The following is a 57,671-nucleotide window of genomic DNA, read 5'->3' as shown; positions in this document are numbered from 1 at the left end:
TCGCTGTTCCCTTGATACCAAATGAAAGTTTGAAAGTCTCTGAAGTAGGTACTGTGTATGACAAATCTACTGATAAGCCAGTCTCATTTGTTGGACCTATTTTATCGCTCAACAACGAAACACCTAATCCTAAATTGGTATTGTTTAATGGAGTATTTAATGAAAAACTGCTTGTTTCCGGAGCTCCATCAAGCCCAATCCACTGGGTACGATACAATCCGAAAATGCTCATAGCGCCTCTTGAACCGGCATAAGCAGGATTTACGCTGATAGTATTGTACATATATTGTGTAAACTGAGCGTCTTGCTGAGCATAACTGCTGATTGATGCAAAAATCACTATCCATACTATTATTCTTGTTCTCATGTGTTTTAGTTTTATAGTCCCGGTAGAATAATCCCCAAGAAATTAATTTTATCGGGTTAAGTACAAATAGCCAGATTTCTCTTGTGTTGCGCCGTTATTTACATCTTTATATTTTATGATATAAAAATAGGTTCCGGCAGGTAATCCGCTAGACTGACTTATCGTAGCCCGACCTTCGGAGATTCCTTTAAATACTCGATCTACATTATTATAACGGTCTCTTTCAAATACCAAAACTCCCCAACGATTATAAATTTCTACCGTATTATCAGGATAACATTCAAGACCACCAATGTAAAAAGCATCGTTTAGACCATCTTCATTAGGCGAAATTGCATTAGAAACTTTGATTACACATTTTGTAATATCCAGTACTGTGGGTTTGTCTTCTGAAAGAGAGCTGTCATCTGATATATCCGTGACCATTGTATTAAAAGGAGTTGTTCCCTTGACAGTCGCCTGATTTATCACTTTGCCCAGGTTAATATCGGCTTGTGTCAGTTTGTAAATTCCTTTAAATTCAGTCGTATTCGTTTCTGCCACTCCCAAATTAATTGGATCTCCCGTTAGAATTAAACCATCCTTACTATCTGTTACGCTTACATTTGTTAGCGGAACATCACCAAAATTTGTAATTTCAAAAAGATAACTCACCGTTTCTCCTACTTGCGCATAACCATCCTTATTATTATCATCAAAAACTACTTTTTTAATCAATCCAATGGAGCAATTATTTAGTGTAAGCGTTATTGGAGTTCTTACCAAACTGTTACATCCTGAAGCCACATCAACAGTTTCTGCATAATAAGTAACTGATCCAACTGAATTTAATATTGGTGAAGCGACGATACTTCCAGCAACAGCAGAGTCATACCAAACTATTTGTTTTCCAACAGGTACGATAGCTGCAGCAGTTAAGGTTTGTATGTCTTTTAAAGCACACTCTATTTGATCACCTCCACTAATTGGAGCTGTAATCGAATTATTAATCATCACATTTTGATTTGCTGTGATCACGTTTCCGTCACCATCATCAAAAACCCATGTAACCACAGTGGTTCCTTCCTGCCTAATTGGAAAAACAGTTGTAGTAGTTCCTGTTATGGTTCCTGTGCAACCCTTATTAATTATTGGTGCTACTGGAGTTCCGCTACATCCTTCAAGTAATACATCCGCTAAAACGGGTATTGTTGTAGTGCCAGTATTTTTAACAGTTATGGTTTGTATTAGATTGGTAACTAATCCACTGCAGTCTTTTAAGGTATAGGTCCTTTTTATGATGTATGGATCATTAATTCCGCCAGATCCGCCATTATTTGAATCTGAAACCGTTACCGTAACACCTCCATTACAATTATCAGCTACATCTGTAATCAAATTTACATCTGCTGTAGGGATTTCAGCAATACATTGTACCGCCAGATCCGCAGGAGCTGTTCCTGTTGGAGCTACCGTATCATCAATTGTATACGTGTAAACCCAATTACGAGTATGCCCACTACAATCTGTAAATGTATAGGTATACGTCACTTCGCCTTCGCATGATGGTGTTGCAGAAACAATTGGCATACTTGGGGTTAAAACATTTCCACAATAATCCTTTACCATTGGAACTGTAGGCGCTACGATATCGGAAGCACATTCGACCGTAGCACTTTGATGAGGCGGAAGCACAAAATCTGAGCTCTGGATTGTAAATGTCTGGATGAAATCAACCGTATTTAAAATCATATCCTCATCTGCATCCCTCACCTTGTTATTGTTGGTGTCTGCGTATTCTGTTACCGTGTAAGTTCGGATTACATTTCCGTCACAACCAGGATTGGGCGCATTAGAAGCTGTAATTACAATTACACCACAAGATGAGTTTCCTATCACTCCATCAGCGTTTCCTAAAGCCTCGAATTCAAGTTTAGTTAATGATTTGGCCGCTGGCAGTTGCTCATAACATGAAATAGTTGTTGATGCAAATGTTGGATTAGTAACTTTGAATGTACAGCAAACTGGTACTGTTCCTGAAACCACAACACTATTGCAGGCATTAGCATCTTGAATACTCACATTATAATTAGTTCCAGCGGTAATTGTACTTGAAGTCCAATTGTTTCCTGACCATGTACCTGGCGCACCAGTCCCGGTGACTAGATAAGGTGCCGTACCACTTACTGCCAGATTTAATGTATATCCAGAACCATTTGCATTACAAGAAGAGGCTATGCTCCCAACCTGTTTCAAAGCTGCTTTGGCAACCACTGTTGCGTTATTAGAAACATTTCCTGCTGAATCTCGAGCGTTATATTGTATTGCTGTTGGATTTAATATTGTATTGGATAAGGGTGTAAAGGTTATTTCTCCTGAAGTTTCATTCACACTCCAAGTCCCTTCAGAATCAATGGTCATACTAATACTATCTCCATCACTATCCATAACAATTCCTGTTGCATCCGGAGGTACAACCAAGTTAACTGTAGATGGAATTATACTTTTTCCTGTCGTATCATTCGATACTACATTTAGTGTTGTTGAAATTGCTCCTTGCTCATAACAATATGAATCGTTAGTAGCAATAGGTAACGGATCTGATGTTTTCGAAACCGTTTCACAAATACAATTATTATCTGTAGAAATAACAGCTATTATTTTTCCATGTCCGCAAGCGCTTGCTACAGAAAACGTATAATTCTCTGTTACGGTTGCACCTGTCGCAATTGAATTTGTCATTGTATAAGTAGCCAATAACGATCCGGTTGGATTTCCTGATACATCGGCACAATAAAACCCTATTTTAAGAGGAATATCATTGGTTTGATTGTTTGTACTTGTATTGTTAATGGTAATTGAACCTGAGTAATTGTCTGCATTATAAGTTCCTTTAAAACTTGTAATGGCAAATGTGGGATTCGAAATTGTATATTCATACGAGGCACTTCCCGTTTGTATGGCAATATTAGAACAAACTCCTCCTGGAGATGAACTACAGCCTACATCTGCAACTTTATCAATTGTCTGTAATAATACCCTATAATTAGAACAAGCTACAGAACCAATTTTTTCGATAGCAAATGAATAATTAAATGTATTACCAGAGGTCATTCCGGCAGGGATAGCTAAATCTATATAACTCTGACCAGCTACGTTGATAAAAACACCTTTTAATGTCGCGCAGTGAGACGAAGTATTGCAGACATAAGAGCCGGTGACATATCCATAACCAGGAGGTAAAATAATACGGGCTGAACCTGTTGAACCTGTTGCCATCGATGACACTATTGTGTGTGTTGCATTAAAAACCAAAGGACTGCTACAATTATTAAAGGATCCGGAAGCCAGTGCCAAATTACTCACCACCAAATAATCCGGAACCACTCCAATTGCATTTATTGGTAATGAGGCAGAACCTACCCCATCGTCTGTGTAAGGCACACCGCAGGAACCATTTGCATTAGCAAAAATATTTATGTTTGAACCCGCCACGAAATCACAATTGGTATTTAGTGAAAAACGCATTCCTATCAATCGTAAATTACTATTTCCTCCGTCATTCAATGTGCCCGGTAAACCTTCAGCAGGATAATCCGGATAAGAACTTAAATCTACTGTGGTTCGGGTACCTGCCGTTTTAAAAACAACTGGTTTCCAGTTACCTGAACCAGCCGGATATTCTGCTTGGATAGAACCACTTTCATATGACATTCCAACCGGTAAATCGATAACAAATTTATTATTTACCGTATTTCCTGCACCTGCGGAATTCATCCTATACTCAAATGGTATAGATGTACATAAATTTATTGGTGTCGTAGGTTGCTGGATATTTATAATTTGTATCTCGGCAGTCTGTGGAATAAATGGTAAAGCAATTGTATTGCGATCACAAGTGTACTCGGTCGGGTCTGTTGGAAAAGAAGTACAATTCCAACCTGCATCAACGTTGATCGTTGTGGGAACGCAAGTTGTATAATTAAAGTCTATACGATAATTATTAGTCGCAGCCGTTGCCAAACCTGCCGTACTTAATTTATACCATGTTCCTCCTGAATAATTTATTGGGGTTAAAGCTGTATTAGTAGTCAAATCGACCACCTGAGTAATGGTAACGCCTGACACATTAGGAATTGACATCCAAGTATATGGTGCTGTCGTTGTACCCATGTTAGCTAAACGAACTGTAAAACTTTCTGTTGGTTTTGATACTTGTAATGTCCCCGTTTGATTTGTGAAGGTAACTGCTGGTTTTGTTGCTGTATTATAAGGAACAGTCACCGTAAAAGTTTCCGATTTGGCATCTGGATTTGATGAACTCAAATCTTTATAATGATAATTAAAATCTTGAAATTCTGCTGCAATAGTATAATTTTCTGAAGAAGCTGTTGCACAAGTTGGCGACATATCTGCATAATACGACTGATAGTTGAATGAAGGGCGTAGATCATTTACTACAACTGGAAGTTCATATCGATATTGATTCCCTGTTACAGAAGTTGGTGTTAAATAAGGTGATCCATCCTGAGCATTTCTAAATCCGACCATAGTATAACCAGCAGGAAGTGTTACTGTATAGGCCGTAATAATAAGTCCGGGACGAATTTCATTTTTATAAAAGTTTCCCGAAGGCGCATATTGCCTGTAAATAGTACTTTGAGAAGAAGCAATTCCGCACGCATTTGTAACATTTTGCGAGTAAGGGTTCAAATTAAAGATGGTCCCAACAAGATAAAGTTCCGGAACTCTACTGCCACATGAAATTTCATTATTGTTAGTGTCTAAATTATAGAAATAAATAGCATTTCCAGTTTGCACATCATTACTTGGTAAAGCATTTGTTGAAACCGTATAATGAGCAACTGTTTCGTAGGTATCACCTGCTAATAATCCGCCTTGTGGCAGCGTTGCAGTTAAATTCCATCGTATAGCCTGAATACCGTACAAAGGCAAAACTCCTGTAGTGGTAGTTCCTATAGTTGTAAACACAGAACTTGTTCCTGTAGCAACAGTTACTCCTGCTCTTTTAATGATTACATCGATACTTAAAGGAGTTAGTTTATCTCCATTACCTCCGTACTTATTAATTGCTGTATAAAGAAATAAATTCGTAGCGGCAATACCATTCTGAACACCAGTAGCCGTAATATCAATTTGATCAAGATATAAAGCTTTTGATAGATCGTAGGTAGAAATAGCACTTCTTACCTGATGAGTAGACAATGTATTATCTGTCCATCCTAAAGAATTATCCGCTCGTTCTACTTTTATACTTTTAATATTTGCTCCTCCAACAGTGCATGAATCAGGACAAACAACATTTTTTACAGTGTAGCTATCGCAAAACACAGCGCTATTGCAATTACAGGCCACTGTAGTATCATTAACATATTCAAAATGATACGGTATTATTAATGACGAACCACAAGAGTTATTACAATCGACAATCAAGTCTATATAAACCATTCCGGGCAAAACATCGGGCGAAACGACTGTCACTACATTACCCATTTGCGTTACTGTTGGTGTTAAAAAAGCAGTGCTATTGATGTCTTTCCCATTATTCCATTGTGGGTTACCAGTGCCAGAAACGCGAACTCCCGCTGGCAGTGTGATTTTGTAAACCCATTTCTGATTAGCATTATAATTAATAGGATCCATCGAATACCAATTCACAGAAAATCGCATACGAAAAGGTACTCCGCAATATACATTTGAAGGCGCATAACTATTATCCGCAGTTTGTAAGTTTTCTCCAAAAAAAGTTGATAAAGCACTATCTCTATCTTTTTCGTAGTGCGAATCTCTAATAAAATTACTGGTAACTACTGTACTACCACATATTGTATTATATAAAATTGTACCACAAAAACCGTAGTACAACGAACGGCTAATATTGCATGTTGCATTACAATTCACTAAAGCTGCAATATCAAATGTTATGGAAGCACCAGCTGGTAAATCATCATAAAAACCATCACCGTCAAGATCATCAATACCAACTCCCACTCCATCAGGATCTGAAGTGAATAAATCTTTAAGATTCATACGATAAATACTGGTTCCTGTTCCGCCAGTATGTGGTACACTATTTCCATTGAGTACAGCTGCATTTAAATTTAAGCTTTGAAAATTCATTGCCTGCAATTGGGATCCATCCTCTACACCCTGCCCAATCTCAAAAGCAGCATTATACATTGCTGCAGCGATAGGATTACCGGTTCCAGAATTTTTATAAACAATTTTAAACGAAAACGGCGTACAGTCATTTACATAACCTACTTTAGAAACCGTAAACTGATCGTAATTTGACACGCCCGAAACCATCGTAATACCAACACTGCCTGTTGCCGTTTGACACCAGTCGGCCGCAGCAGAACCGCAACCCCATCCTGTAGCATAATTGGTAACTGCATCACATGTTTTCACAACATACGTTTCTGTAAAAATCAATGTCTCACCAAAACAAAAATCACCGCTAGGCAATTCAGTTGCATTTATTTTATAAAAAGAGGTTGTACCGATAGTAGACACTGGCGTTATTGCAACACCTCCCAGAGTTAAACTTGTTTGTTTTATTCCGCCGGAAGGATAATCAATAGTAAAATTTACTTCTTTTGTACACCCGTTACCACCATTCGTAATTGTAAAAGATCTGGAATAAGTTTGACCTATAACAGCATTAATTTGTGTTGCAGGTTGCGTAAAACTAAATACAGGATAGAAAACCTGATAAGCAGGGGAAGTACCTATACTCGGTGTCTCGCCCGCAATTGTAGCAGTCACTACATCTTTAAATATAGTTCCTGATAATGCAGTTGTTCTTGCAGCACAAGTTGCTTTTTTTTCTATGGTAAAAACAATATAATCTCCCGTAGTCAATGCATTTGGTCCTACAATAAATTTTGGCGCATTTGCTGTACCTCCATTTTCTGCAATAGTCAGTCCTAAACTTCCATCGCTTTTCAAAATACTGCCCGAGACATATTCAATACCTACTGGCAACTGAAGGGTCACATTAGCACCAGTAGTAGCTGTAGTTGCAACATCAAGTCGAACTTGTAGTAAGGAAGATGAATTACAAACTGTTAAATTTTGTGGATTCTGTGTGGGTGCAACTGAATGATTGGGAAAACTAATCAGGAAAGATTGCGCGTTAACATTTACACATCCTAAAAAAGATAGTATAAGTAAAGTAATTTTGACTTTCATATTGTGTTGCTTTTGACTTTAATTTTAGACCTATATAATTCTATTAGTTTTAACCTAATAGAATTGATAATCGTAAGATGAAATCAGAGGATTTTTTATATACTCAGATTAATAATCAAATCAATTAAAAAATCTTAATTAGAAAAAAAATATCCTACAAAAGTAATTTCATCGAAATCAAAAAAGTGTAGGACGCACAAGCGTTCTACGTAGAACTATTTCTACATAAAAACAAAATAAAGAGGAGTGTTTTTTTTTAAGCTATTCGCAGATCATCCAGAATAGAAAATATGGTTGTCAAATATTTCAGAAAGTAAGCAATGAAGATCCATAAATCATAAAAAAGAAAGGCTACCCGAGATCGAGTAGCCTTTCTTTTTCTATAAAAACAGTAATTTACGCCATAAACAATGCGTATTTATTGTAGTTGAATAAAACCTGATCATACGGAACTAATTTTGGCGCCACTTTTTCTGACGAAGCATCAAATTTGATTCCGTTGTATTTACTAAATAAGTAGATTTCCTTTAAGCAATTGGACAAACTCTGATGAATTGACGTCGAAAATGTTGGTAATTGCTTGTCGCCTATTAACAAGTCTATTTGATAATTTGAACTGCTTTTGGAAAGATTATTCCCAATGATTCTTATCGTAAATTTTGTCGGTTTGCCATGTTGCTCGCCTTGATACTGTACTACCATACTATTGTTATTAAAAATATTAATACATTAAATTTTAAAATCTCTACTTCTATTTTCGATAAATTCTACCTTAAAGTTATTAAAAAAAAGCAAACTGTTAAAATAGAGAACGTAAAATTATATTATTTTTTAATATCTAATGCAAACGGCCTTACTTTAAAAAATAAAAAAACTCAATTAATCAAGTGATTTTGCAGACTTTCTTCTAACATTTGATGAATTGCTTTGGCTAAAAATAATATGTATTACTTCACATTATCAATTTTGAATAATGCTTTAAGATTCATTTTCTAAACTAAAAAATATAATTGGTGAGACATATACAGTAAGTGTTTTTTTTTGTAACCTTTTTACTATTTAATAAAACACACAATTACAACGCTTTTTTTATTAAATTTGAATAACTAATTATAAAAACCTGATTTTATGGAAATTAACTTTATTGCACTGTTCCTAGCTGCTATTGTAACACTAGTAGTAGGATTTATTTGGTATCATCCAAAAGTTTTTGGAACGATCTGGATGAGAGAAAACAATTTTACCGAGGAAGATCTTAAAAAAGGAAACATGCTCAAGATTTTTGGGCTTACGTATCTTTTTTCCTTAATGATTGCGATGACGATTATTTCATTGGCTGTTCATCAATCTGGAGCTATCGGAATGATTGGCGGCCCAATGATGGTTGAGGGTGCCAAACCTTCTTTTTCAGCTTTTATGGCAGATTACGGAATGGCTTTTCGTACCTTTAAACATGGCGCTCTTCACGGATGCATGGCGGGTCTGTTTCTTGCACTTCCAATTGTTGGAATAAATGGTTTGTTTGAAAGAAAATCATGGAAATATATTCTCATCCATGCCGGATTCTGGATAGTGTGCCTAACGCTAATGGGAGGAATTATTTGTGCTTTAGTATAAAAATAAAACAGTAGAAATCCGTTTGAGAACAATGCTCAAACGGATTTTTCTTAATAATAACTTAAATCAAATGAGTTCTTGCAAATATTATCTAATTTTGAAGAAATTAGCATACATAACCTCTTGAGCACAACTTACTCTTTTAACATATACAATAGCGCTGCATTACTCCCTCTGGATTGGAATTTACTGGCTTCAGGGAATATTTTTATGACTCGGGAATACCTGGAAGTCCTTGAAAAATCGGCTCCTGTAAACATGACTTGCCATTTTATTGGTATTTTCGAAAACGAAAATCTTATCGGAATTGCCTTGGCGCAATTTTTATTTTCAGAAAAATTACAATCTTTTGGAGAACGTGATAAATGCCTCAAAACTTCTGTGCGTAATTTTGCTTTCAAGAACTTTGCTTCACATGTTTTGTTCGTTGGCAACAATATGTTAACTGGCCAAAATGCTTTTTCTATAGCCGAAACCGCCAATAAACCACAAGCCGTAAAAGTGCTTCATAAGGCTATTCATTTCTTAAAAAAAGACTTTAAATCTCAAGGTAAAAAAGTACATATTACCAGTATCAAGGATTTCTCTGCTGCTGAAATTGATTTGCTAAAAGATGAATTTAAAAATAATTACATCTTCTCGACTCAGCCCAATATGATTTTTGAAATTAATGAAAATTGGAATACAGAGCAGGATTATATAGAGGCGTTATCAAAAAAATACCGTGACCAATACAAACGAGCCCGCAAAAAATCGGATGGAGTAGAAAAACGAAAAATGTCGTTGGAGGAAATAATTGAGCATGAAAACACTATTTATGATTTGTATTTTCATGTTGCCAAAAATGCTCCGTTTAACACTTTTTTTCTAGCCAAAAATCATTTTAGAACTTTTAAAGAAATACTAAAAGACAAGTTCTTATTTTATGGTTATTTTATTGAAGAAAAGTTAATAGGTTTTAATACGCTCATCAAGAACGGAAACGATATGGACACCTATTTTTTAGGTTATGACGAAAGCATTCAGCGCGAAAAAATGCTGTACCTCAATATGTTATACGACATGATCGCCTATTCTATCAACCAAGGTTTTAGAACTATTGTCTTTGCCAGAACAGCATTAGAAATAAAAAGTTCTGTGGGTGCAAAACCTGTCAAAATGTACGGTTTAATTACCCACAGCAACCCTTTTATTAATAAAAAGATGGGCAAAATATTCGATTATCTTGAACCTAAAATAGAATGGCAGGAACGAAATCCTTTTAAATAATTTGTTTGTTAAGGAACTGCAATTTTCATCTGTTTGTGCAAAATATTGATTTCCAAATCGGTTTGTGCGCCACAATATTCGCCATCAATTTGAAAATTGACCGGATTATCTGTTTTTATGGTGGCCTGTTTTGTCGAGATAATTACAATATCATCAGAGTCGATTGGCATATTTCCTGTTATGATTTTTCCCAGCAAAAGCAAATCCAGACTTTTTAAAATAACCAACTCAAATTGTCCATCATTCATTGCGCCATTCGGATTGATAATAACGCCTGTACCATATTTTTGAGAATTGGCAATAACAATCATTCTGGCAGTATGCTCTACTGTTTCGTTATTCGCAACGATCGTTGCCTGAAAAGGTTCTGCAGCATCTTTAAGCGTTGTATAGGCCTGCAAAGCATAACCCCAAAATCCGCGCAGATTGCTTTCTTCATAATTTTTAACCAGATCGGCATTGAGTCCAAGATCACTCAAATGAATACTTTTTTTGCCGTTGATACAAATCATATCTATTTCGATATAATGATGTAGAAAAGCAATTTTTAAGTTCTCTTCAATCGTAACAGGCAGATTCAGGTCTACAGACAATCCATTGGCAGAACCTGCGGGCAAAACACCAATAATTACATCGTGTTCTTCCATGGCTTCAGCCACCATTTTTATGGTTCCGTCACCGCCAGCCACTACAATTCGTGAAGGTTGATATTGATCATAAAGTGCTTTTATTTCTTCTAAATCCTGCTCTCCCGTAGTCTCATACACTATCAGGTTGAAATTGTGCGTTACAGCGAATTCGTTTACCGATTCGATCAATTCGGATTTATCCAGATCACCGGAAATAGGATTTACTACAAAAATGATATTCTTTTTCAAAATTTTATGTTTAAAACCGATTAAAATAATTAATTTACAATCTCTATAAAAGTACGTAATTAATGAAACCAATTTTACAATTATATCGCGGTTATGCTAATGGACAAGAATTAATTGTAATGGGACATGTTTTTAAAACCGATTACAGCTATGATTTTCAGAAGAAAAATTTTAAAAATGCTACTTCGGTCATCAATCAATTTAGGATAAAAACGATTAAAAACTTTGATCTTTATCTGCATTATGACGGGCAAGAGATTCATACTAAAACCTTAGATGATGGTCATTTTAAATTTTGCATCCCGATTGAAAATGAGTCTCAGTTTGGATGGAATGAATATGAAGTGAGTATGAAATATGAAGAGGAAACAATTAGCTCGACTGGAAGTTTTATCAGGCCTCACAAAGGAAATCTGGGGATTATCTCTGACATAGACGATACTTTTTTGATTTCGCACACCCATAATTTTTTTAAAAAAATCTACATTCTTTTGTTTAAAAATGTGAATGACAGAAAGGTTTTTAAAGATGTTGTCCCCTATTATCAAGCGTTGAGCTCTGCCGGAAGAAACAATCAAGATGAACAAAATGCCTTTTTTTATATTTCGAGCAGCGAATGGAATTTGTATCGGTTTATTGTAGAGTTTACCAAGATTCATCAGTTGCCGAGAGCTGTTATTTTGTTGAAAGATATTAAGCGAGGCATCACCGATTTTTTTATGAGCGGAAGAGGCAATCACGATCATAAATTTGAAAAAATTAAGCATGTTTTAGAATTTTACCCCAATCTTAAATATATTTTGTTGGGAGATGACTCGCAACATGATCCGATGTTGTATGAGCGAACTTGCAAAATTTTTCCCTTGACCGTAAAAGCAGTTTATATTAGGCAAACTGGCAAATACCAGAAGGAAGCTATTAAAGTTATTATGAGAAATCTGGAAAGCCTAAACATTTCAGTTTGCTATTTTAAAGAAAGTAGTGAAGCGATTATGCACTCAAAATCGATTGGAATTATTAAATAATTTTTTTTGTGAAAGGTTTTTTTGTGAAAGGTAAAATGTTGTTTGTGAAAGGTTATCTGTGAAAGGTTCTAAAAAACGAAACTTAGAACTTGGAACCTGAAACTTGAAACTAAAAAAACTCGCACACGCCTTTCCTAGCCCAGATTGAAAAGGAAAGCCCGGAGCAAAAAAACCTGTATTTCTTGTTGTAAAAAAGCGACTGAAAGAAGCTCTTTTTGCGACATTAGAAATACAGGTTTTTTTGTGAGGACTTGAAATGAAAAGCTGGAAATAGCTCCTGAAAATATTATGCGTTGAGATTATCTATTTCTTCCTGAACGATTTCCCAGTCGAGAAGCAATTGATCCAGATCTCCTTTCTTTTTGTTGTATGCCTTAAAAAATGAGGCATCCTCGATATGTTTGTTGTAATTAGAAGTTAACATTTTATCGTCGTGCTGAATGTCTTTTTCTAATTGTTTGATTTGACTTTCGATTTTACTCAATCGGTTTTGCAACGACTTTCCTTTTTTCTGATCTTCGTAGGAAGTTTTGTTGCTTTCTTTGGGACCCGTTGCTTTTGCGACGTCTTTTTTCTCTACTTCACGCATGTTCTCGAGGTTGCGTTGTTCTAAGAAATAGTTGATATCGCCCAAATATTCTTTGATTTTCTGATCTTTAAATTCGTAAACGATATTCGACATCCCTTGAAGAAAATCCCTGTCGTGAGAAACCAACAATAGGGTTCCTCCAAATTTTTGCAATGCGGCCTTTAAAACGTTCTTAGATTTGATATCTAAGTGGTTGGTAGGCTCATCCATCAGTAAAACATTTATGGGTTGTAAAAGCAGCTTACATAGTGCCAAACGATTGCGCTCGCCTCCCGAAAGTACCTTTACTTTTTTCTCTACGTCGTCTCCGCGGAACAAAAATGATCCTAACATGTCGCGAACTTTCGAGCGATTCGTGTCCATTGCAGCATCTTCCATGGTTTGCAACAAAGTAATTTCGCCATCAAGATATTCTGCCTGATTTTGCGCAAAGTAACCTAACTGTACATTATGCCCCAGTTTGATGCTTCCCTGATATTCAAATTCGTCAACAATTGCTTTGATAAAAGTTGATTTTCCCTGACCATTTTGCCCGACAAAAGCAATTTTACTCCCGCGCTCTACCAATAAATTGATGTCTTTCAGGATGGTTTTGTCGCCATAGGCTTTGGTTACATTTTCTGCTTCTACTACTACTCTGCCCGGTTCTTTTGAAACTGGAAAAGAGATATTCATTACCGAATTGTCGTCTTCATCGACTTCAATTCGCTCGACTTTATCTAATTTTTTAATCAGGGATTGTGCCATTGAAGCTTTTGAAGCTTTGGCACGGAATTTCTCGATCAGTTTTTCTGTTTCCTCAATTTTCTTAGCCTGATTTTTTTGAGTGGCCAATTGTTTTTCGCGAATTTCATGACGCAATTCCAAATATTGAGAATATGGTTTGTTGAAATCGTACGCTTTTCCTAACGAAATTTCGATGGTACGATTGGTCACATTATCCAAAAACATCTTATCGTGCGAAACAATCACCACAACACCAGGATAATTGCGAAGAAAACCTTCTAACCAGATGATACTCTCGATATCTAAGTGGTTGGTCGGCTCATCCAGCAACAACACATCATTGGACTGCAATAATAATTTTGCCAACTCGATACGCATTCTCCATCCTCCCGAAAAAGTCTCGGTTTGGTTATTAAAAACCTCTCTTTTAAAACCTAATCCTAAAAGGATTTTCTCTGTATCACCCACATAATTGTATCCTCCTAAAAGCTCAAAACGATGCGTGTAATCAGACAAATCTTCTATAATCTGGCTGTACTCCTCACTTTCATAATCGGTTCTGGTTACCAACTGATGATTGATTTGTTCTAATTTTTTCTCAACAACCTTAATATCAGTAAACGCTTCGTACGCCTCTTCTAAAACAGTTCTTCCTTGTTCAAAATCAATATCCTGACGAAGGAAACCCATTCGAACTTCTTTTTCGGTGGCTATTTGTCCTGAATCTGGTTTGAAATCACCCGCCAAAATTTTTAGCATGGTTGACTTTCCTGCCCCATTTTTACCAACAAGTCCAACTCGATCACCAGCACCTAAACGAAAAGTTACTTCTTCGAACAAATAAGAACCTCCAAAAGAAACCGATAAATTATGTATATTAAGCATTATAATTATTTTTTTACGTTTAAAGTTTCAGGCTTAGATACCTTAAACAGAGAATGAAAATCGTAAATTTGCTTTATCGAAATAACGATAAATTAAATTTTTTGCAAATGTTAAAAAAAGGATCCAAACTAAATAGTATTTTAACAGGAAGTTGTCCAAAATGTCAAAATGAGAGCATGTATTCGGACAAAAACCCCCTTCATTTGACTAAGGTTCTCAAAATGAATGATAATTGTAGCCATTGTGGCTTTAAATATCAAATTGAACCTTCCTTTTTTTATGGAGCAATGTATGTAAGTTACGGATTGAATGTTGCTGTAGGCGTTGCCGCTTTTATTGTATCTTTTGTATTCTTTGGCGCTAGTATCGGATACGCATTTGTGACCATAATTGCAACCTTGGTTGTTTTATTACCTTTTATTTTACGATTATCCAGAAACATCTATATCAATATGTTTGTTTCTTACGATCCTAAAGCGGGTCATAAATAACATTCTTCTTGTATTTTTTATGAAATCTCCTGATATCAATTTCAGGGTCTAAAGAAACATTATTTTCAATACTTTCAAACAAAGCTTTTGCCATAGCAGGCCCGAGCATTACCCCACGCGTTCCTAATCCGTTAAGGATGTGAAGTGATTGATGATCGTGATGTGTACCAATGAGAGGTCTCCTGTCTTTTACTGTTGGACGGACTCCTGCAAAATGTTTTACGATCTCAAAATCACACATTAAAATTTCTTTGATACGATCTATAAGTTCCTGCTTTCCTTCTTCGGTAGGTACATCTGTTTTATCTTTCCAATTGTAGGTTGCGCCCACTTTAAATAAGTCATTCCCTAAAGGCAGAATAAAAACACTAGTATTAACGATAACATCTAATTTTAATTCCGGTGCTTTGATAACAAAAAGTTCTCCTTTTGTACCGTCAAGAGGTAAATAATTAAAAAAAGGATTCTTATGCAATCCAAAACCTTCGGCAAAAATGATATGGCGTGCCGTGATATTTTTGTATTGAATTCCCATATCTAACAATTCAATACAACTACTGTCAAAAAAATCCTGCAAAAACAAATTATTAAGCAGTAAGTATTGTTTATAGCTATCTAATAGCAAAGCTGTATCTACATATCCTGTATGCAAAACTTCTCCGTAATCATGCGGAGAATCAATGCCTTGAAATTTTTTGGAAATTAATTTTGTTGCTAAAAAAGGAGCTAAATTTACTTTATCAGAAGCGGCAAACCAGTTATTTTGCTCTTCGATAGAAAAAAACTTTCTTAGGATAGGAAGTTTAAAATTGAACTTTTTGTTTAATTTCTTTTCGATATGATGATAAAAATCGTTCATTATTACCAATTGTTCCTCTGCTTTCCAAACTTCGCTAAAACGCTTTAAAATAACAGGATTATACAACCCACCAGCAATTCTAGAAGAATTCTGAGACTCATCATCTAAGACTAAAATGGTTTTATTGTTTTTGAGAGCCACTTCAGCAAAAGAAATTCCGGCTAAACCAGACCCGATAATAAGATAATCAATCATTTGTGTAAATAGGTAAAAATAAAAAACTCTTACTACAAAGGTAGTAAGAGTTTTTGTTATTATGTGTTATGAGCAACTTAGTAGTTCCACATATCTTGTTCGAAATTACGAATCTTCTCTTTTACTCTTTCAGATTCTAACAACTGATTTTGTGCATTGTCTTTCATGTACTCTTTAATCTCACGATCACCATACAAGTTTTCTTCTTTGTAAACAATTGCATTAAAACGTCTAGAATTTAATATCTGATCGAATGAAATTGGTAGTGCTGAATTACTGTCGTTAAAAGCTTTTGCTTCGTGTAAAGCCTCTCTCGCATTTGGAAAGAAAACCCAAAACAACTCGATATAATCCTTTTCGTCACTATTCATTGTATAAACGTCAGGTGTAACAGGACAAATTCCAAGCAAACGATACTTCAATTCACTTTGACGTTTGTCAAAATACCAGTATCCTTTAATTTTGTACTGACTAACATCCTGAGCAGTAAGATCCTGTTTCAAAATGTACTCAGAAGGAACTGTTCTTGTAGCAGCTACAGTTTCATCAACATAAGTAACAACTTTCTTTTTACCAGTACCTGTAACTACTTTTTTCTTCACAACATGTGTTTTGTAGTCATCCGGATATTGATTAATTAGTTCTCTACCAGCATCTGTTGTATCAACACGAGATAATGAACCCTCGATGTCTTTCATAGATTTTTTAGTATTGAAATAACTATCAGTGTATACTTCAGTTATTTTTCCCTTTTTAAGGGCTTTCGTCAAAACGTCATAAAGAGAACGTCTGTCAGAACCAATATTAGCTGTATCTATTGGGAAATATAATGGGAAATTGATTTTTTCATTCAAATCAATGATTTCCCAAGTTGTTTTCCCCATTAAGATATCTCTATCATCTACATAACCGTAAGCCAATGGTCGATCATTGTCTGATATAAGTTGTGCAGGAGTCTTAAGTCCTATCTGAGCAGGTGTTTTTGCATTTAGCAAATTAGATTGCGCATTAGACGCAAAACCTCCAGCGATAGAAACAATAGCTATTAAAAAATTTCTTACTTTCATCATGATATCATTATAAGATATTGAACGTAGTTTTACCTACTTTATTATTGTATTTCGTAAATTACCGGAGCAGTTCTTGGTAATAAATAACTCCCAGCTCCAACAAGTTTAGTTTTGATTTCAGAAATAGTAACTTGATCTCCTCTACCTGCTTTTGAAAGTACTGATTTACATTGTGCATTCAATCTGTTACCATTAACAACAACTGTAGGCTGTCCAGCAATTTTCAAATTAAATCCAACAACATCTAAACCAACTTCAAAATCAAAATCAAGTAATTTAGCACCAATAGTAGCAATCTCTAAGTTTGATTTAGGTCCTTTTACAACACCCATTTCTCCTCTGATTGTTCCAGTTGGACCAGGAATACCTTTAATTCTGAACGTTTTCTTATCCGTAACTTTATCTCCATTTGGCAAAGTTCCTGTTACAGAAATTGTAGTTTCTGTACCTGAACCCGGACTCATGTTATATTTTCCTGGTTTACCAGCAGAATTTAAACCTGGAGCACTTGCAACGATCTTATTAGCATCAACTCCCGCAAAAGATACAGAGATAGGGTTAACAACACCTCTATACACCACATTCATTTTGTCTGCAGAAATTGTAGCAGAGTTTGGTCTTGGAACTACAACATACTTACCAGCAAATTTAAGTGGAATATTTTTTCCATCTTCTAAAAACGTAAATTGACCATTAATGTCTTGTTCTCCAACTCCTCCAGCAGTCAAAGAGATAACAGCTTGTCCGTTAACAATTTGTCCTGGTCCTTGAAATGAAGTAGGTTTTGTATTTTCGTCATAACGACCCAAAACCACTTTACCTGTAACTTTTTCTCCTTGAAAATAAGCGTTTTTATCCAAAACTACAATTGCCTGATAATTGCTATAAGATGCAGCAGCAACAGCCGCTTTACCTAATGCACTATTGTAAACATCTGTTTCAGCTTTTTTAACATCATTTTGCCAAGTTGAAAGTTTTGCAGCCGAAGCAATTGCAGGGAAACCTTTAAAGTGGTAATCTAAGTATTTTTGTTTTACACCTTCTTTGTTTTTTACATCAGAAACATCAAATTTCTTTTCAATCTCTGCTATAATGTTAGCATATTTTTTGTCTGTTCCTAAAGCAGCTTTCATGTCTGCTTTGTATTTCTGAATTGCAGCAATAATATCGTTACCTTTTTTAGTGTAACCGTCTCCTGTAAACCAGTCGTCGATATTATCACCTCTATCCATTGCCTCATAAGGTAATTTTCCAGTCTCTTTTTCAACTTCAAATCCTTTGATAGATTGAGCTTTTAAAGTACCGATATAATCATAAAATCCTTTTGAGATAGCTTCTACTTTATGAGCAGTTTGTGAAGCAATAATAAATTCTCCTTTTGCTTCAGCAGCTTTTTGATCTAAAGATGTCAATAATGAAGTGTTTGTTGCAATTGAAGAAGTATTAGCATCTTCAAATTTTTCGTTCATCAAACCAAAAGCAGAAATCACTTCTTTCGATACGTTCATTGCTAACATCGCGATGAAAACCAGATACATCAGGTTAATCATCTTCTGTCTAGGGGTTAATTTTCCTCCTGCCATTTTATTTTGTAATTAGTTCTTATTAATAAATTTACTATAATAGTTAAAAACTAATTATCCTTTGTTACTCATTGCAGAAAGCATTCCACCATAAACACTGTTTAAAGAAGCAATGTTTGCAGTCATTGATTGCATTTGTTCTTTCAATTTAGCAGCATTATCAGCGATTTCACTGTTTGCCTGTGCGTTTCTTGAAGCACTTTCTAATTGAACTTTGTATAAACTGTTTAATGATTCCATTTGTGCAGCAGCCATAGACATTTCTTCAGCATATTTCTTTTGTCCTGCAATAGAATCTACTGTTGGAGAAATTGCTTTTGCAGCTCCTTCAAAGTTTTTGATGCTGTTTCCTAAGCTTGACATCAATTCTCCGTCAATTTTAGCTTCTTTCAACATTGCATCCAATTTTTGAGATAATAATCCCTGAGCATCTCCAGTTTCAACTTTGTCTTCTTTTTTTCTAGCCTGTCCGTTTGCTAATTCTGGGTACACAAGTGTCCAGTCTAGCTCCTCGTCTACTGGTTCAAAAGCAGAAAGAGCAAAAATTAACGCCTCCGTTAACAATCCCACTGAAAGCATAACTGTACCTGTCAAAGGTCCTAGTTCGAAGTGAGTAATTTTGAATAATGCTCCAACAATTACAACTGCTGCTCCCATACCATAAGCGAAATTCATTGCTTTTTTACTTAATAATGCCATAATAATAACTTTTTTTTAGGTTTAATAGATTCTTTTGATTTGGTGGTATTTACGATTTAATTTAGACTTTTATTGTATTATTTTTTAGATCCTGTAACTTGAGTACCCATGTAATCTTGTACTGTTCTAAAACCAATGTAACTTCTTGCAGAATCTGCATATTCATGGTCACGAGTACTTACCTGTAGGAAGTAAGCAACATCTTTCCAAGAACCTCCACGAACCACTTTACGTTGGTTGTTTCCGTCGATAACATTAGGATTCATTGTAGACACATATTCGTAAGCATTAGGATTGTAAGCAGAATCAGTCCATTCAGCCACATTTCCAGCCATATTATATAAGTTGTATCCGTTTGGATCGTATGATTTTGCCTCTACTGTATATAACGCTTCATCAGCAGCGTAATCTCCTCTGCTTGGCTTAAAGTTAGCCAAGAAACAACCTCTGTCACTTTTAGTATAAGGTCCTCCCCAAGGGTAAGTAGCAGACTCAAGACCTCCTCTAGCAGCATACTCCCATTCTGCTTCAGTTGGTAATCTGAAAGCATTTACAAGGTCACGCCCTTTTTTCTTAGATTTGATATAAGAATTTTTATTTAATGTTCTCCAAGCGCAAAATGCTTTAGCTTGCTTCCATGTAACTCCCACTACTGGATAATCACCGTAAGCTTTGTGCCAAAAATAATCATTGTGCATTGGCTCATTATAGGAATAAGCAAAATCTTTAATCCAAACTGTAGTATCAGGATAAATTGGCACTTGCTCAGTCTTTACAAAGTCTTTTCTTTTTCCAACTTTAGCTTTTGCTGCAGCTTGAATATCCATCCAAGAATAACGGAATTTTAATTTATTTACATCAATTGTTCTTAAACCATTGTATGATTCTTCAATTGGCAAATACATAGAGTCCATTACTTCTGTGTAATATTCATCCGGATACGCTTTTGTATCCTTAATCAATTTTACTTTTTTGTTTAGCTTTCTACCAGCATACGGATCGTCTTTTGTACCAACACTATAATAGTTATCGTACATATACTTATCGTAAGCGGTCATTTTTTCAGGATCAGAATCATTAAATGCATAATCAGAAATACTACCTGCATTTTTTCCTTTTCCATCAGCTGGAGCTTTTTGACCTGTTTCATCAGCCAAAATCGCCAAGCGAACTCTCATTGTAGAATCTTTTACCCATTCTACAAACTGACGGTACTCACTATTAGTGATCTCAGTTTCATCCATATAAAATGAACGAACCGTTACCGTTTTGGTTGGAGCGTCTTCTACGGCAGCTAAATCAGCGTCTGATTTACCCATGATAAAAGATCCACCTGGGACCAATGTCATTCCATAAGGCTTCTCAGGATGCCATTTGCCTCCTGTAACACCAACTAACTCACCTTTATCACCTGATTTACCACAGCCGATAACCAGTGTTAACATTGCCGCAAATGCAATAAACTTCTTCATATAAATTTGGATTATCTATTCATTATTATAAGTTCGTAAACGTATTTATTATTTACCTAAAAAACAACACTGTTCACAAAATTTATTTCACCGTTCAAAAATAATGTTAAATAAAATAAAAAAAAAATATTTTGTCGATAAACTACCTTTAAAAATCGGTGTAAAACGTTAAATTTTATATTTTGTAATACTTTATTTACTAAATTATTTTTTGATTTTTTTGGTCTTCAAAAAAGCAAGATTATACCTATCTTATCTTCATAAAGAATTTTTTCTTTGTGCCTTCCACCACCTTTCTGGCAACTCTTGATTACATGCACTCAGATATTCATCATAAGAACAAGGTAATAACGTGTTTCTTTTCAATTTATTATGACCGTTTGACTCAAAAGGGATCTCAATCCACCATCGGTCTGTCTTGTCACTTTTATAAAATATCAATTCTTCTTCATCTAAAGGAACAATGTACTTTAAATACGTTGCTCGACTACCAAACGGATATTCCTTCGATCGATAATGATATCCTTCGATAAAATACCAAACCATTTGCGAAATAATCACTGTTTCTGCAATAGTACTATTATGATTAAAAATTCCGAAAGCTGAAACTTTATCACTAATTCCTGCATACCTTGCCAAAGAACATATCTCTTTTCCGTTGAAACCATTTGGCTCAAAAGTAATAGAATTTCCTGAATCTGATGACTTTACAGCATTTAAATCGACACTAACCAAATCAGCATCTCTAAAAACTGGTTCTGCCAAGGCTATTTTATTAGATATTTCTCCCAAACGATACGCATCAAAAAACAACTTTTCGATCAAATCTATCTCTTCCTGCGAATTATAATAGGTTTGATAACCTATATTACAGTAATTAAAAAGATTATTAGGCTCGTCTATTATAATTTTTGTCAGGTATGAATTGGCCGAAACTGTCTCATTCTCTTTACCAAAATCAAACCTATTGTCCACCGCAACTAAGTTAACCATTTGCTCCAGATCGTCGTAAGCGCGATACATAGCATACGTTAAATCCTGAGAACCTCCTATAACTATAGGAATCACTTTGTTTTTTATCAAAGTACTGGTTACTTTTTTTAATGCAAAATAAGTGTCTTCAACAGAATCTCCTGCCAAAATATCACCCAAATCGGCAATTGAAGCATCCCAGTTTCCTGGAAACATACTGTAAATTTTTTTACGAAAACCATTCAGATTTACTTCATTTACCATGTTGATGTTCCTGCGATCCTCTAAAACTCCTACTATAGCAATATTTATTTTGCTAATATCTGGAAATTGATCCTGCGTATGAAATACAATTTTGCTACCTAACTCTTGTGAAGAAAGCGAATTGATGAATTTTAAAATCCCATCATCTACTGGTTTTAGAAAATCAAATTCCATTTCTTATTTCTTTTTAGCGACTGGCTTCTTAGCGGGAGCTTTTTTAGTTGCTGCTGCTTTTTTGGCTGGTGTTTTTTTCGCCGGTGTCTTTTCTGCTATCATCTTTTGAACTTGTTCTAACGTCAACTTGGTCGCATCGACATCTTTACTCAATTCAATTTTGATTTTGCCTTTTGTGATAACCGAACGGCCCCAACGCGCTTTTTCCACCAAAATACCTTCGTCTTCCCAATTATGAAGCACTTTATCTATATTTTTTTGCAATTTATCCTCAATCAAATCCTGAACATCTTGCTGGGATAAATTGTCAAAATTGTATTTTTTACTTACGTTAATAAAAATTCCATTCCATTTTATGAAAGGACCAAAACGCCCTACACCTTTCTGAACTGACTCTCCTTTGTAAACAGCAATCGGAGCATCTGCAAGCGCTTTTTCATCAATTAATTCTTTTGCTCTTTCTTCAGAAACCCCTAAAGGATCTTCTCCTCTCGGCAAGGATATAAAAACACTTCCGTGACGTACATAAGGACCATAACGCCCGTTGCTTACTTCTACTTCTTCTCCTTTATATTCACCTAAACTTTTAGGCAATAAAAATAAATTCAGAGCGTCTTCTAAAGTGATGTTACCAATATTTTGATCTGCCATTAAACTGGCAAATTTTTTATCCTCATCGTCTGCTTCTCCAATCTGAGCCATCGGCCCAAATTTTCCTAAACGAACAGAAACTTGTCTTCCTTCTGCATTTTTTCCAAGAATTCTCTCTCCGCTTTCACGCTCAGCATTGGCTTCTACTTCTTTTACATTAGGGTGAAATTTATTGTAGAAATCCTGCATCATAACTGCCCAGTCAATATTTCCTTCGGCAATTTCATCAAAATCCTGCTCTACTTTTGCAGTAAAATTATAATCTAGAATATTTCCAAAATTCTTAACCAGAAAATCTGTCACAATCGTCCCAATATCGGTTGGTACCAATTTACCTTTATCAGAGCCTGTATTTTCTTTCAGCAACTTCTCTCCTACTTTACTGGCTTGCAAAGTAAGTTGTGTATAATTACGTTCCTGCCCTTCAAGAGTTCCTTTTTCGACATAATTTCTGTTGATGATTGTAGAAATAGTAGGTGCATACGTAGACGGACGGCCAATTCCTAATTCCTCCAATTTTTTTACCAAAGAAGCTTCGGTGTAACGAGCTGGCGGTCTTGAATATCTTTCGGTTGCTGTGATATAATTGTTAACGAGTTTTTCGTTTACTTTCATCGCAGGCAACATTCCTTCTTGTTCTTCTTCATCATCATCGTGCCCTTCAAGATACACTTTAAGAAATCCTTCAAAAAGTAAAACCTCACCAGAAGCAGTAAATAATTCGCTGTGATTATTAGCTTCAATTTTTACGTTTGTTCTTTCTAACTGTGCATCACTCATTTGTGAGGCCAAGGTTCTTTTCCAGATCAAATCATACAAACGAGCCTGATCACGATCTATATCAACTGTATGACGCGACATATCTGTTGGACGAATTGCTTCGTGCGCTTCTTGTGCTCCTTTGCTTTTATTGGCAAAAGTTCGAGGTTTTGAAAACTCTTTTCCGTACGATTTTATGATTTCGGCTTCAGCAGCATCCATCGCATCTTTAGAAAGATTGACACTATCGGTTCTCATATAAGTAATAAGTCCCGCTTCGTACAAACGTTGTGCGAGCTGCATCGTAATTCCAACTGGCAAATACAATTTTCTAGCTGCTTCCTGTTGAAGCGTAGAGGTTGTAAAAGGGCCTGTTGGTGATTTTTTGGTTGGTTTGGTTTCTAAATCCGAAACTTTATATTGTGAACCGATGTTTTGTTTTAAAAAATCTTCGGCTTCTTTTTTTGTGTTGAAATTTTTTGGCAATTTTGCTTTGAATGCTTTTCCAGCTTCATTTACAAATTCTGCTACTACAGAATAACTGGCTACTGCATTAAAGTTCTGAATTTCACGCTCGCGCTCTACAATCAAACGAACAGAAACTGATTGCACGCGACCCGCAGACAAACCTCCTTTAATTTTTCTCCACAAAACTGGAGACAATTCGTAACCCACTAAACGGTCTAAAACACGACGCGCTTGTTGTGCATTTACTAAATTATAATCAATTTCTCTCGGATTATCGATTGCTTTAAGAATCGCCGATTTGGTAATTTCATGAAAGACAATTCTTTTTGTTTTTTTTATATCTAATTTTAGTTCTTCCGCAAGATGCCATGAAATAGCTTCTCCCTCGCGGTCCTCATCACTTGCCAACCAAACCATTTCGGCATTTTTGGATAGTGTTTTCAGTTTACTTACCAAAGCTTTTTTATCTGGAGAAACTTCGTATTTAGGTTTAAAACCATTTTCTACATCCACCCCAATTTCCTTTGATGGTAAGTCGGCGATATGCCCATAACTTGATTCAACCTGAAAATCACTTCCTAGAAATTTCTCTATCGTTTTCGCCTTCGCAGGTGATTCCACTATTACTAAATTCTTTGCCATTGCTCTATTTTTCTGCAACAAAAGTATCTATTTTTTTTAAATTTTGGGTTTTTTTAAATTTTAAAAGTCAAGTAATAGTCGATTTACAAGTTTTGAATACTAATAATCTTATTGTTTTAAAAAAAATATTCTAATTAGTTGTTACAAATCCAGTACAAAGCAAAACCCTATTTTCAAAGCAAAAAATTGGAGACAATTACAACTTCAATAATCACTTGATTAAGATGCGCTTTCAATGCATTAGTAAAACTTAGCCACAATCGAGATGAAGTACCATACGTTATCAAAACCAATTTATTACAGGGAAACTGCCTCAAAATAGATTTTGCAATTGGCCTGATAACCGAGCTTAAATGATCTCGAATAATTCGATCTACTATAAGGTATCAATCTTTGCTTCTTTATAAAGTTTTAGAAAAACCTTTAAGGACCTGGGAGCACTAATAAATATTCGAGACTGAACCTAAATATAACGCAATCATAATGACTAATATATTTTAAAACTTTTTTGGTTTTGTTATTTTTTTTCAACCTGTAAGCCTTCATTATGATTTGTTTCTCTATCAAAAGCACCATTAGACTGCTTACTAGCTCCATTCTATAAATGGTTTAAAATTCAACAATAAAAGTACTATATCTGTTTTTATTTAGTTTCTTTATGTTTGTTAAAAGATAAAAAGGTTTTTAAAAAAATAATAAATAATAAATGAACCGAAAAGAACAATTATCAAAATTAAACAAAACTACAGAATGGGATGTAATCGTAATTGGCGGAGGAGCAAGCGGACTGGGTACAGCACTTGACGCAGCCAGCAGAGGTTACAAAACAATTTTGGTTGAAGCAGTAGATTTTGCTAAAGGAACTTCTAGCCGAAGTACCAAATTAGTTCATGGCGGCGTGCGTTATTTAGAGCAAGGAAATATTTCGTTAGTAAAAGAAGCCTTAAAAGAAAGAGGACTAATGGCGAAAAACGCCAGTCATTTAATTAAAAACCAATCTTTTGTAATCCCAAACTACAACTGGTGGGGCGGTTATTTTTACACCATCGGACTCACTATTTACGATCTGTTAGCCGGGAGACTCAGCTTAGGGCGATCAAAATACATTTCAAAGAAAAAAACAATTGAACTACTTCCAACCGTTGAGACAAAAGGCTTGGTAAGCGGCGTAATCTATCATGACGGCCAATTTGATGACTCTCGTTTAGCGATTAACATTGCGCAAACTGCGGTAGAAAAAGGTGCCTGCCTTCTGAATTACACCAAAGTGATAAATTTATTAAAAGACGACAAAAATCAGGTGACCGGAGTTACGGTAAAAGACCAAGAATCGGGCGAGACTTACGATATAAAAGGAACAGCGATAATAAATGCTACAGGGGTTTTTACTAATGCAATCATGAAATTAAACGATACCGTTTACAAAAAATACATTGTTCCAAGTCAAGGAATTCACCTCGTTTTCGACAAATCTTTCTTACCAAGCGACCATGCCTTGATGATTCCAAAAACAAGCGACGGAAGAGTATTATTTGCAGTGCCTTGGCATAATAAAATCGTCGTGGGAACAACAGATACTTTGATAAAAAAACAGAGCCTGGAACCCATTGCGCTGGAAAGCGAAATTGAATTTGTTTTAGAAACAGCACAACGATTCTTGGTAAAAAAACCAACCAGAGCTGATGTCTTATCTGTTTTTGCGGGTTTACGACCTTTAGCAGCACCAAAAGAAGAAGGCAAAAGCACCAAGGAAGTTTCAAGAAGCCATAAAATAATTGTTTCTGAAACAGGTTTAATAACCATCACCGGAGGAAAATGGACTACCTACCGAAAAATCGCTGAAGACATTATAGATAAAGCGATTACTGTGCATCATTTACCTAAAAAAGAATGTACAACAGAACACATTCCCATTCATGGAAATAAAGCAACAGACGCATCAGACCGAGAAAACCATCTATATATTTATGGTTCTGATATCCCTAAATTATTAGAATTACAAAATAACGAAGTCGAATTAAAAGAAAAACTACATCCCAACTATGATTACACTATGGCAGAAGTCGCCTGGGCAATCCGTCACGAAATGGCCAGAACTATAGACGATATTCTGGCAAGACGCGTTCGTTTGTTATTTTTAGATGCAGCTGCGGCTATAGCTTCCTCAGAAAAAGTAGCCCAATTATTAGCTAGAGAATTAGGCCATGACAGAACTTGGATTAAAAAACAAGTGTCTGAATTTAAAACACTTGCAAAAGGATATCTTTTGAGTGAATTTGAATAAATACAAAATACTGTTAATTCTTTTTCTGCCATCTTGTCACATTTATAGGTTTTACATTATCTTTGCACTCTGAAATTAAATGATGGAAAAGATTATTGAAGAAAGTAAACAAGGCGAAAGTCTTGTTTTGGAAAATAAACCCGAGAATACTAAAAAACTTTTTATAGAAAGTTACGGCTGTGCGATGAATTTTTCGGACAGCGAAATCGTAGCTTCTATTTTATCTATAAACGGATACAATACTACACAAACCCTTGAAGATGCAGATCTGGTTTTGGTAAACACGTGCTCTATTCGCGACAAAGCAGAGCAAACAATCCGTAAACGTCTTGAGAAATACAACGCTGTAAAACGCATTAATCCGAAAATGAAAGTAGGCGTTTTGGGTTGTATGGCCGAGCGTTTGAAAAGTCAGTTTTTGGAAGAAGAAAAAATAGTCGATCTTGTTGTTGGGCCAGACGCCTACAAAGATTTACCTAATTTATTAGCTGAAGTAGAAGAAGGCCGAGACGCTATTAATGTAATTTTATCGAAAGAGGAAACCTACGGAGATATTTCGCCTGTTCGTTTAATGAGTAACGGAATCACAGCTTTGGTTTCGATCACCCGTGGTTGCGATAACATGTGTACTTTTTGCGTAGTCCCTTTTACACGTGGGCGTGAGCGTAGCCGTGAACCACAAAGTATTATGAAAGAAATTCAGGATTTGTGGAACAAAGGTTTTAAAGAAATCACACTTTTAGGTCAAAATGTAGACAGTTACCTCTGGTACGGCGGTGGTTTGAAAAAAGATTTCGAAAACGCTTCGGAGATGCAAAAAGCAACTGCTGTTGATTTTGATCAATTGCTTGAAATGGTTGCAGTTGGTTTTCCTAAAATGCGCATTCGATTTTCAACTTCAAATCCGCAGGATATGCACGAAAGTGTATTGCATGTAATTGCCAAACACCCCAATATCTGCAAACACATTCACCTTCCTGTTCAATCCGGAAGTAACAGAATTCTAAAAGAAATGAATCGTTTGCATACGCGCGAAGAATACATGGCGCTGATTGATAAAATTCGAACTATTATTCCGAATGCCTCGATTTCGCAAGATATGATCGCAGGTTTCCCGACAGAAACTGAAGAAGATCATCAGGATACCATGAGTTTGATGGAATATGTAAAATATAATTTCGGTTATATGTATTCGTATTCGGAACGTCCGGGAACTTTGGCCCGAAGAAAAATGGAAGATGATGTTCCCGAAGAAATCAAAGCCAGAAGATTGCAGGAAATTGTAGATCTACAGCAAAAACACGCCTGGTTTCGTAGTGAAGAATTTGTGGGACAAGTTGTTGAAGTTTTAGTCGAAAAAGTTTCTAAAAAATCGACAGAAGAATTCTCTGGAAGAAATTCGCAAAGCATTACGGTAGTTTTCCCAAAAGAAAATTATAAAATTGGTGATTTTGTAAATGTAAAAATCACAAGTTGTACCAGCGGAACTTTGAAAGGAGAAGCAGTGGGATTAAGTGAAATGAATTAATTTTTTTTGCCACAGATTAATAAGATTAAAATGATTTTTTTGTGTTATTTTTCTTATTTTTAAAAACTGTAGTAAAATAAATAATTTATGCAACATTATAGAGAAGCTGAAACGTATACGATTATCGGTATATGCATGGAAGTACACCGAAATCTTGGGCCAGGCTTATTAGAAATAATTTACAAAGACGCTTTAGAAATAGAATTTAAGGAAAATAATATTCTTTTTGAAAGAGAAAAAGAATATTCAATTGAATACAAAGGCAAAATTTTACCTCATAAATTTTGTGCAGATTTTGTACTTAATGAAGACATAATTTTAGAAGTAAAAGCAGTTAAAGAATTTTCAAATGAACATATTGCTCAGATTTTAAATTATATAAAATTATCTAATTCAGAAGTAGGATTGCTTGTCAATTTTCAAACAAAATCACTTCAATATAAAAGATACGTTTGATGAAATTTTAAAAAATCTGTGCTAATGATTTTAATCTGTGGCAAAAAATAAATAAACACAAATGGAAACAGTTCAAGCAATAAAACAGCGATTTGAGATTATTGGTAATGATCCGAAATTAAATCGCGCCATCGAAAAAGCCATTCAGGTTGCCCCTACTGATATCTCGGTAATGGTAACGGGAGAAAGCGGTGTTGGTAAAGAAAACATTCCAAGAATTATTCATTCGCTTTCGCACAGAAAACACGGAAAATATATTGCTGTAAACTGCGGGGCCATTCCGGAGGGAACTATTGACAGTGAGCTTTTTGGTCACGAAAAAGGCGCTTTTACAGGCGCTACAAGTACGCGTGAGGGCTATTTTGAAGTGGCTGATGGCGGAACTATCTTTCTAGACGAAGTTGGAGAGTTGCCTTTGACAACACAAGTGAGACTGCTTCGTGTACTTGAAAATGGCGAATTTATAAAAGTAGGTTCATCTCAGGTTCAAAAAACCAATGTTCGTATTGTGGCTGCAACAAATGTCAATTTATTCAACGCCATCGAAAAAGGAAAATTCCGTGAGGATTTGTATTATCGTTTGACTACGGTCGAAATCACACTGCCGCCTTTGCGTGAGAGAAACGAAGACATTCATTTATTGTTTAGAAAATTTGTTGCCGATTTTGCACACAAGTACAAAATGCCACCTTTAAAACTAGACGATAATGCCGTTCAATTGTTACAAAAATTCAGATGGAACGGAAATATTCGTCAGTTGCGAAATGTAGCCGAACAAATTTCGGTTCTGGAAACCAATCGTGATATTTCGTTAGCCACTTTGCAATCGTATTTACCTACCGAAGGAACTAATTTGCCTTCTGTAATTAGTGATAAGAAAAAAGAAAGTGATTTTAGTACCGAAAGAGATATTTTGTACAAAGTACTTTTTGATATGAAAAGTGACTTGAATGATTTGAAAAAACTTACTTTAGAATTGATGAAAAACGGCTCATCAAAAGTACAGGATATTAATCCAAATTTAATTCAAAAAATATACGGCTCACAGCAAAACGATAGTGAAATAGATTTTGAAGAAGAGCCAAGAACAGCGGTTATGACGCCGGCGGTTCGCGAAGAAAAGTATCAAAGCGTAGATGATAATAATTATCTTTTTGCAGAGACGATCGAAGAAGAAGAAATTTTACGCTTGGAACAAAAAGAAATCGAAATGATCAAAAAATCATTAGAAAAAAACAAAGGAAAACGAAAAGCTGCTGCTGATGAACTGGGTATTTCAGAGAGAACTTTGTACAGAAAAATCAAGCAATTCGATCTTTAAAAAGAAAAAACAATATTAAAATCCCAAATTTCAAATTTACTATCTTTGAACGACTTTTTGAAATTCGAATATTGAGATTTGGAGTTTAAAAAAGTAGATTTTACTACAGATTTTTATGAAAAAAATATATTCTCTTATCGCGATTGTTTGCCTGTTAATGTTTAACAGTTGCTCTGTTTACAACTTTACAGGTGCTACTCCTATTGATGCCGAAACGTTTCAGGTTAACTTTTTTCAGAATAATGCCGATTTGATTGAACCCGGAATTGACAGAGATTTTACATTGGCTTTACAGGATTTGATCATGAATCAAACCAACCTGAATCTGGTAAGTACTAATGGTGATTTGGTTTATGAAGGCGAAATTGTAGATTACAGAGTAACGCCAATGACAGCAACTGCCGATCAGCAAGCGGCACAAAACCGTTTGACAATTCGTGTAAATGTTCGTTTTAGCAACAGAAAAAAAGAAACCGATGATTTTGAAAAAACTTTCGAATTTTATTATGACTTTGAAGGCACCTCTTTACCAACGGGAAGTGTATTAAACGAAGCCATCAGAACCATTTTTGAAAGAATTACTCAGGATATTTTCAATGATTCACTTGCAAAATGGTAGTTTTAGTTTAACCGATACATCGTTTAATCGCTAAAGCGAAAAAACATATCAACGATTAAACAAGTAAACAATTTCAACGATTAAACAAAAAGTAATGACTGTAAACGATTATACATACCTAATTAACAAACCTGATACTATTACAGAAATACAGGCGGATGCGTTAGGCACTGTTTTGAATGAGTTTCCGTATTTTCAGAGTGCAAGAGCATTACGATTGAAAGGACTTTACAATCAAAAAAGTTTTAAGTATAATTATGCATTAAAAGTTACCGCTGCACACACTACTGACAGAGCTGTTTTATTCGACTTTATTACTTCTGAAAGTTTTGCCGCTATTCAAAAAGATTATTACGACAAAAAACTAAAAGCTCTTTTAAACATTACTGTTTTTGATAGTACAATTATTTCGCCTGAAGAAATAAAAGAAGTAACCGAAATACTTATCGATCCTATTGAGCAATCTATTTTAACGTCTATAAAAGAAGCCAACAACACTGTTTTTGAAGGAATTACTGATCCTGTTTCTGAAGAACCGCTGATTAGTACTGAAGAAACAAGCTTTGAAGAAGTAAAACCTGAAGAAATAGAGGAGATAGAAGAGACAAAAGCAATTGAAGAATCAGTAAAAATTGCCGAAGAACATCTGGAAATAGGGAAACCTCTGGATTTTACGATAAACGAAAAACACTCTTTTCAGGAATGGCTGCAATTATCAAGAACACAGCCTATCGACCGAACAAAGGAAACCTCAATAAAACAGGAAGCAGCAATTAAACAAATAATATTGCCGGCTGCCATACCTGATATCGAAAAAATTGCAAAACAGATTGCGGACCCTGAAATACTAGATGAGGAGAAAAAGAAAAAAGCAGAAATAATAAACAAATTTATCGAAACCAATCCGAAGATTTCGCCTATTAAGTCCGGCTCACCTACTGTTCCGATTCAATTTGATATTAATAAAGACGACAATTCGTATTTGATGACCGAGACATTGGCCAGAGTGTATTTAGAACAAAAGAAATATACAAAAGCAATACAAGCATATCAAATATTAATTTTGAAATATCCAGAAAAAATTAGTTTCTTTGCAGACCGCATCGCGGATATAAAGATTTTACAACAAAATAACAATAATAATTAAACAATGAGCACATTTTCAATTTTTTTAGTTTTAATCACAATAGTTTGCTTTCTATTGATCGTAGTAATCATGGTACAAAACCCTAAAGGTGGAGGATTATCTTCTACTATTAGCGGAACACAAATGTTAGGTGGCGTACAAAAAACAACAGACTTTTTAGACAAAAGTACTTGGACCTTGGCTACTATCCTAATTGCTTTAATTTTACTTTCAAGCTTAAGTTTTACAGGAACTTTAAGTGATACTGACTCTAAAATTATTGAAAAAACGGAAGCTCCTGCAGCGAATACACCAGCGGCTCCGGTACAACAAGCTCCTGCTCCGGCAACTCCAGCAGCCAAATAATCATCTTACTATAAAATTTAAATGCCAGCCTGTCAAAGCTGGCATTTTTTTTAGGAAAAAATGTCAGTTTTGGCGCTATTTTAGAGGATGGCACAATTTCTGACCTATAGAGAATCATTACAAATAATATTAAATAATTTAAAATATGGCTTTTAACATTAAACCTATAGGAGGAACTCAAAACAGAATTATCATTGAGCCTGCTCCTGCTGAAACAAGAACTGCAGCAGGTATAATAATTCCAGACACTGCAAAAGAAAAACCTCAAAAAGGAATTGTAGTTGCTGTTGGTGATGATATTAAAGATGAAAATCCAACAGTAAAAGTTGGAGATAACGTAATATTTGGAAAATTTGCTGGAACAGAATTAAAGTGGGATGGTAAAGATTATCTAATTATGAAGGAAAATGAAATTTTTGGAATACTACTATAAATAAAAAAAAATGGCAAAAGATATAAAATTTGATATTGAAGCACGTGACGGATTAAAACGTGGTGTTGATGCATTGGCAAATGCTGTAAAGGTAACGCTTGGACCAAAAGGTCGTAACGTAATTATCGGAAAATCATTTGGTGGACCAACAGTTACTAAAGATGGTGTTTCTGTTGCAAAAGAAATCGAATTAAAAGACCCATTAGAAAACATGGGCGCACAAATGGTAAAAGAAGTTGCTTCTAAAACCAATGATTTAGCAGGAGACGGGACTACAACTGCTACCGTTTTAGCACAAGCTATCGTAAAAGAAGGTTTGAAAAACGTTGCTGCAGGTGCAAACCCAATGGACTTGAAACGTGGTATTGATAAAGCTGTATTGGCAATTGTTGCTGACTTAGCCAAACAATCTACACAAGTTGGAACAAATACCGAAAAAATTAAACAAATTGCATCTATCTCTGCAAACAATGATGAAATAATCGGAGATTTAATTGCTGAAGCATTTGATAAAGTAGGTAAAGAAGGTGTTAAAACCGTAGAAGAAGCCAAAGGTACTGAAACATATGTAGATGTTGTTCGTGGAATGCAGTTTGACAGAGGATATCTTTCTCCTTACTTCGTAACAAACCCAGAGAAAATGGAAGTTGAACTTGAAAATCCATACATCTTATTATACGACAAAAAAGTTTCTTCTTTAAAAGAATTACTACCTGTTTTAGAGCCAGTGGCACAATCGGGAAAACCATTATTGATTATTGCTGAAGATGTTGATGGTGAAGCTTTATCAACGTTGGTTGTAAACAAATTAAGAGGTGCTCTTAAAATTGCTGCTGTAAAAGCGCCTGGTTTTGGAGACAGAAGAAAAGCAATGTTAGAAGATATAGCTATTTTAACAGGCGGAACTGTAATTTCTGAAGAGAGAGGTTACACTCTAGAAAATGCTACTATTGAATTATTAGGAACAGCAAAAAAAATTAGCATTGACAAAGACAACACCACTATAGTAAGTGGTGATAATGATTCTGAGTTATTAAAAAATCGTATAAACCAAATTAAAGGTCAGATAGAAACTACAACATCTGATTACGATAAAGAAAAATTGCAGGAACGTTTAGCAAAATTATCTGGTGGTGTTGCTGTTCTTTACGTTGGTGCTGCTTCTGAAGTAGAAATGAAAGAGAAAAAAGACAGAGTAGACGATGCTTTACACGCAACCCGTGCGGCTGTAGAAGAAGGAATTGTTGCTGGTGGTGGTGTTGCTTTATTAAGAGCAAAAGGTGCATTAGCAGGAATTAAAGCTGATAACGCTGACGAGGCAACCGGAATCCAGATTGTAGCTCGCGCTATCGAGTCTCCTTTGAGAACGATTGTTGAAAATGCAGGTCTTGAAGGTTCTGTTGTAGTGGCTAAAGTTGCCGAAGGAACTGGCGATTTTGGTTACAACGCAAAAACTGACGAATATGTAGACATGCTGAAAGCAGGAATCATCGATCCTAAAAAAGTAACTCGTGTAGCACTTGAAAATGCTGCTTCTGTTGCCGGAATGATCCTGACTACAGAATGTGCCTTGATTGATATTAAAGAAGAAAACGCTGGTGGAATGCCAATGGGTGGCGGTATGCCGGGAATGATGTAATCGTTCTTTTCTTAAAATTTAAAACGCCGGATTTAGATCTGGCGTTTTTTTTTTATTTTGCCACAGATTAAAAGATTACAAAGATTCGTTTGTCACAAACTCCCCAAATTTCCGCGAATTAATTTCCTGGCAACTGTGCTTAAAAATTTGTGCTAATTTGTGAAATTTGTGGTAAACTTTATTAAGCTATTTTCATTTACAGATTAAAAAAATCTCACAGATTAATCCATTTAATCCTTTAATCTGTGGCAACCTTGTCTTTAGTTTAACATTCTCTTTTTCATTAAAAATTAGTTTATCAATATCTTTACTTCTTTATTAAAATTACAAAATGAGAAAATTTATCCCTCACCTTTTATCTTTTACCTTTTTACTTCTTTCCACCCTTTCGTATTCCCAAAGCAGCAAAAATTCTTATGTAGTTTTGGTTTCGATGGACGGGTTTCGTTGGGATTATGCAAAAAAGTTTCATCTTCAAAATTTAAAACAGATTGCGCAGCTAGGTGTTCATGCCAAGTCGATGCGTCCTTCTTATCCAAGCAAAACATTCCCGAATCATTATGCGATGGTGACAGGGCTTTATCCGGATCATCATGGCATTATAAACAATGTTTTTTATGATGCCACTCTCAACGAATCGTTCTCGTTGTCTACAAAAGCAAAAAACGACTCTCGCTTTTATGGCGGCAACCCAATCTGGAATGTTGCCGAACAACAAGGCGTGAAAGCTGCTTCTTTTTTCTGGCCAGGCTCAGATCTTGACCAAAAAAGACCTAGTATTTACAAAAACTATGATGGAAAAATTCCTTATGAAACCCGAATAGACACGATTGTAAAATGGCTCAGCCTTCCCGAAAAAGAACGTCCTCACCTTGTTACTTTATATTTTGACGAACCCGATCATACTGGACATACTTACGGCCCACTCTCTCCCGAGAATAAAAAAATGATCCTCAAAATGGATAGTATTATCGGACAATTGACTTCCAAACTTGATCGATTAGCCATCGGCAAAGAAATCAATTTGATTATTGTTTCAGATCACGGAATGGCCGACATAAGTGATGATAAAAAAATAGCAGTTCTGGACTATCTAAAGCCTGATTGGCTCGATTATAAAACGGTTATCAACCCGATTATGAGTTTGCAGGCCAAACCCGGCTATCAGGATTCTATAGCAAAAGCATTAAAAAAAGTACCGCATATCAAGTTCTGGAGAGCTGGTCAACTCCCGAAAAGACTGCATTATGGCACTAATCCTAGGGTACATGATTTTGTTATTGAAGCTGAGAAAGGATATAGTTTGGTTAGTAAAAATACCCAGAATATAAAAGGAGGAACACATGGTTACGACAACAAGCAAAAGGACATGCAAGCCATTTTTTATGCAAAAGGCCCAGCGTTTAAAGAAAATAAAGAGGTAGGAAGTTTTCAGAATATTGCTATTTATCCTTTAATTGCGCACATTTTGGACCTTAAAATTGAAGAAGTTGACGGAAAACTGAGCGAAGTAAAAAAGGTGCTAAAGGAATAATATCAGATTTTGTATTCCAGTAATGCTTGATAAGGGTTTCCTTTTAATTCCAGAAGCTTGCTAAAAGCAGGTTCTGTTTTATAGCCTTGCTCTTTTAGCTTGATGATTTCTAATCTAAAATTATCTCCTTTTGCCTGTAGAATTTTATGCTCGATGATCATGTGGCGATAGCCATTTTGCTTTTTGACCGGAATGTTTTGAGCAAAAATTTCAATTTGAAAATTGGCAATGCTAAAGTTGGCGATCACTGAATCTATATTGTCTATTAACGCTTCGCGAATCGTATAATGACTTTTGGTGCTAAAATTATCCTGCAGCTGGGTTATAAAATCGGTTTTGGATTTGTAGCAGCAAATGATATCGAGATCGCTGTTGTCGGTATCGATATTGATCGGGATGGTGCCTACCAAGAGCGGATCAAAGTTAGAGAGAAGTACTAAAACCTGATGTTGAGTCAGGACTTCAAACGCTTTTTGTTGTTTAAAATTTCCGTCTTTTAAATAATCGATGGTACTGAAATCTATCATGCTACTGCTTTTTAAGCAAAAATACGCGTAAGTCGCTTATGTTGGTCACCTAAAATATTCTTATGAAAATAACTGCCCTAGCCCAGACAGGAGCGGCATCCTTTTGTTGCCTTCTTTAGGCAGCAAAAGATAGAGCGGATGGCTGGATTGGCTACAAATAAAAATATTGCTTTATAATCCAGCACGTATCGCTTGCTATTCTTTTATATCATAAAATATCTAAAAACCCTTCTTTTTTTAAGTCGAAAAACCAAGGCTCTTGGCTTTAAAACTAGCAAAAAGTACCTGACGTGCACTGCTAATTGTTTCTTCGGTGCGGTAAATGCTGCACCAGAATTTTATTTGCAATTTGTATTTTCCGTCAGAAATGGCAGTGTAAAAAATTTGCGGTGCTCTTGTATTGTTAATCAAAGGCAGGCTTTCGAGGGCTTCTATCACGATGGCATTAATTTCGTCGGGAGTAACTTCACCTGTTATTTCGATGGCTATTTCAACGAGTTTAAAATTGTCGGTATACGTCCAGTTAGTGATGCTTTGTGAGAGTAAATTCCCGTTCGGAATAATGATTTCAGCTCCATTGGGCGCATTGATTTTTGTGGTTCGCAATCCCATCGATTTTACGCGACCTGATTCTGAGCTTATTTCGATAACATCTCCGATCTGAATTGGTTTATCAAAAATTAAAATCACACCCGAAACAAAATTGTTTACAACATTTTGCAACCCAAGTCCAACCCCGACACCTAAGGCCCCTAAAAGGATGCTTAGTTTGTCTAATGGCATTCCGGATGCCGCTACTGCGAGCAAATATCCTGCAGTAAGCACGACAAGCCTGGTAACAAGCAGTTTTGAATGTTGTCGTTTATTGATGTTCTCTTCATTCTCATCATCGATTTCGCCAAAAAAGTACGCAACGTATTTTTGCAGCAGATGCGCTACCCAAATGATGATAAAAAACAGCACAATATTTCCTAATGTAAAGGTGATGCTTCCGATAGAATTAGGACGATTCAGCAGCGATTGAAAAGAAGATCGCAGCGATTCCCAAATATTAAGATTGGAGGCAATTACCACAATCCACATGTAGGTAATCACAATAATAAAAGGCTTTTTGAGGGTATCTGAAAGGCTTTCGTGGTCAAAAATCTTCTCGAGTCCGCGTTTTATTCTTGTGGTATAAATTTGCAAAAGAATAATTTCTAAGATTATTTTCAACAGGACACTAAGCGCGATAATCTGCGTTAAGGCAATAAAAGAGGTCAGGCTAAGCATGTTAGAAAGAGACACTCTGCCAAAAATATTAAAAAGGATTGCCAAAGCATTTAGTCCTATAAAAAGGATGCTGGCCCACTTAAAGAATCCTTTGATATAAAGTTCTTCTTTGATCGTTTTTAATTGTACCCAACCATAACGAACACCAAAAATATTGATGATAATCATGATGCAACGCTGCAAAAAACCGATTCCGATAAAAAGATCAACGAAGCAAAGCGTACCAAATAACGCCAAAAGAAAACCCCAGTTTCGGATGGCTACCTTTGACCAATTGTTTTTGAATAAAACGGTGAGAATTCCAAGCAGAAAGAGCTGCAGTAGCTCTATAAACAACGCCGGCGCATATAAATTGCTCACCACCGCAATATTAAGACCAATTACCAATACGGGCAGTAAAACACCTTTGTTGAGATAAGTAAAACTAAAATGAGACAGATTTTCGTCCAGGCCTTTTGTTTTCAGGTATTTGATGTTGCGTAAAATATACCAAACCAGCAGTCCCATAAAAAAGACCAAAGCCATCAAACCTCCTGCTCGGTAACTGAGGTAATAGACTGCAATATTTTCTTCTATAATTATTTTTGCTTTCAGATTTTGAGTAACTGCTTTGTTAGGAACAGCGTCGCTCGTATTCCATAAAAACGGATATTCTTTTTTAACGATACTTATTCCCGATTTTTCGAGCCTGTTTTCTACCATTACCAGTGCATTAGACACGGCAATCCTTCTTTGTACTGTGAGTCTTTTTTTAGCATTTAAAAGACCCTGATTGTGCGTCATCAGGCTATCTGTACTGAGATATTTACTTTTAAGATTGGCAAATTCTTTTTTGAATTGCTTGCGGCGAATAGTATCTTTTAAGAGACCGATCAGGGTTTTGTCTTTGCGCAGGTCAATTACTCGCTTTTTTATTTTTTCGAGTTTTGTATTGTGCTCGTTAATAGCATTGTTTTGCTCGTCTAGTTCCTGCTGAATCTCGTTGAGCACGATTCGGTACATTTGCTGATTGCGCACATTGGGGTTGGCCCCTTTTAGACTCCCAAAAATCTGGTCGAGTTTGCTCTGTGTTCTTTTAATTTCTCCAAACAAACGATACGTTTCCCTCTGAAAATCGGCATCCTTATACGCCGATTCCATTACCTCATCGGCTTTTTCTATGGCAATAAGATAAGCACTGTCGGTGGCAGTAGTATCGTTAAATAATTTTGGGCGACTTTCTGTCTTTGGCTTTGTTTGCGAATACGTTATTTGCGCAGCAGGCAATACAACCAGCAAAAGCAGCAAGAGGATGGGTTTTATTTTAAAAATCATATTTTAGAATGTATTAGGGGCCTTCAAATTTATTTATTTCTACCCAATACAACACTAAAATAGGAAATGAATTATTAGGAAAAATAATTTAATTGTAAACATTCTTCCGCTACAGCGAAATAAATAAATTTCAAGAAGCCTGCTGTATCAGGAAAACTGTTCCAGCAACAACACTATACATACTAGTACAAACTTTATCATACCCATTAATCTAAAACAGCACAGCTGTACCCAAGATGATTTAAATACTCTATAATACTTGCTGGCTCCAACTCACTCGCTTCTACACGCAATATTTTGTCACAATCTTCTAAATCAAAATTGATTTTATACATCGGGAATTGCCTTTTGATAATTGCGATAATAAAATTTGTATCTTTTTCTTTCTGAACATTTGTTTTAAATACTTCGACCATAATTAATTGTTTTATGATTTTACGATAAATGAAATTTGAAATCACTCTGATAACCAATTACACTAAAACGGATTGTAAGAGAGCCCCAACCTAAAATAACCCTGAGCATCTTCTTTTTGATCGTAAATGTATTTGTTGGTTCGCTCACCTCTTTCGGTAATTCGTGTATTCAAAACATTATTCACGCCTGCTTTTAAGGTGCCTATTAATCCTGGCAGGATATGATATTCGTACGTGATGCCCGACTTTAGCTCCAACTGGCTCAACTCATAAATTCCGTTGATTGTGGGGCCCTTCAGATTCAGGTAAAAGTTCTCGCTATTGAGTTCTGTACCCAATCCGATGCGGCCATTTTCTAGCAATTGCCTTCTGAATAAAAGTCGCTGCGGGAGAATAAAATCAACATCCCATTTACTGTTTTCAAATTTATGATTATAAGTAAAAAGCGGTGTAACCGGAATAATCGCCGAAGGATCCAGCATGGCCAAAGCCCCCACTGTAATGGTGGTATTCTGAGTTTTCCTGAGTACCAGATTGGCTGTAAAAAAACCTTTTATACGCTGTACATTTTCGTGATTTCCATCTGCTGTCACGGTAGCATTGTAAATAATCGGTTTGCGAAAAAGTGTTGCCATATACGTAGCGCTCAAAGCGGCCGCCAAATAATGAATATTTTGTATGCCTCTGGAATAAGCAACAGTAGAACCGGCGCTGTAGGTTTCTCCAAAATCGTAGCTTTCGTATTTATAACGCAACGAACCCGTTGCGATAAACCGTTTAGAGTTTGATACATAAAACGGCATGTTAAAAGCTCCTCTCAAGCGGGTATGGCTCTCTATTCTGCCTCTCTCGAATGGTTCGCCAAATAATTTTGAACTAAAATTAGAAGGCCCAAGTTGCTCGTACTGCACATCAAAAGTTCTGGTATTGGGGAACTTATCGGTTATCGCTTTACCAAAAGTTTTCATGGTAGTCTCTTTGTCCTGCGCCACTACAGTCAAAGACAGGCAAACGAAAAATATAGTAATAACTTTTACTCTCATAGATGGATAAAAATGGATTTTGATGATGATTGAAACTCCGGACAAATGTAGTCGGCAAGCCTTTATTACAATAGCTATTTTATACTAGTGGCGTATTTTTTATACCAATGGCGTTTGCATAATTTTAGGCGCCAAATGACTATAAATTATAATATTACCTTAATTTTGCCGTTATGACGATTCTTAAAATTTATCAGAACTTTTTCCTCAGAAATCTCATCGTAAACCTGCTTGTCATCGGTATTATTTTTGTTTGTATTTATGATGAAATGAATTATGCCGAAAAAGACTCTCTTGTTTTATTACAAAAAATTTGTCTGGGCTACATTCCCATGTATTTTGGCGTAGCCTTTAGTAATATGTTCATCATCCATAAATTTCTTTTTAGAAAAAAGTACCAAATTTTCTGGGTAGTGTTTATTCTGTACTGGGTTTGCTTTTATAGTTTAATGACCCATTACTTTTTTTATGTAGGCTTAGGAAAAACAAAAACATTGTCTATAATATCGCTCATTTTCAACGGTACCTGCTTGTATTTCCTTCATGTTGTGATCATGAAAAAAGTCTCGCAAACAAACAAAGACATCATCAACTTTAAGTCGGAACTATCTTTTTTGAAGCAGCAATTAAACCCACATTTTTTGCTTAATGCCATGAACAACCTTTACGGAGAAGCATTGACAGAACCCGACAAAGTACCCGATAGAATCCTGAATTTATCAGACATGCTTCGGTATCAGATCGAGGCCACCAAAAAAGATTATGTCCTGATAGAAGAAGAAATCGACTTTATCAAAAAATACATCGACTATTATACTTTTCAGAACGAGCGCCTTGCTATTACCCAGGATTATGAAGGCTCGTTTGACCACATCGAAATTCCGCCGCTATTCTTTTTGCCTTTGGTAGAAAACGCTGTAAAATTCTCTGCCGAAACCACCGCCCCTTTTATTACCGTTCATCTGAAAGTAAAAGGCAACGATTTGTCTTTTACCCTAAAGAACAACTTCTTGGTATGTGGCTCGAGACTTTCGAGCACCGGAATCGGAATAGGAAATCTAAAAAGACGTCTAGAAGTACACGGTTTGCATCACGAACTAAGCTGCAAAAAAGATAAAAATACCTTTATCGTAAAACTAAATATATGGGACTTACCTACCGCTGTCTGATCATTGATGATGAGTCGCCGGCGCACAAGGCTCTGGCATCGCATATTTCTAAATTTGAAGATCTGGAGCACTCCGGAAGTGCTTTTAGCGGTATGGAAGCTGTAAAAATGCTCAACAAAAACAAGTACGACATCATTTTTCTCGACATCAATATGCCCTTGATTTCGGGCGTAGAACTCATGGAGCTGCAGCCCAACAGACCGCTTACCATTGTTACAACCGCGTATTCAGATTATGCGCTTTCGGCCTATCAAAATGATGCTATTGATTATTTGCTCAAACCTATTTCGCTAGAAAAATTTACAAAAGCCATCACAAAAGCCAAGACTTTTTTCTCTGGCAATACCTTAAAAAAAGAAAGCACTGACGATTTACAATCACTCTCGTACCGCATAAATGGTCAGATGACAGAGATGCTCTTAAGTGATATTATTTTTATCGAAAGTTTGGGCAACTACCTCAAGCTTTACAGTACCACACTACGCTCTCCGGCCATTATTTACGGCTCCTTGTCTAGTATTTCCACCGAGATCAACCATGCCCATTTTGTTCAGGTACATCGCTCGTACCTTGTTAATACCCGCAAAATATTGTCGGTAAATGCTAAAACGTTGACCATGTGCAACAGCAAAATTATACCTGTGGGAAGAAAATACGAAATATTGCTACAGAACCTTTTGCGATAACAAGAGAGGAATTTGGGTGATGCTTCACTATTTCACAAGATCATTTTTTCGTTAGCTCTTCTATCCGGTTTGCTTCTTTTACAGCAATCAACACCTCTACATTTTTAGGCACAATTCTATAGTCTGGACTTAGCTATCTAAGTTCGGCTACTTTACGATGCTAGCAGTATTTTGGGTTAGATGTCGTTGTGCTTTAAATTAACGATATTAAAAAAACATCCAAAACACCCTCTAAAAAAGGGGCATTTCCCCCGAAATTTTTATTCTAACTGTCCCTTACTTTGCTATAACAAAACGGAGTAGCCGAAAACCGATTAGAGTAGGCATCAATAAAAAAGTGCGGCGTCAGCACTCTAATCACTGACAACTGTAAGATGGATATTAGAGCAAAAAAAAGAGAATTGTCCTTAGAAGAATTTAAACATTTGGCACAGCCAGAAGTATGGACAGCAATAAAATTAGATGCTGCGAGCGGTAAAGGTTTTTCGGCTTGCCACAAATTAATCTTTGAAAAAACAGGTATGTGGGTAGAAGAATTAGTGCCAATTTTTAGAAAGCTTGATGCTAATCTTAATATAAAATAATTTGAAGCTTAAAAATTTGGGGAACTAATGGATAGCGTTCCCCAAATTTTACCTTTTATATAATTAAAATACATCAAAATGCTAAACGATCACTTTTTTGAATACGCAAGCCAGAAGATTACAGAAGGACAATCTTTTTATGCCTCTCATATAAAATTGATGGTACAATCGCTGAATAAAGAACTTTATGAGTTATTGGATCCTACCAACGATGCTATTTTTCTTAATCCGATGTTGTTTGCTTTTTTAAATGACGATACTGGCAAGATTACATTAGAACAAATTCTTTACGGGGCAGTACCTCCAGAAAAAAGAATGCAACGTGTTACGGTTGTATCCAATTCTAAAGGACAAATTTATTTACCCCTTTATGGCTGTATCACCCTGCCTGTTCTAAAAGAGCAGCACTATACGCTCATTACTCACAACAAAGACCTTCGTATCGAAGTTTTTGATGGCACTACTTTGATTCCGCACCTATTCAGAACCAATCCCGTGCTTCACGAGTCAAGGGTTGAACTGCAATGTGTCTCTAATTATTTTACCGAGCACTACCTTCCCGAAAACTACGCTAGTCAGCCCTCTTTTTGCAGCAAGCCAAAAAAGGTCGAGGAACTTCATCAAGCTGTTGCAATACTCCAACAACAATACCCTCGTTACTACAGTTTGTTTTGCCAAACCACAAAATGGCTGTTGCCGTTTACCAATTCAAAATCTAATTCTTTTGCCTCCTTGGGCATGCATGGCGTTGGGTTTATCAACACCTACAAAAGCACAGGAGTTGTTGGCTATCTTGAAGACATTGTACACCAATGCGGGCACGTGCTTTTTAGTGCGCTTACGTACGACACGGGTGCCTATTTTACGATTCCGCCTGTAACGGCTATTAAAGATTTTACCAATGACCCAAACGATGACAGAACCTTTTATGTTCTTTTACACGGTGTTTTTACCGAAGCCTTAATGTGCGAAGCATTTGATATTTGCCTTCAAAACCATGTTTTTGACGCTCAGAAAGAACACGAACTAAAAGGCCGTTACGCCTATATATTACTGCGTTTTGTGCTGGATATTCAAATCCTTCTCAATCACAATTATTTTACACCGGAAGGACAAACACTATTCGATGCCATTTACAACCACATGGTCGAGCAATACAAAAAACACAGCAGTCTCTTGCAAACTTACGACCTCACCAACCAACCTTATAATTTTGATTTGACCAAATTTAACGCCAAAAACAAAATGCCAAAAACCGAACACTCTTCGTTTTAAAAACTAAAAATAAGCACTTTAACTCGAGTACATCTTCTTGATACTAAAATATAAATACGCCTACCCTACCCCAAAAAAACTTACGCAAAGGCAACAAACCTTTGCGTTTTTTGTTCGAGAATCCGTTAGAAAAAGGATCATAAATATACCACAGATTAAAAAAGTAAAATTCTTACATAAATATTAACATTTTGTAAGTTAAATTCTGTAATTAATGTTTTAATTTTAAGCTTTTAAATAAAATAGTAACCTTAAAACATTAAAAATCATGTCTTTAGAAAATTTAAACGGATTACACTACACTGCTGCAGAAAAAGCAGCTATTTTAGCAAGCGTGAGTGCTTTAGAAACCACATTGACACCCAAATTCAAGAACCTTTCGCCAGAAGAAAGAACCAAGTACGGCAGTGTCAACGAGCAGAACAAACTCCTGATTAACAAAATCAAGGATTTTAGAACCAGCCAGCCCACAATGAGCAGCCCCGATATCGACTGGATCGAGTTTCAGAACGATTATGACTCGAGAGAGTTTCTGCAAAACATGATCATGCGACTAGAAGGCATTATACAAAGCCTTAAAAACAACAAAATCCTGCACGATTACGACAATTATCAAATGGCGCTGACCGATTATGATTATAGCAAATACAAATCGAGCACCAAAACAGCAGGTTTTGAAGTAAAAGCAAACGAGCTGTCGCAGTTTTTTAATCGAACCGCAACTTCTAAAAAAACCGAAGATCCTACTGAATAAGTAGCACCTACATTTATTATTATAAAGCCTTTTGAAATTTGATTTTCGAAAGGCTTTTTTTTTGAATGAATGTTACAAAAACAGGTCGTTTGGGGTTCCGAACTCCATCGATGGGGTTCTAAGCCCCAAATTTGACGTCCCGAGCCCCATTCTTGGGGTTCCGAACGTCAAAAATGGGGTTCCAGACGTCAAAAATGACGTCCTTGGGGGCCAAATTTGGGGTTCCGAACGTCATTTTTGACGTTCGGAACCCCATCCGAGGAGTTCAGAACCCCAAACGAGGGGTAAATTAGACCATTACTGCATGACAAAACCCCAACGCTGCACCAAAACACGTATAAATACCTGCTCCCCTATCTTTATTTAGTGGTATACTTGTCTGAAATAAATACTAACCCCATTATGGTTTCCCGTAAAAATCATAATTACAGATGGTTGATATTTGTTTTTGAAATTAATGAGGGAACGGTTATTAATTATTGGTGAGCACAAAAACATTATAAAACGATTAAATCTACTATGGACAAATTAGAGACAATTAATATAAAACTACGAGAACTTAATTCTGAATTAATTGAATTAGCCGATTCAATTAATTTTGAACAAATTTGTGAATTTAACCTAGAGCACTGTGCGACTACAATTCCTTGGAACAATATTGTATATTCAGGCGTTTACTTAATTGAAATTAAGAATGATTTAAAATTTAATGATTTTACAAGTTGGGTAGAAAACTTTAGAGAGGAATGGGAAGACCCGAGATATAAATTACGTTTTGTTTCTAATTTGCGAAAAATTAGAATCAGTCAACATTCAGAACTTAAAGAATGGATTCCAATTTATATTGGGAAATCGAAACAAATTGGAGGTCGAATTCATCAGCATATTTACAAAGAACTTGTTAAACCAACATTTGCTTTAAAGCTGAACGAAAGAGAAAATATGAAAAAATATACTTTTCGTCTTAGCACAATAAAAGTATCCCCCGATAACTACGACTGGGTAATGCCTGTCTTTGAAAGAACTTTGAGAAATAAAATTCATCCAATCATTGGGAGACAATGATTAATAAGATATTCAAGATGACTATGCAAATAGTACCGTTTGATAATCGATGTAAAATAAATAATATTTAAAACCGACGCTAAAATTTGCATTTCAATCTAAATAAGGAAAGATAAACGAAATTTTATTTAGTATGTATAGTAGTTAGGCGACAGCATATAGAACAAGACACAATAAACAATGAAGTATTTAAAAACAATAATTTCCAAGAACGCAATCATTCAAAAAGTTGAAGATAATAATTCTGATTTTTTGGATTGTGCTGACATTGTAAAATCTTGGAAAAACGGACTGATTTTAAAACAAGAAGATATAGAAAATGGAGCTGTTGGATTAAGAAATCCTCAAATTGGTGCTGTTTATTCAATTCTTTCACATTGGACACATTCAAATCAAGTAGGAACAATTGTAATGCCAACGGGTACGGGTAAAACTGAAACAATGTTGTCTGTTTTAGTTATGGCGCAAGTTAACAAACTTTTGATTATTGTGCCAACCGACCCATTGAGAAAACAAATTTCTGAAAAGTTTATAAATCTTGGGCTTTTATATACACTTGGACTTTTAGACAGAAAGGTATTATTCCCAGTTGTTGGTGTAATAAAATCAAATTTTGACACAGAAGAAAACGCAAATTTATTTTTTCAAAAGTGTAATGTAGTTGTAGCTACTGCAAGTATTATTTCAAGAGTTGCAAATCAATATTTGTCTGTTCTTAAAAATCATTTAACAGGTATATTCATTGACGAAGCACACCATACAGAAGCCACAACTTGGAATAATTTTAGAGAAAACTTAAAAGACAAAAAAATAATTCAATTTACTGCAACGCCTTTTAGAAATGACGATAAAATGCTTGGAGGAAAAATAATTTTTAATTATCCATTACGAAAAGCACAAGAAGAAGGTTATTTCAAAAAAATTGATTTTATTAAACTTCACCATTACGGCAATCAAATTGAAAAAGATAAAGCAATTGCTGAAACTGCAATAAAACAGTTAAGAATAGATAAAGCAAAATTTCCTCACATATTATTAGCAAGGGTTGGTAAAACAAAAAGAGCTAATGAAGTATTTGAGATTTACAAATTATACGATGAGTTTAGAGTTGTTAAAATTCACTCACAATTACCTTCACGAGAAAAGACAGAAATTTACAATAAAATTATTAACAAAGAGATTGATATAATTATTTGTGTGGATATGCTCGGAGAAGGATTTGATTTACCTGAGCTCAAAATTGCAGCATTTCACGATATTCGTAAAAGTTTGCCAATTACACTTCAATTTATCGGTAGATTTACCCGAACCAAGTATGATGAAGAATTAGGGAACGCAACAATAATAGCAAATGTTGCAGATTTAGAAGTAACAAATGAATTAGAAGATTTATATGCCCAAGATGTAGATTGGAATATTTTATTGCCTAACATAAGCCAAGACAAAACCCAAAAAGAAATAGATTTATACGAATTTTTAAATGGCTTTTCAAATTTAGAAGAATTTCCTCTATCTATCCACAGTTTAAAACCCGCACAAAGTACAGTAGTCTTTAAAAACAATACCGAAAGTTGGTTTCCCTCAAACTTTAAACAAGGGTTGCAAAATATAGATGGTTATGATTTAGTTCGTCACAGTATAAATTTAAAAGACCAAACGTTGATAATTTTAACAGCCAAGAAAAATTTAAAAGATTGGGTGAATAGTGATAATATATTTGACTTCTCCTGGAATTTACATATCGTTTATTGGGAGACAAAAAAGAACCTTTTGTTTATTCATAGTTCGGACACAAAGAGTTTGCATATAGATTTAGCAAAAGCAATTATTGGCGAAGACGCACAAATAATTAATGGTGAAAACGATGGTGCCATTTTTAGAGTTTTAAGCGGTATTAAAAGATTGAAATTACAAAATGTCGGGCTTGTTGAAGTACTAGGGAAATTGATTCGTTTTCAAATGCGAGTTGGCTCTGATATTGAAGCAGCATTAAGCCAGACTCAAATCAACAATTCCAAAAAGTCATTTATTTTTGGTAGTGGTTATGAAAATGGAGTAGATAATAATATTGGTTGTTCTTATAAAGGTCGTATTTGGTGCAAGAGAAAAACAAATTTATCTGAATTTATAAATTGGTGTAAACAATTAGGGAATAAAATTACAGATACTACTATTGATAGCGAAGAAGTTTTAAGAGGTACATTAATGCCTAAAGCAATTACACAAAGACCGAATTTGTTCCCATTTTGTATTGATTGGAGTGAAGAGTTTTATTTAAACTCAGAATTACGATATACTTTTATAATTAACAATATTACTTACGATTTTTATAATGTTAGTTTAGTTTTAGTAAATCCTTCTAATACAAATAATATCAAATTAGGATTTGAAGTTGATGGAAAAATAATACTTGAATTAGAATTAGAAATTTTCACAAATCCCCAAAATTTTTCAGATTACAGATTTATAAAAACAAATCCTCAATTAGTGGCACAAATTAAATTTGGTACAAAAGAGCAAAGCATAGAAAATTATTTTTATGAAAACCCACCAGTAGTTTGGTTTGCCAATGGAGATTTTTTAGAAGGGAATAATTATATTGAGCTGAAAAGTCTAATAAATCCATACAACAAAGAATTAATACAATCTTGGAATTGGACAGGAATTGATTTAAGTATAGAATCACAAGGTGTTAATCCCAAAAAAGCAAACTCAATTCAATACCGAAGTTTAGAAATTTTAAAAGCCATTGATTATGATATTATATATGATGATGATGGTTCAGGAGAAATTGCAGACATTGTAACTTTTAAAATTTTAGATGATAAGATTGAAGTTGAACTTTATCATATTAAATATTCAAAAAGCGGAAAAGTGGATAGTCAAATTTCAAATTTATACGAGGTTTGTGGACAAGCACAAAAATCTGTAAATTGGAAGTTTAAAAAGAATAAAGAGTTTTTGGAACACTTATTACGAAGAGAAATAAAAAAAGAAAAAACGGCTACTTGTTCAAGATTTGAAAAAGGGACAAAAGATGACTTAGTGCGAATTTTAGATTTAGTACATAGTAGAATACCTCTTGAATTTAAAATTTATATTATTCAACCTAGTATTTCAAAAGCGACTGTGACCGAACAACAATTAACATTATTTGGAGTAACAGAAAATTATTTAATGGACAGAGCATTAATTAAATTAAACATAATTGGTAGTGCTTAAAATGCCGATTGCCTAATACGGGGTTTGGCAAAAGCGGGACTTTTGTACTAGGCTAACCATTTGTACTTTCTATTAGCTATTCTACTAAATTTGAACTTTAGTACTTTCTAAACTGTAGATAGAGCAGATTTTCAATCCATGCCCGCAACAATAAGAACTACTTAAAACAGTAACTTAATTTTCAGTGTGGGTACACATCGTCAATCTGTGCTATTGTTATAAACTACTACCTTCTTTTACAAAGTCAAATCAAATACATGTGCATAGTGTAGGAATTATCGTTTTAATTCGTATTTTCGTTTTCGGTACTTTACCCTTATTTTATTATCAACCAAAACCTACCGAACATGATAGACCAACACGAAATAGTTGATCCTGATGATATTGATATTTTTTCGTACAGAAGCATCAGGCGCGCCATTGGTTACTTGGCGATTAGCTTGCCGATACTTTTGCTGAGTTTGTCTTTTATTGCTTTTTTTGATACTGAACCGCAGCACTCAATTAGTCATTACTATTATACCAATCTAAGGGAAATCTTTACCGGAACTTTATGTGCCGTAGGTTTGTTCCTGATACGCTACAGAGGGCACGATAATGCTTCGTTCTGGAAAAACGACAAGCAAATAACCAATATTGCGGGCATTATGGCTTTGGGTGTGGCGTTTTTTCCGACTACTCCAGATTGCCCTTCGCAAAAAATATACACGCTTATACCCTACAATGCCAACTGGCTCGGAGGATTGCATTATGGTTTTGCAGCCGTCTTGTTTTTGATACTGGCTTTACTGGCGATTAATGTTTTTACGATAGGTCAGAACAACCAGGCCAATGTCCCGAAGAGCATGATTGACGAAAATAATATTTATCGCTTTTGCGGGTATTCGATATTGGTGTTTATAGCTGCTATTCCGTTTAAGTTGTTTGATTATGCTACCTTGGTTTTTGAGGCGCTTTCGCTATTTGTTTTCGGTATTGCCTGGCTCGTAAAAGGCCGTGCTTTAGGACAAGTGCTGAAAAAAGAATTGTACCGTGAGAACGTTACCTCAGAAAGGGTATTTGAAGAATAATTTTTAAACAAAAAGAAACGTACTAGCTCTAAACAGATATAAACCGTCATCAAAAAAAGCGGCTATTACACGAATTGTGCAATAGCCGCTTTACTTTTTTAGCGTTTGTATTTTTGTATTGAATCGTACGCTTGGAATGTCTTAACGAAAGGCAAATCTAAGTTTCAAACCATACGAAACCAATCGCACGTCGTTGGCATACGAAGACGAAAGTACCGTATTGTAATCTAACTGCACAGGCTGTTCTGCATTATACTGCACCAGATTTTTGTCGCTGGCTTTGTCATAGATATTGTTCAGTCCGTAGTCTAAATAGAGTCCGATATAAACCGAATTACGGTCGCCCAAGCTTTGCTTTAAACCAGTCTCGAAAGTAGCCGAATACGCTACCTCGGTCGTGAGGTCTTGCTTGGCTGTTTTAAAATTATTGGTACTTGCAAAACCGGCAAACGCTGGACTAAACAACTCGACATTGTATTGCGGATAGTAACCGCTTGTCGTAAGGTTTGACATGGTTGTTTCGTAAGTGCCAGTTGTTGCAAAACCTACTTTGGCACCTGCAGCAAGATATAATTGGGTAGTTCCCGGAGTTTCAAACTGAATTCCGATAGGGATATTGACATACCCTAACTTTTGATCCTCTCTAAAATTGGTTCCTTTGTATCTAAACTGAAACGATTCGTTTTCGTCATCAACGGCGTTGTACTGCCCGTTGATTGCTCCAAATTTTGAAGTAGAACGGTACGTTTGGTATTCTACACCCAGATTAATACTTATGGTTTCGGATAAGTAATAAGCGTAACGAAGTCCGGCATTAAAGCCATTTCCGTTTACGATTTCTCCAGGTGTATTATACTGTAGAAAAGAAAACGGACCCCCAACGGCAATAGAAAACTCTTGCTTTTTATCCTGAGCATAACTGTTCAGGGAAGTTCCTAAAAGTACCGTAATCATTGATATTGATGCTATATAGTGTATTATATATTTTTTCATCTTACTTTTTATTATGCCAGTACTGCTCAAAAAGCAGTACTGGCAGATTTTATTTATTAACAATTACTTTTAGTGTTTTGCTGATGTTGGCAGTTTCAATAACAACCATGTACATACTACCTCCAGTTGCAGGTACTTCTATCTCTGTTTTTACACTAGACGATTGTACCGTTTTAATCCATTGGCCTGACACAGAATAAATACTTATTTGCATGTTCTCTAATTCTGATTCAGGGAAATCTGCTTCTACAGTAATCATTTTCCCTGCCTGAACTGGGTTAGGATAAAGTTTGGCACCAACTGATTTTTGCAACGTGATTTTTGTAGCACACGTTTGCAGCACTTTTCCGTCTTTAGTCGTCATTTTTACACTATAATCTGCAGTAGGATCCAATGTATTGCCCATATCCTCTCCGGCAGAATAGTATTGTCCTGTTCCTACTAACTGTCCGTTTTTAAACCATTGGTAAGCCACAAATTGGTAACCACCATTGGTTTGAGGATTGTTATTGACAAGAAGCACGTTATTAAATTTCTGCTTTACAATATCAAAGAAGCCAAACGGTTTTTCGACAGTCAAAGTATAGTTTGCAGTTGCTGATCCGTCCTGAGAAGTAACCGCTACATTTTGCGTATAAATTCCCGGTTTAGGAGGCGTAATCGTAAAATTAGCTGATGGCGTAATCGTTGCGCCCGTTTGGTTTACAATCGCAATATCCACATTGGTTTCTCCGCATTCCATTACATACGTTAAACTCGTTGCAGGATTTACATACGTTTGATCACCAATTGTAATTTGCATTACAGATACATCATTATTCTTGATCACAAGAACTTGCGAAACATCTGGTGCCGGAAGATAATTAGCATTACCATCCTGATGCGCCGTAATTGTTATTTGACCCGATGTTAACATCGTAACCAAACCACTTGTAGAAACAGTAGCAGCCGGTGAAGCCGAAGTATAAGTGTACGTATAACGTACTGGCAAACCTGAATTAGAAGTAGCATTTAAATTAAAAGTATTGGCTACTCCAAGAGTTCTATCTGCTAGAGGCCCGAAAGTAATTTGTTGTGCTGCTTTATTGATCGTAAGATTTGCAGTAAGTGTAATTGGGCTACAATTTGGTGTGCTCACAGACGGAGATACAGTTGCCGTAAGGGTATAAACACCCACGTTTGTAGCGCCATTTGCTGTACCTGTTGCAGGAGTTGTGGTATAATTTACGCTAGCTCCGGCAGGAAGGTTGGCTACTTGTACTGTGTGAATAGTTCCATCATAAGTACGGGTAGCATTTCCAAAAGTAACCTGATCTAAAGGAGAAGCAACAATATTGATCGTTTGATTTTGTGTGGTTACATTTCCGTTTCCATCATTATAACTCCAAGTAATTACATAAGTACCTACAGCGTTATAATTTAAAGGACTAACAGTGGTAGCCGATATACTTCCGACACAATTATCAGTGGCAGTAGGAACAGGAATTTCTGTTGATACAATACCGCAAGAGCTTGTAATCGCTGGTAGATTGGTTACATCCGGCACTGGTGCTGTTGTATCCGGAGTCGTTATTATTGTTACTGATTTTGTTACCTGACATCCGTTAGCATCAGTAATGATAACCGTATAAGTACCTGCTGCCAAACCTGTTGCTGTAGCCGAAGTGCCACCAGACGGAGACCATGCATACGTGTAAGTACCCGTTCCTCCTGTTGCAAGAGCAGTAGCAGATCCGTTAGTTTCTCCAGGACATGTTACATTAACTTGTGTTGTTGTAGCATCCAAAATTGAAGGCTCAGTAATAACAATATTTTGAGTCGTAATACAGCCGTTAGCATCTGTAACCGTTACGGTATACGTTCCTGCACTCAATCCTGTGGCTGTAGCAGCAGTTCCTCCTGTTGGAGACCATGCATAGGTGTAAGCACTTGTTCCTCCTGATACGCTTACAGTAGCAGATCCATTGCTTCCTCCAAAACAACTTACATTGGTTTGTGAAGCTATGGTAGTCGTAAGAACATTAGGTTCTGTTAAAACAAAACTTTGAGTAGCCGTACAACCGTTTGCATCTGTAACCGTTACGGTATACGTTCCTGCTGATAATCCTGAGGCTGTAGCAGCAGTTCCTCCTGATGGAGACCATGCATACGCATAAGCACTTGTTCCTCCTGATACGCTTACAGTAGCAGATCCGTTACTTCCTCCAAAACAACTTACATTGGTTTGTGAAGCAGGCGTTGCTACAAGAGCAGATGGTTGAGTCACGGTAAAACTTTGAGTGGCAGTACAACCGTTGGCATCGGTAACCGTTACGGTATACGTTCCCGCAATCAATCCTGTTACAGATGTAGTTCCGTCACCTGTTGGTGTTCCCGGACTCCAATCGTACGTATATCCACCGGCACCGCCTGTTGGAGTATTGATAGCAGCTGCACCAGTTGAACCTCCATTACAAGCGATATTCGTTTGTGAAGCAGGCGTTACTGAAAGAGCAGCTGGTTGCGTGATCGTAAAACTTTGAGTAGTGATACACGAGTTTGCATCGGTAACCGTTACGGTATACGTTCCTGCAGTCAATCCTGAAGCTGTAGCTGCCGTTCCTCCTGATGGAGACCATGCATACGTATAAGCACCTGAACCTCCTGATACACTTACAGTAGCAGATCCGTTGCTTCCTCCAAAACAACTTACATTGGTTTGTGAAGCAGGTGTTACAACCAGAACAGGTGGTTCTGTGATCGTAAAACTTTGAGTAGTGATACATGAGTTAGCATCTGTAACCGTTACGTTATACGTTCCTGCAATCAATCCTGAAGCTGTAGCAGCAGTTCCTCCTGATGGAGACCATGCATACGTATACCCACTTGTTCCTCCTGATACACTTACAGTAGCAGATCCGTTACTTCCTCCAAAACAACTTACATTGGTTTGTGAAGCTGGCGTTACAGCTAGAGCTGATGGTTGGGTCACGGTAAAACTTTGAGTAGCGGTACAACCGTTAGCATCAGTAACCGTTACGGTATACGTTCCTGCAATCAATCCTGAAGCTGTAGCAGCAGTTCCTCCTGATGGAGACCATGCATACGTATATGCACTTGTTCCTCCTGATACACTTACAGTAGCAGATCCGTTACTCCCTCCAAAACAACTTACATTGGTTTGTGAAGCAGGCGTTGCTACAAGAGCAGATGGTTGAGTCACGGTAAAACTTTGAGTAGCGGTACAGCCATTGGCATCGGTAACCGTTACGGTATACGTTCCTGCAATCAATCCTGTTACAGATGTAGTTCCGTCACCTGTTGGTGTTCCCGGACTCCAATCGTACGTATATCCACCGGCACCGCCTGTTGGTGTATTGATAGCAGCGGCACCAGTTGAACCTCCATTACAAGCGATATTCGTTTGTGAAGCAGGCGTTACTGAAAGAGCAGCTGGTTGCGTGATCGTAAAACTTTGAGTAGTGGTACAACCGTTAGCATCGGTTACCGTTACGGTATACGTTCCTGCAGTCAATCCTGAAGCTGTAGCAGCAGTTCCTCCTGATGGAGACCATGCATACGTATACCCACTTGTTCCTCCTGATACGCTTACAGTAGCAGATCCGTTACTTCCTCCAAAACAACTTACATTGGTTTGTGAAGCTGGCGTTACAGCTAGAGCTGATGGTTGGGTCACGGTAAAACTTTGAGTAGCGGTACAACCGTTAGCATCAGTAACCGTTACGGTATACGTTCCTGCAATCAATCCTGAAGCTGTAGCAGCAGTTCCTCCTGATGGAGACCATGCATACGTATAAGCACTTGTTCCTCCTGATACGCTTACAGTAGCAGATCCGTTACTTCCTCCAAAACAACTTACATTGGTTTGTGAAGCTGGTGTTACGGCTAAAGCAGCTGGCTGAGTCACCGTAAAACTTTGAGTAGCGGTACAACCGTTGGCATCAGTAACCGTTACGGTATACGTTCCAGCATTCAATCCTGTTACAGATGTAGTTCCGTCACCTGTTGGTGTTCCCGGAGTCCAATCGTACGTATATCCTCCCGCACCGCCTGTTGGAGTATTAATAGCAGCTGCACCAGTTGAACCTCCATTACAAGCGATATTGGTTTGTGATGCAGGCGTTACTGAAATAGCAGGTGATTGTGTCACCGTAAAATTTTGCGTTCTGGTACAACCATTAGCATCGGTCACTGTACATGTCCAAGTTCCTGCTGTTAAACCTGTAACAGAAGTAGTTCCGTCACCTGTTGGTGTTCCCGGAGTCCAATCGTACGTATATCCTCCAGCACCGCCTGTTGGTGTATTGATAGCAGCTGCACCATTTGATCCTCCAAAACAAGATACATTGGTTTGTGAAGCAGGTGTTACTGTAATAGCAGGTGTTTGTGTCACTGTAAAATTTTGTGTTCTGGTACATCCGTTAGCATCGGTCACAGTACATGTCCAAGTTCCTGCTGTCAAGCCAGTAACAGAAGTAGTTCCGTCACCCGTTGGGTTACCCGGCGTCCAGTTGTAGGTATAACCACCTGCTCCTCCTGTTGGAGTATTGATAGCAGCAGCCCCATTTGATCCTCCAAAACAACTTACATTAGTTTGTGACGCAGGCGTTACTGTAATAGCAGGTGGTTGGGTCACAGTAAAATTTTGTGTTCTGGTACAACCATTGGCATCAGTCACAGTACATGTCCAAGTTCCTGCAGTTAAGCCAGTCACTGATGTAGTTCCGTCACCTGTTGGGTTCCCCGGTGTCCAGTTATAGGTATAACCACCAGCTCCTCCTGTTGGAGTATTGATAGCAGCAGCCCCATTTGATCCTCCAAAACAACTTACATTAGTTTGTGACGCAGGCGTTACTGTAATAGCAGGTGGTTGGGTCACGGTAAAATTTTGTGTTCTGGTACAACCATTAGCATCGGTCACAGTACATGTCCAAGTTCCTGCTGTTAAGCCAGTAACAGAAGTAGTTCCGTCACCTGTTGGAGTTCCAGGAGTCCAGTCGTATGTGTATCCACCAGTTCCTCCTGTTGGGGTATTGATAGCTGCAGCCCCATTTGAACCTCCAAAGCAAGATACATTGGTTTGCGAAGCAGGTGTTACTGTTATAACAGGTGGTTGCGTTACTGTAAAACTTTGAGTAGTAGTACAACTGTTAGCATCGGTCACAGTACATGTCCAGGTTCCTGCTGTCAAGCCAGTAACAGAAGTAGTTCCGTCACCCGTTGGGTTGCCCGGTGTCCAGTTGTAGGTATAACCACCAGCTCCTCCTGTTGGAGTATTGATAGCCGCGGCACCATTTGAACCTCCAAAACAACTTACATTGGTTTGTGTAGCGGGCGTTACCGAAAGAGCTGTTGGTTGCGTAATGGTAAAACTTTGAGTAGCGGTACATGAGTTAGCATCCGTTACAGTTACGGTATACGTTCCTTGGCTAAGTCCTGTGGCTGTAGCACCAGTTCCTCCAGACGGAGACCATGAATAGGTATAACTTGGTGTACCCCCTGTTGGAGCAACTGTAGCTGTACCATTTGAACCTCCAAAACAAGATACATTGGTTTGTGAAGCAGGCGTTGCTGTAAGAACATTTACAGGTTCTGTAATGATAACTGTGTGTGTTGTAGTACAGGCAATATTGTCTGTAACTGTAACTGTATACGTTTGTGCACTAAGACCACTAGCACTTGATGCTGTACCCCCAGAAGGAGACCATGAATAGGTATAAGGTGCTATCCCGCCAGAAGCCGATAGGATTGCAGAACCATTACTGCCTCCCTTACAGGAAACATTGGTTTGAGAAGTTGTAGTAACAATTGTATTAGAAACTGTTAGTGTTCCTGCATTTGAAGTAGCAGAACCTGCACCTGTAGCAACACAACGATATAAATAACCACTCATTCCAGCAGTTGCTGCTGTTATAGTTAAAGTTGCAGTAGTAGCACCTGAATAAGGCGCACCATTTGAAATATTTGTAAATCCGCTACCTGTATTTACCTGCCATTGGTAGCCAGTAGCATCAGTTGCTGAAATTGAAAAGGTAGTATTACTCCCAACACAAATTGTTCTGTTGGGCGGGTTGGCTGTAATGGTTGGCGCTACACCTAAAAAGGCAGCGCCTGAAGGCATTGAAA

The 57,671-nt window shown here is 36.4% G+C and carries 40 protein-coding genes (2 of these 40 cut by a window edge); 22 read left to right on the top strand and 18 right to left on the bottom strand.

Features of this window, described 5'->3' with window-relative positions:
• The 3 genes from J3495_RS01435 to J3495_RS01425 form a co-directional block, all read right to left on the bottom strand.
• Positions 1-367 carry the beginning of a PorP/SprF family type IX secretion system membrane protein gene (locus tag J3495_RS01435; protein ID WP_210664777.1) on the bottom strand. The gene continues 545 nt to the left of window position 1, outside the view, so 367 of the gene's 912 nt are visible here — the first part of the coding sequence; the start codon lies at positions 365-367; the stop codon falls past the left edge of the window.
• 48 nt (positions 368-415) lie between these two features.
• Positions 416-7,561 carry an HYR-like domain-containing protein gene (locus J3495_RS01430; RefSeq protein WP_210664776.1) on the bottom strand — a complete coding sequence of 2,382 codons (7,146 nt, stop codon included), beginning with the start codon at positions 7,559-7,561 and terminating at the stop codon, positions 416-418.
• A gap of 396 nt (positions 7,562-7,957) precedes the next feature.
• Positions 7,958-8,263 carry a hypothetical protein gene (locus J3495_RS01425; protein ID WP_210664775.1) on the bottom strand — a complete coding sequence of 102 codons (306 nt, stop codon included), beginning with the start codon at positions 8,261-8,263 and terminating at the stop codon, positions 7,958-7,960.
• 426 nt (positions 8,264-8,689) lie between these two features.
• On the opposite strand from J3495_RS01425, the gene J3495_RS01420 reads away from it, so the two are divergent.
• On the top strand, positions 8,690-9,178 hold the full coding sequence (locus tag J3495_RS01420) for a DUF1761 domain-containing protein (RefSeq protein WP_210664774.1): 489 nt from the start codon (positions 8,690-8,692) through the stop codon (positions 9,176-9,178).
• 123 nt (positions 9,179-9,301) lie between these two features.
• The gene (locus tag J3495_RS01415) at positions 9,302-10,447 is read left to right on the top strand and encodes a peptidogalycan biosysnthesis protein (protein WP_210664773.1); all 1,146 of its coding nucleotides are present in this window, start codon (positions 9,302-9,304) and stop codon (positions 10,445-10,447) included.
• Between the two features lie 8 nt (positions 10,448-10,455).
• Here J3495_RS01415 and J3495_RS01410 read toward each other — a convergent pair whose 3' ends face one another.
• On the bottom strand, positions 10,456-11,325 hold the full coding sequence (locus tag J3495_RS01410; protein WP_210664772.1) for a diacylglycerol/lipid kinase family protein: 870 nt from the start codon (positions 11,323-11,325) through the stop codon (positions 10,456-10,458).
• A 62-nt stretch (positions 11,326-11,387) separates the two neighbouring features.
• Here J3495_RS01410 and J3495_RS01405 point away from each other — a divergent pair, with 62 nt between their 5' ends.
• Entirely contained in the window at positions 11,388-12,350 is a 963-nt protein-coding gene (locus J3495_RS01405) for an App1 family protein (RefSeq protein WP_210664771.1), read from the top strand.
• Positions 12,351-12,636: 286 nt separating this feature from the next.
• Here the strand turns inward: J3495_RS01405 and J3495_RS01400 are convergent, their stop codons facing one another.
• Entirely contained in the window at positions 12,637-14,550 is a 1,914-nt protein-coding gene (locus tag J3495_RS01400; protein WP_210664770.1) for an ABC-F family ATP-binding cassette domain-containing protein, read from the bottom strand.
• A 107-nt stretch (positions 14,551-14,657) separates the two neighbouring features.
• Here J3495_RS01400 and J3495_RS01395 point away from each other — a divergent pair, with 107 nt between their 5' ends.
• Positions 14,658-15,041, top strand: coding sequence for a DUF983 domain-containing protein (locus tag J3495_RS01395; protein WP_210664769.1), 384 nt, complete (start codon positions 14,658-14,660; stop codon positions 15,039-15,041).
• On the opposite strand, the gene J3495_RS01390 is transcribed toward J3495_RS01395, so the two are convergent.
• From J3495_RS01390 to topA, 7 genes are all read right to left on the bottom strand, one after another.
• On the bottom strand, positions 15,022-16,095 hold the full coding sequence (locus J3495_RS01390; protein ID WP_210664768.1) for an NAD(P)/FAD-dependent oxidoreductase: 1,074 nt from the start codon (positions 16,093-16,095) through the stop codon (positions 15,022-15,024). The genes J3495_RS01395 and J3495_RS01390 overlap by 20 nt on opposite strands.
• 77 nt (positions 16,096-16,172) lie before the next feature.
• Entirely contained in the window at positions 16,173-17,162 is a 990-nt protein-coding gene (gene porN / locus J3495_RS01385) for a type IX secretion system ring subunit PorN/GldN (RefSeq protein ID WP_210664804.1), read from the bottom strand.
• 44 nt (positions 17,163-17,206) lie between these two features.
• Positions 17,207-18,748 (bottom strand): type IX secretion system motor protein PorM/GldM, encoded by a 1,542-nt coding sequence (porM, locus tag J3495_RS01380; protein ID WP_210664767.1) that lies wholly within the window; start codon positions 18,746-18,748, stop codon positions 17,207-17,209.
• Positions 18,749-18,802: 54 nt separating this feature from the next.
• Positions 18,803-19,447, bottom strand: coding sequence for a type IX secretion system motor protein PorL/GldL (gene porL / locus J3495_RS01375; RefSeq protein WP_210664766.1), 645 nt, complete (start codon positions 19,445-19,447; stop codon positions 18,803-18,805).
• Positions 19,448-19,524: 77 nt separating this feature from the next.
• Complete coding sequence (gene porK, locus J3495_RS01370) at positions 19,525-20,919, bottom strand: T9SS ring complex lipoprotein PorK/GldK (RefSeq protein ID WP_210664765.1); 1,395 nt, start codon at positions 20,917-20,919, stop codon at positions 19,525-19,527.
• A 258-nt stretch (positions 20,920-21,177) separates the two neighbouring features.
• Positions 21,178-22,329: a formimidoylglutamase gene (locus J3495_RS01365; protein WP_210664764.1), complete on the bottom strand. Its 1,152-nt coding sequence runs from the start codon at positions 22,327-22,329 to the stop codon at positions 21,178-21,180.
• Between the two features lie 3 nt (positions 22,330-22,332).
• Entirely contained in the window at positions 22,333-24,849 is a 2,517-nt protein-coding gene (gene topA / locus J3495_RS01360; RefSeq protein WP_210664763.1) for a type I DNA topoisomerase, read from the bottom strand.
• Positions 24,850-25,555: 706 nt separating this feature from the next.
• Here topA and J3495_RS01355 point away from each other — a divergent pair.
• The 10 genes from J3495_RS01355 to J3495_RS01310 all read left to right on the top strand — a co-directional run bounded on the left by J3495_RS01355 (position 25,556) and on the right by J3495_RS01310 (position 36,155).
• Positions 25,556-27,133, top strand: a complete 1,578-nt coding sequence (locus J3495_RS01355) for a glycerol-3-phosphate dehydrogenase/oxidase (protein ID WP_210664762.1) — start codon at positions 25,556-25,558, stop codon at positions 27,131-27,133.
• Between the two features lie 82 nt (positions 27,134-27,215).
• Complete coding sequence (miaB, locus tag J3495_RS01350) at positions 27,216-28,661, top strand: tRNA (N6-isopentenyl adenosine(37)-C2)-methylthiotransferase MiaB (protein ID WP_210664761.1); 1,446 nt, start codon at positions 27,216-27,218, stop codon at positions 28,659-28,661.
• 87 nt (positions 28,662-28,748) lie between these two features.
• A complete protein-coding gene (locus tag J3495_RS01345) occupies positions 28,749-29,117 on the top strand; it encodes a GxxExxY protein (protein ID WP_210664760.1) in 369 nt (122 codons plus the stop codon).
• Between the two features lie 61 nt (positions 29,118-29,178).
• Positions 29,179-30,438 (top strand): sigma-54 interaction domain-containing protein, encoded by a 1,260-nt coding sequence (locus J3495_RS01340; protein ID WP_210664759.1) that lies wholly within the window; start codon positions 29,179-29,181, stop codon positions 30,436-30,438.
• A 115-nt stretch (positions 30,439-30,553) separates the two neighbouring features.
• Positions 30,554-31,057 carry an LptE family protein gene (locus J3495_RS01335; RefSeq protein ID WP_210664758.1) on the top strand — a complete coding sequence of 168 codons (504 nt, stop codon included), beginning with the start codon at positions 30,554-30,556 and terminating at the stop codon, positions 31,055-31,057.
• A gap of 94 nt (positions 31,058-31,151) precedes the next feature.
• Positions 31,152-32,204, top strand: coding sequence for a tetratricopeptide repeat protein (locus J3495_RS01330; RefSeq protein ID WP_210664757.1), 1,053 nt, complete (start codon positions 31,152-31,154; stop codon positions 32,202-32,204).
• A 3-nt stretch (positions 32,205-32,207) separates the two neighbouring features.
• Entirely contained in the window at positions 32,208-32,549 is a 342-nt protein-coding gene (gene secG, locus J3495_RS01325; protein WP_210664756.1) for a preprotein translocase subunit SecG, read from the top strand.
• A gap of 145 nt (positions 32,550-32,694) precedes the next feature.
• Positions 32,695-32,982 (top strand): co-chaperone GroES, encoded by a 288-nt coding sequence (locus tag J3495_RS01320; RefSeq protein WP_078227434.1) that lies wholly within the window; start codon positions 32,695-32,697, stop codon positions 32,980-32,982.
• 10 nt (positions 32,983-32,992) lie between these two features.
• Positions 32,993-34,621 (top strand): chaperonin GroEL, encoded by a 1,629-nt coding sequence (gene groL / locus J3495_RS01315; protein WP_210664755.1) that lies wholly within the window; start codon positions 32,993-32,995, stop codon positions 34,619-34,621.
• Positions 34,622-34,952: 331 nt separating this feature from the next.
• Positions 34,953-36,155, top strand: a complete 1,203-nt coding sequence (locus J3495_RS01310) for an alkaline phosphatase family protein (protein ID WP_210664754.1) — start codon at positions 34,953-34,955, stop codon at positions 36,153-36,155.
• Positions 36,156-36,157: 2 nt separating this feature from the next.
• Here J3495_RS01310 and J3495_RS01305 read toward each other — a convergent pair whose 3' ends face one another.
• From J3495_RS01305 to J3495_RS01290, 4 genes are all read right to left on the bottom strand, one after another.
• Positions 36,158-36,682 (bottom strand): DUF4269 domain-containing protein, encoded by a 525-nt coding sequence (locus J3495_RS01305; protein ID WP_210664753.1) that lies wholly within the window; start codon positions 36,680-36,682, stop codon positions 36,158-36,160.
• Between the two features lie 237 nt (positions 36,683-36,919).
• Positions 36,920-39,268, bottom strand: coding sequence for a mechanosensitive ion channel family protein (locus J3495_RS01300; protein ID WP_210664752.1), 2,349 nt, complete (start codon positions 39,266-39,268; stop codon positions 36,920-36,922).
• A 206-nt stretch (positions 39,269-39,474) separates the two neighbouring features.
• Entirely contained in the window at positions 39,475-39,684 is a 210-nt protein-coding gene (locus tag J3495_RS01295) for a hypothetical protein (protein ID WP_236025368.1), read from the bottom strand.
• A gap of 62 nt (positions 39,685-39,746) precedes the next feature.
• A complete protein-coding gene (locus J3495_RS01290; protein WP_210664751.1) occupies positions 39,747-40,727 on the bottom strand; it encodes a hypothetical protein in 981 nt (326 codons plus the stop codon).
• Positions 40,728-40,900: 173 nt separating this feature from the next.
• Here J3495_RS01290 and J3495_RS01285 point away from each other — a divergent pair, with 173 nt between their 5' ends.
• From J3495_RS01285 to J3495_RS01250, 8 genes are all read left to right on the top strand, one after another.
• Positions 40,901-41,896 (top strand): sensor histidine kinase, encoded by a 996-nt coding sequence (locus J3495_RS01285; RefSeq protein ID WP_210664750.1) that lies wholly within the window; start codon positions 40,901-40,903, stop codon positions 41,894-41,896.
• On the top strand, positions 41,872-42,582 hold the full coding sequence (locus J3495_RS01280) for a LytR/AlgR family response regulator transcription factor (RefSeq protein ID WP_210664749.1): 711 nt from the start codon (positions 41,872-41,874) through the stop codon (positions 42,580-42,582). Before J3495_RS01285 ends, J3495_RS01280 begins: the two co-directional genes overlap by 25 nt.
• A gap of 374 nt (positions 42,583-42,956) precedes the next feature.
• Positions 42,957-43,166, top strand: a complete 210-nt coding sequence (locus J3495_RS01275; RefSeq protein ID WP_210664748.1) for a hypothetical protein — start codon at positions 42,957-42,959, stop codon at positions 43,164-43,166.
• Between the two features lie 78 nt (positions 43,167-43,244).
• Positions 43,245-44,441, top strand: coding sequence for a hypothetical protein (locus J3495_RS01270; RefSeq protein ID WP_210664747.1), 1,197 nt, complete (start codon positions 43,245-43,247; stop codon positions 44,439-44,441).
• Between the two features lie 268 nt (positions 44,442-44,709).
• Positions 44,710-45,195 carry a hypothetical protein gene (locus J3495_RS01265; RefSeq protein ID WP_210664746.1) on the top strand — a complete coding sequence of 162 codons (486 nt, stop codon included), beginning with the start codon at positions 44,710-44,712 and terminating at the stop codon, positions 45,193-45,195.
• Between the two features lie 519 nt (positions 45,196-45,714).
• On the top strand, positions 45,715-46,260 hold the full coding sequence (locus J3495_RS01260; RefSeq protein ID WP_210664745.1) for a hypothetical protein: 546 nt from the start codon (positions 45,715-45,717) through the stop codon (positions 46,258-46,260).
• A gap of 180 nt (positions 46,261-46,440) precedes the next feature.
• The gene (locus tag J3495_RS01255) at positions 46,441-49,482 is read left to right on the top strand and encodes a DEAD/DEAH box helicase (protein ID WP_210664744.1); all 3,042 of its coding nucleotides are present in this window, start codon (positions 46,441-46,443) and stop codon (positions 49,480-49,482) included.
• 347 nt (positions 49,483-49,829) lie between these two features.
• Positions 49,830-50,552 carry a hypothetical protein gene (locus J3495_RS01250; RefSeq protein WP_210664743.1) on the top strand — a complete coding sequence of 241 codons (723 nt, stop codon included), beginning with the start codon at positions 49,830-49,832 and terminating at the stop codon, positions 50,550-50,552.
• A 141-nt stretch (positions 50,553-50,693) separates the two neighbouring features.
• On the opposite strand, the gene J3495_RS01245 is transcribed toward J3495_RS01250, so the two are convergent.
• Entirely contained in the window at positions 50,694-51,545 is an 852-nt protein-coding gene (locus tag J3495_RS01245; RefSeq protein ID WP_210664742.1) for a porin family protein, read from the bottom strand.
• Between the two features lie 49 nt (positions 51,546-51,594).
• Positions 51,595-57,671: the 3' portion of a T9SS type A sorting domain-containing protein gene (locus J3495_RS01240; RefSeq protein ID WP_210664741.1), read on the bottom strand. It continues 775 nt past the right edge of the window; the window shows 6,077 of its 6,852 coding nt (coding positions 776-6,852); its start codon lies beyond the right edge, outside the window; the stop codon is at positions 51,595-51,597.

The sequence above is a fragment of the Flavobacterium geliluteum genome, assembly GCF_017948595.1.
In the GTDB taxonomy this organism is placed as follows: Bacteria; Bacteroidota; Bacteroidia; order Flavobacteriales; family Flavobacteriaceae; genus Flavobacterium; species Flavobacterium flavipigmentatum.
Note: the sequence above shows the minus strand (reverse complement) of the source record. Positions and strands in the feature narration are given on the sequence as shown.

Excerpts from the sequence above, each read along its gene's own strand:
- J3495_RS01400 (WP_210664770.1), bottom strand. The coding sequence starts at position 14,550 with ATGCTTAATATACATAATTTATCGGTTTCTTTTGGAGGTTCTTATTTG.
- J3495_RS01330 (WP_210664757.1), top strand. The coding sequence starts at position 31,152 with ATGACTGTAAACGATTATACATACCTAATTAACAAACCTGATACTATT.
- secG (WP_210664756.1), top strand. The coding sequence starts at position 32,208 with ATGAGCACATTTTCAATTTTTTTAGTTTTAATCACAATAGTTTGCTTT.
- J3495_RS01425 (WP_210664775.1), bottom strand. The coding sequence starts at position 8,263 with ATGGTAGTACAGTATCAAGGCGAGCAACATGGCAAACCGACAAAATTT.
- porN (WP_210664804.1), bottom strand. The coding sequence starts at position 17,162 with ATGAAAGTAAGAAATTTTTTAATAGCTATTGTTTCTATCGCTGGAGGT.
- J3495_RS01345 (WP_210664760.1), top strand. The coding sequence starts at position 28,749 with ATGCAACATTATAGAGAAGCTGAAACGTATACGATTATCGGTATATGC.
- miaB (WP_210664761.1), top strand. The coding sequence starts at position 27,216 with ATGGAAAAGATTATTGAAGAAAGTAAACAAGGCGAAAGTCTTGTTTTG.
- J3495_RS01355 (WP_210664762.1), top strand. The coding sequence starts at position 25,556 with ATGAACCGAAAAGAACAATTATCAAAATTAAACAAAACTACAGAATGG.
- J3495_RS01275 (WP_210664748.1), top strand. The coding sequence starts at position 42,957 with ATGGATATTAGAGCAAAAAAAAGAGAATTGTCCTTAGAAGAATTTAAA.
- J3495_RS01340 (WP_210664759.1), top strand. The coding sequence starts at position 29,179 with ATGGAAACAGTTCAAGCAATAAAACAGCGATTTGAGATTATTGGTAAT.
- J3495_RS01305 (WP_210664753.1), bottom strand. The coding sequence starts at position 36,682 with ATGATAGATTTCAGTACCATCGATTATTTAAAAGACGGAAATTTTAAA.
- J3495_RS01405 (WP_210664771.1), top strand. The coding sequence starts at position 11,388 with ATGAAACCAATTTTACAATTATATCGCGGTTATGCTAATGGACAAGAA.
- J3495_RS01295 (WP_236025368.1), bottom strand. The coding sequence starts at position 39,684 with ATGGTCGAAGTATTTAAAACAAATGTTCAGAAAGAAAAAGATACAAAT.
- porK (WP_210664765.1), bottom strand. The coding sequence starts at position 20,919 with ATGAAGAAGTTTATTGCATTTGCGGCAATGTTAACACTGGTTATCGGC.
- J3495_RS01265 (WP_210664746.1), top strand. The coding sequence starts at position 44,710 with ATGTCTTTAGAAAATTTAAACGGATTACACTACACTGCTGCAGAAAAA.
- J3495_RS01285 (WP_210664750.1), top strand. The coding sequence starts at position 40,901 with ATGACGATTCTTAAAATTTATCAGAACTTTTTCCTCAGAAATCTCATC.
- J3495_RS01290 (WP_210664751.1), bottom strand. The coding sequence starts at position 40,727 with ATGAGAGTAAAAGTTATTACTATATTTTTCGTTTGCCTGTCTTTGACT.
- J3495_RS01395 (WP_210664769.1), top strand. The coding sequence starts at position 14,658 with ATGTTAAAAAAAGGATCCAAACTAAATAGTATTTTAACAGGAAGTTGT.
- J3495_RS01280 (WP_210664749.1), top strand. The coding sequence starts at position 41,872 with ATGGGACTTACCTACCGCTGTCTGATCATTGATGATGAGTCGCCGGCG.
- topA (WP_210664763.1), bottom strand. The coding sequence starts at position 24,849 with ATGGCAAAGAATTTAGTAATAGTGGAATCACCTGCGAAGGCGAAAACG.
- J3495_RS01310 (WP_210664754.1), top strand. The coding sequence starts at position 34,953 with ATGAGAAAATTTATCCCTCACCTTTTATCTTTTACCTTTTTACTTCTT.
- J3495_RS01245 (WP_210664742.1), bottom strand. The coding sequence starts at position 51,545 with ATGAAAAAATATATAATACACTATATAGCATCAATATCAATGATTACG.
- J3495_RS01300 (WP_210664752.1), bottom strand. The coding sequence starts at position 39,268 with ATGATTTTTAAAATAAAACCCATCCTCTTGCTGCTTTTGCTGGTTGTA.
- groL (WP_210664755.1), top strand. The coding sequence starts at position 32,993 with ATGGCAAAAGATATAAAATTTGATATTGAAGCACGTGACGGATTAAAA.
- J3495_RS01390 (WP_210664768.1), bottom strand. The coding sequence starts at position 16,095 with ATGATTGATTATCTTATTATCGGGTCTGGTTTAGCCGGAATTTCTTTT.
- J3495_RS01420 (WP_210664774.1), top strand. The coding sequence starts at position 8,690 with ATGGAAATTAACTTTATTGCACTGTTCCTAGCTGCTATTGTAACACTA.
- J3495_RS01320 (WP_078227434.1), top strand. The coding sequence starts at position 32,695 with ATGGCTTTTAACATTAAACCTATAGGAGGAACTCAAAACAGAATTATC.
- J3495_RS01365 (WP_210664764.1), bottom strand. The coding sequence starts at position 22,329 with ATGGAATTTGATTTTCTAAAACCAGTAGATGATGGGATTTTAAAATTC.
- J3495_RS01270 (WP_210664747.1), top strand. The coding sequence starts at position 43,245 with ATGCTAAACGATCACTTTTTTGAATACGCAAGCCAGAAGATTACAGAA.
- porL (WP_210664766.1), bottom strand. The coding sequence starts at position 19,447 with ATGGCATTATTAAGTAAAAAAGCAATGAATTTCGCTTATGGTATGGGA.
- porM (WP_210664767.1), bottom strand. The coding sequence starts at position 18,748 with ATGGCAGGAGGAAAATTAACCCCTAGACAGAAGATGATTAACCTGATG.
- J3495_RS01260 (WP_210664745.1), top strand. The coding sequence starts at position 45,715 with ATGGACAAATTAGAGACAATTAATATAAAACTACGAGAACTTAATTCT.
- J3495_RS01255 (WP_210664744.1), top strand. The coding sequence starts at position 46,441 with ATGAAGTATTTAAAAACAATAATTTCCAAGAACGCAATCATTCAAAAA.
- J3495_RS01335 (WP_210664758.1), top strand. The coding sequence starts at position 30,554 with ATGAAAAAAATATATTCTCTTATCGCGATTGTTTGCCTGTTAATGTTT.
- J3495_RS01430 (WP_210664776.1), bottom strand. The coding sequence starts at position 7,561 with ATGAAAGTCAAAATTACTTTACTTATACTATCTTTTTTAGGATGTGTA.
- J3495_RS01250 (WP_210664743.1), top strand. The coding sequence starts at position 49,830 with ATGATAGACCAACACGAAATAGTTGATCCTGATGATATTGATATTTTT.